The sequence below is a fragment of the Arthrobacter bussei genome (assembly GCF_009377195.2).
GTDB lineage: Bacteria > Actinomycetota > Actinomycetes > Actinomycetales > Micrococcaceae > Arthrobacter_D > Arthrobacter_D bussei.
Genome location: NZ_VJXX01000001.1, coordinates 1,304,731 through 1,359,158, shown reverse-complemented (window position 1 = coordinate 1,359,158; position 54,428 = coordinate 1,304,731). Strand labels below are relative to the sequence as shown.

Below are 54,428 nucleotides of genomic sequence, written 5' to 3'. Positions count from 1 at the left end.
ATCGCCTACGCCCGCGAGGGAGCCGACGTCGCCCTGTCCTACCTGCCCGAGGAGGAGGAGGACGCCCAGGTGGTCAAGGGCATCATCGAGGCCGAGGGCCGCACGGCCGTCTGCATCCCGGGGGACCTGAAGGACCCCGCTTACTGCACCTCGCTGGTGCAGCAGGCCGTCGACGGACTGGGTGGCCTCGACATCCTCGTGAACAACGCGGGCAAGCAGGTAGCCGTGGAGTCGCTCGAGGAGCTGAGCGACGAGCAGCTCGACCACACCTACAAGACGAACATCTACTCGTTCTTCCGCGTGACCCGGGAAGCCCTCAAGCACCTGAAGCCCGGGTCGGCGATCATCAATTCGACCTCCATCCAGGCCTACGAGCCCTCACCGACGCTCGTGGACTATGCGAGCACGAAGGCCGCGATCAACAACTTCACGAAGGGGCTCGCACAGCAGCTGGCGCCGAAGGGCATCCGCGTCAACGCGGTTGCCCCGGGCCCCATCTGGACGCCGCTGCAGCCCTCGGGCGGACAGCCCGCAGAGGCGTTACCCGAGTTCGGCAAGTCGACCCCGCTGGGCCGCGCCGGACAGCCGACCGAACTGGCTCCGGCGTACGTCTTCCTGGCCTCCTCCGAGGCGAGCTACGTCCTCGGTGAGACCCTGAACGTCAACGGCGGGATGCCCTCGCCCTGAGTTCCGCCTGCCTGCACGGAACAGCCCCGGACTCCACAGGGTCCGGGGCTGTTCCATGCCGTGGCTGAAGCCGGTGGGGGTTGCCCCGCGTCCTCGAGGCTCCTATCCCGCGTCCTCCAGTGCATCGAAGTCGGTACGGTCGATCTTCCGGTGGTAGCGCATGCCCACAAGGCCGCCGAGGATCGCACCGACCAGCGCGATGGCTGCGACGACGAGCAGGCCGATCAGGCCCGGTCCCGTCAGGTCCTGCGCGGAGGGGACGCCGAGTCCCTGGAATCGCTCGGTCACGTTGGCCTGGTTGCCGATGATGAAGCCGACCACGGCGAGGACGATCGCGATGATGACGGCCCACAGCCAGACGGCGACTCCCTGCTTGACGCCGCTGAAGCGGGCCATGCGCCCTGCCACATACCCACCGGCGTAGTAGGAGACCAGGAGGATGACGCCGAGCACCACGGCGGCCGTGATCCCCGTGCTCTGGGCTTCGGTGGAGCCGCTCGCGAGATCCGACGTCGAGAGGTTCGCGCCGTAGCCGAACGCCCCGGCGATCGCCCCCACGAGGGCGGAGAGCAGCACGAACATGCCCGTCGCCGTGAGCCACCCGAAGAAGGCGGAGCCGAACTTCATGCCGCCGAAGTGCTCCTTCTCGCGCTGGTGGATCAGCTTGCGGTCCTCGAGGCTCGGCAGCCCGGACCCGGACCCCGCGACGGCCCCGGCGGTGGCGGCGCGCGGGAAGTGGCGGTCCTTCCCGCGGTCGTCGTCGTGCGCCTTGGACGCGGTGACGGGCGCCACCTGCGTGTGGACCTGCGTCGGAGGCTGGGCATCCCGCGCGGACGCAGACTCCCGTGATGCCGCGACCGGCGTCGGGCGGGTGTGCTCGCGGGTGGACGTGACCTTCGACGACCGGTCCTCCGGGGACGGGTCGGAGTACATGCCCGGCACGTAGTCGCCGCTCGTGTCCTCCTCGGCGGAGTATCCGCCGGGCACGTAGTCGCCGGAGCCGCCGTCGTTGCCGGCGCGGGTGGCTCCGCTCGCCTGATCGCTGCAGGTTCCGCTGCGTGCTCCGGTGCTGGTTCCACTGCCCGTGTCGGCCCGCCCGGCACTGCTCGCACCCGCACCGGACCTGCCGGTGTCCATCAGCTCGGTGGGGGTCTCGACGTGACGGGGGCTGTCGTCGTCCGTGGCCCGGCGCTCGGGGTCGGTGTTCCCTGTTCCTGGTGTACTCACTGGTCCTCCTGATCTCAGGGCCCTCGGGCTCGCTAAGTTGGCTTAGTATTCGTCACAGTATTCCACGGAGTGCCGCGCGGGTGCCGTTCCGCGGCGTCGCGTCGCGCAGCCGGATGCGAGACTTGAACCATGGATCTCCAGGTGTTCATGACGGTCGTGTGCGGCGCCCTCATCGCGGTGGGTGTCGCGGGAGTGGTGGTGCCGGTCCTGCCGGGCAGCATCCTCATCATCGTCTCGCTGCTGGCCTGGGCCCTGACGGTGACGAGTACCGAGGGCTGGGTGGTCTTCGCGATCGGCACCGTCCTGGCCGGAGCCGGTCTCGCAGCCGGGATCGTGCTCACCGGCAGGACCCTCAGGCAGCGGAAGATCCCGGGCAGGTCCGTGACCATCGGCGTCCTGCTGGGGATCGTCGGCATGTTCGTCATCCCCGTCGTGGGCCTGTTCGTCGGCTTCGCCGTCGGCCTCTTCGCCAGCGAGTACGCGCGGCAGCGTGATTCCCGCGCTGCCCTGACCTCGAGCCTGCACGCCCTGAAGGCCACGGGCCTCGGCATCCTCGCCGAACTGGCCCTCGCCTGCCTGGCCGGCACCACGTGGGTCATCGGGGTCTGGGTCTACTTCGCCACCGCCTGAGGCCGGTCTGCACACGGCACCTTCGCGGTACATGGCCCCGTGCGGCCGGCCCTCGGCTCGCCGGTGCGGCGGGGACAGCGGGGGCTCGCGGTCAGGACTTCCCCGAGATGGCCAGCGCGGCGACGATCAGCGCCAAGTGGCTGAGCCCCTGCGGCAGATTGCCCATGAAGGCCAGGTCGTCGGGATCGATCATCTCGGACATGATCCCGACGTCGTTGGCGAGCGGGAGGAGCTCCTCCATCAGGTCCACCGCTTCGTCGCGCCGGCCGACGGCGACGAGCGCCGACACCATCCAGTACGCGCAGGCCACGAACGTGGCCTCCTCCTCCTGCATGCCGCTGTACCGGTAGAGAAGGGGGCCCGCCCCGAGCTCGGCGCGCAGGGCGTCGATGGTGGAGGACATGCGCGGCCCCGTGTCGAAGCCGCTCATGGCGTGCAGGAGGATCGAGGCATCGAGGTCGGTGGAGCCCGGGTACCAGACGTAGCTCTGCCGCTCCTCCGACCAGCCCTGCTCCTGCACCCAGTCCCGGATGCGGTCCCGCTCGGCCTCCCACCGCTCCACCGGTCCCTGCAGCTGGCCGTGCTCGACGAGCAGGACCGCGCAGCGCAGCGCGTTCCAGCATCCGAGCTTCGAGGTGACGTAGTGCCGTTCCTCGGGCAGCTCCCACATCCCTGCGTCCCGGCGCCGCCAGATGTCGCAGGTCAGATCCGCGAGATCCGCGAGTTGCCGCATGGTCGCGGGGTCGAGCACGTGACCCGCCTGCACGTACTGCCACACGATGTCGAAGACGTCGCCGAAGACACCGAGCTGCAGCTGGCCCGCGGCGGGGTTGCCGTCCACGACCGGTCCGATGTGCCGCCAGCCGGTGAGGTCCGGGCGGTCCGTCCCTTCCGGGACCTCGCCGTTCAGGCGCGTGAACACCTCGAGGTCGGATCCCTGGGAGCGGAGGTTCTTGAGCATCCAGGACGCCGCGGCGTGGACCTCCTCGCGGAGTCCCGCGCGCGTGAGCGCATGGAGCGTATAGGCCGTGTCCCGTACCCAGGCGTAGCGGTAGTCCCAGTTCTTGCCGCCGGCGGCGCTCTCCGGGAGCGAGGTGGTCGCCGCAGCGGCGATCGACCCGGACGGGCTGTGCAGCAGCAGCTTCAGTGTGAGGGCACTGCGCAGCACCGCGTGGCGGTAGTCGCCGTCGTAGGCGAAGCTGTCGGACCACGCCTGCCAGTTGCGGATGGTGCGGTCCACGCCGTCGTCGATGGTCTGCGGGTCCGGGAGGGGCAACGGCTCACCGTGCGTGGACACGACGGCGACGAGGTGGCGCGATCCCACCGAGGTGGTGAAAGCGCCGTCGATGGACCGAGCGGAGGCAGTCTTCACGCCGTGGTCGATACCACGGATCCCCAGTGCGACGGCATCGACGCGGAGGATGGGGCCCCCGGGGCCGCTGTCGGCCCACGGCGAGGCCGTGCCGAAGCAGGTCCCCGGCGCCACGGACCACGCCATCTCCACGGAGCCGGTGAGGCCGTCGACGCGGCGGGCGAGTTCTCCCCAGGGGAGGCGGCCCGCCACGCCGGTGTTCAAGGAGTCCGTGACGCGGACGGTCCCGGTGTCCGTGGTGTACGTGGTCTCCAGGACGTTCGACCCGTCAGCGTATCGGCGCTCCACCGAGAATCCGGCCGTGGGAGCGAGGGTCATGAAGCCCTCGTCGGCGTCGAGCAGGCGGGCGAAGGACGGCGTCGAGTCGAGATCCGGCGTGGGGTACCAGTCGATGGAGCCGTCCATCGCCACGAGGGCGACGGTGCGGCCGTCCCCGATGGCCGCGTAGGAGCGGATATCGGCGAAGCCGTCCGCGTCACGGAATGCGATGGCCGTTCCTCCCTGCCGTTGTGCGTGCCTGCCGGCTGACGGGCTACTTTCCCTTGAAGCGCGTCTTGTCGGCGCGCGGGGCCTGGCCGTTGTTGCGCTTGGCCAGGACGCGGGAGGCGATGACGGGCACCAGGGCCCACAGGATCTTCTTCAGCATGATGATGTCCTCTGCTCGGGAGCCGGCGGCGGTGATCGCCGGACTGTTCCATCAGTCTACGTACTGTTCCCCTGCAGCCCGTCCCTCGGTGACGAAGTCCCGCAGCGCCTGCAGCTGCGCGTGTCGTGCTACCGGGTTGAGGTACATCATGTGGCCGGCCTCGTGGTAGTGGTGCGTGAAGCGCGCACGGGCGGCATCGTCGAGGTTCATGTGGGCCCAGACGTACTCGGCGGCGAAGTGCGGCGTCGCACCGTCGTGGTAGCCGTAGTCCACGTGCACGCGGAGCGCGGGATTGTGCACGAGCAGGCGCTCGAGAACACCCGAGACGTCCACGGGGGCGCCCTCGAACGTGCGGTAGCTCCACGGCTGCACCCGGGCGGTGAGGATCTCGTACGGGAGATCGTTCTCGTAGCCGAGTTCGGCGCGCACGTAGTGGTTCATGGCTGCCGAGTACGGGCCCGTGATCGCACGGATGCTCGGGTCGTCGAAGGAGCCGGACGCCTGGAGGTTGGCCGGACGGGCGGCGAACCTGCCGTCGATACGACCGACGGCGAGCCCCTCCGAGCGCAGGATCTCCGCCGCGAACTCGTGGTACGCCCAGCGGAAGTTCGAGCGGCGGATGAATCCGGCGTCGAGCGTCGTGATGGCCTCCAGTCGCGCCACCGTCTCCTCGTACTCCTCGGGCGTGAGCCGGCCGCCCTGTGTGAGGGCGAAGCCGAAGTCCCGGGCCGCGTACTCCTCCGCCTCGCGGACGACGTCGGCGAGCTCACGGTCGCCGTGGCGGCCGTGATAGTGCGCGATCGCGGCATACGTGGGCAGGTGCAGGGCGTAGGGGAGGTCGCTGCCGGGGAAGAAGCGCAGCGTCGACATGTTCAGGACGGTCGAGATGAGTCCCAGGCCGTTGACGGCCATGCCGTACGCGTCGAACAGCCGGCCGGCGACGGCGACGGCGCGCAGCGTCCCGTAGGACTCCCCGACGAGGTACTTCGGCGACAGCCAGCGGTTGTTGCGCGTGGTCCAGAGACGGATCACCTCGGCCACCAGGTCGCGGTCCTGGATGAAGGCGTGGAACTCGTCGGCCTTCTCGCCCTCGACGACCCGCGAAAACCCGGTGTTCACCGGATCGATCATCACCAGGTCGCTGGATGCGAGCAGGCTGTCCGGGTTGTCGACGAGTCCGAAGGGGGCGGGCGTCATGGATCCGACGTCGCCGGAGTCCACCAGGCGGGGGCCGAGGAGGCCCAGGTGGAGCCAGACGGAGGCCGAGCCGGGCCCGCCGTTGAAGGCGAAGGTGACGGGGCGCCCGGGTTCGGCGTCCTGCTTGGTGTACGCGACGACGAAGATCTCGGCCTTCGGCTTGAAGCCGTCGGCCTTGCCGTCCTTCGTCTCCTCGCGCCGCAGCACCAGGCGGCCGGTGGTCGTGGTGTACCTCAGGCCGGACGGTGCAGTGTGCTCCCGGACGGCGAAGTCGTCGGTGACGTCCTTCGTGTCCGCGATACCGGCACCCTTCTGTGCGTCGGTCGCCGTCGTCCCTGGTGTGTCCTGCGTCTCGTCAGCCATGGCAGAAGACTACCGGTAGTTTCCAGAGGCAACAGCTCAGGTGTCGGCCGGAGTCGCCTCGCGCCGCGCGGCAGATCCGGTGTCCCCGCCCTGCTCGGGTGAGGAGGATGCGGATCCCTCCGTCGCGGGAGCTCCGACGGCGCCGGCGTCGCCCTCCCAGACCCGGTTCTGCTGGGGCTTGGCGAAGAAGAGAGCGGCCGCGAAGCCGATGAGCACGACGACGGCGGGCAGATAGAGGGACTGGCCCATGGACAGGGCGTAGCCTGCCTTCGCCTCGTCGGGCAGGGCGGCGCCGGGGGTCGCAGTCATTCCTCCACCGCCCATGTTCGTCATGAGCCGTGACTGCATGATCGCTGCGATGGCGGCGCTGCCGAGGACCGCACCCATCTGGCGGGTGGTGTTGTAGACCCCCGACCCGGCACCGGCCAGTGACGGGGCCAGATTGCGGGTGGCGGTGAGCGACACGGGCGCCCAGATCCCCGCGCTCGAGAGGCCGAGCAGGGAGATGGGCAGGAGCAGTTGCCAGAGGGCGACGTCCGGCGTGAGGATCGATCCAAGCCAGAACAGTGCGGCGGACATCCCCGCGAATCCTGCCACGGCCATGAACTTCGGGTTGTTGCGCTGCACGAATTTGCCGACGAACGGCGCGAGGACACCCGAGATCACGGCCATCGGCGTGAGCAGCAGGGCGGCCTGCGTGGGGGAGAGGCCACGGACGGTCTGCGCGTAGAGCATGAGCGGCAGGGTCATGGTGGTGATGGAGAAGCCCATCGCGGTGATCGAGGTATTGGCCAGCGAGAAGTTGCGGTCGCCGAAGAGGCGGAGCGGCACGAGGGGTTCACCACGGTTGATGCGCTGCCAGACCACGAAGGCGACGAGCAGCACGATTCCCGTGATGATGAGCGACCACACCGACAGGGGGCCGGCGATGGTGCCCCAGTCGTAGCTCTCCCCCTCCTGGATCCCGAACACCAGGCAGAAGAGGCCCGCCGCGCTGAGGAAGACCCCGAGCATGTCGAAGCGGTGCGAGGTGGTGGGCAGGGTGGGTACGAGTCGTGAGGCGAGGATGAACCCGACGACACCGACCGGCACGTTGATGAAGAAGATCCATTCCCAGCCCGCGGAGTCGACCAGGACGCCGCCGAGGACGGGGCCGACGAGCGTGGCGATCCCGGCGACCGAACCCCACAGGCCCATGGCCGCGCCGCGGCGCTCGGGCGGGAAGATCCGGGTGATCACGGACATGGTCTGCGGTGTCATGAGCGCGGCCCCGAGGCCCTGCAGCACGCGGGCGAGGATGAGTGCCTCGACGCTTCCGGACAGCCCGCACCAGGCACTGGAGAGCGTGAAGACGACGAGCCCCACGAGGTAGATGCGCTTCGGCCCGAAGCGGTCTCCCAGCCTGCCGGTCACGAGGAGCGGCACGGCGTAGGCCAGCAGGTAGGCACTGGTCACCCAGATGACGCTGTCGATACCCGCGTCCAGACCGGCCATGATGGCCGGCGTCGCGACGGACACGATCGTGGAGTCGACGAGGATCATGAAGAACCCGATGACGAGCGACCACAGGGCCGGCCACGGCCGGACGTCGTCGTTCTGGAGCTGGGCAGGGGCTTCCTGCCGGGGATTGCTGGACATGGGGAGAAGACTACTCCCGGCCGCTGACAGGCCGGTGCGCGTTCGGCCGGCGGACGGCGCTTTGGGATCGGGCCGCCCTTCTGGGTACAGTATGGGTGTTCGGCAGAGGTGTCCGGGGCTTTAGCTCAGTTGGTAGAGCGTTTCGTTCGCAATGAAAAGGTCGGGGGTTCGATTCCCCCAAGCTCCACAGTTCCCGTCCACAGAAGAAGCGAGGCCCCTGGTCACCAGGGGCCTCGCTTCTTTTGTGTGGGATGGAGCGGTGTGGTCAGGTCACCGGGACTGGTACTGGCCCGGCTGGTAGGAACCGGCCGCGCCGTGCCCCTGCTGGGGCGCCTGCCCGAGCGGGTAGCGCGCCGCGTCCGGGCCGAGGTAGCGGGCGCCGCCGTAGGACAGGACGAAGTACATGATCAGGCTGAAGAAGAAGATGAGCACTGCTGTCCCGGCGCCCTTGCCGAACACCTTGGCGAGGTTGATGGCGAGCAGGACGACCAGCACGATGTTCGCGACCGGGATGAAGGACAGGATCACGAGCCACGGGGACAGGCCCGAGATCTTCAGGAGCACGATGATGTTGTAGAGGGGGACGACGGCGGCCCACGCGGGCTGTCCGGCTTTCTTGAAGATCCCCATCAGTGCGAAGCCGGTGATGGCGAGAGCGATCACGGCGCCGAGGAGGCCACCGACGGCAGCGCCGGCGGCTGCTGCGGGGTCGGTCGTGGTGGTCGTGGAGGTCATCGCCGGGAGCATGCCTGTGGCAAGGGCGGAAGTCAGTGTCATATCGCGAACAGTACCGTCGTTTTAATGAATTCGGGACGAACTGTGGATGGCCGTTCCGTGGCGCGCCGCGCCAGCGGTTCGGAGGTCACTCCTCGGCGGACCTGCGGATCCAGGGCCGCGCCGCCACGATGCGGGCCAGGGGCGCGAGCCAGGACATCACGACGAGCAGGGTGAAGGTGCTGCTGAGGGAGGAGCCGAGGCTCGTCGACGGCAGCAGCTGGTGCACCCCGACGAGGATCGCCGCCACGAGCATGAGCTTCTTCACCCCGTTAAGGATGTGGAGCGGGACGGGACGGGGCCAGGGCGTGAAATCGACCGGGTCCTGGGTCTCCCGGGCATCCTGCGGACTCATCGTGACCCCCCTCCTCTGCATCCTGCGCATCCTGCGCATCCTGTGCTCCCATTATCCCCATGGAGGCCCGGCAGGGCACGCGCTGCCGGGCGGACGACGATGGGGAGCCGTCAGCCGAGGACCGCCCAACCGCGTGCGGGCACCAGCGCTCCGGCGCCGTCGACGGCCGCTTCCCCCGCAAGGACATCCGAGGCGCCGCCCACGTCGACCCGGGCGGGTCGGCGCGAGAGATTGAGGGCCACCACCAGTTCCTCGGGTCCCTCGGCCGTGACGCGGTAGGCCAGCACCTCGTTGGAGAGCTGCAGCACCTGCGTCGTCGCGCGGTGCAGCCACGCATGCCGGCGTCGCAGCCCGATGAGCTGCTGATGGACGGCGAACACGCCCTGGCCGATGGAGGAGAGGTCCGAGGGTGAGGGCGGGAACAGCGGCCTGACGTCGTCGTCGCCGCCGGCCCTGTCCTCCTTCACCCCGCGATACCCCTGCTCGTCGCCGTAGTAGACGGAAGGGGTCCCGCCGAGCGTCATGAGGAGGACGACGGCGTGCGCCACGAGGGCGGGATCGGTGAGTCTGCTGGCGATGCGCGTGACGTCGTGGTTGCCGACGAAGGTGAGCGGCGCATAGGACGCCAGTAGGGCGTTGTGCCGTTCGAGTGCCGCGGACAGCTCGAAGAAGTTGGCGTCGTTGAGCGAGCTCCAGATGGCCTTCCACAGTTCGTACTGGGTCGCGGAGTCGAGACCGCCCGCGCCGACCTCGGCCGCGTAGTCGCTGTGGATGTATTCGCCGATCAGGTAGGCATCGGGATGGGCGGCCCGGACCCGGGCCGTGACGTCGGCCCAGAACGGCGCCGGGACGGCGTACGCGGCATCGAGCCGCCAGCCGTCCGCTCCGCGGTCCAGCCAGTACCGCATGACCTCGACCACGAGATCAGCGACGGCGGGCTCGCGGTGGTCGAGGGCGACGAGGTGGTGGTGGCCCTCGAAGTCGCGATATCCGGGTTCCGTCCCCGGGCCTGCGCCGTCGGGCCAGTCCAGGACGAACCAGCGGGTGCTTGCCGCTCCCGGTCCGTCGGCGAGGACGTCCTGGAACGGCCGGAAGGACCGGCCCACATGGTTGAACACGCCGTCCAGCAGGATCCTCAGCCCGCGCCGGTGGGCCTCGGCGACCAGGGTGTCGAAGTCCTCGAGGGTGCCCAGCCGGGCGTCGATCCGGAAGTAGTCGGTGGTGTCGTAGCCGTGGGTCTCCGAGGCGAACACCGGGCCGAGTGTCAGCCCCGACGCGCCCAGCTCCACCGCGTAGTCCAACCAGGGAAGGAGATCCAGGAGCCGATGCTGCGCGGCGGGCCGGTCGGTGGCGGTCTTCTCCGCCCCGACGAAGCCGAGGGGGTACACCTGCCACCAGATGACGTGCTCTACCCAGGGGGCACTCTTCACGGGCGACGGCCTTCCAGCTGGTGGGCGCCGACGGAGAGAGCCGGCGTACCGCTCCGATGGACCGGCCCGATCAGCCTACGTGGCCGAGCAGGTGTCCGCCGGATGCGAGTTGGTGGACGTCGGCAGGCTGCAGATGCGCGGCTTCGGCGATGTCGACGATCGCAGCTCCGCCGTCGGCCGCCTCGAGCACCGCCGTCTCGAGTTCGTCGGTGACCTGGTCCAGGTGCCACCGGACGTCCTCGAGGTCGGCGGCTGCGGCTGCGACCCGCCGGAGTGCCGGGGAGAGCGGGAGGGCGAGATCCTTCGGCTCCTCGTGGGAGAGCTGGAAGCCGCAGGCGCAGGCCCAGACGAGTTCGACGTCGAACCCCCCGGTCGGCTGCTCGATCATGCCGTAGGAGGTGCCGTGCCAGGAGGTCTCGCGCAGGGTCATCGGTCCGCCACAGTGGAGGGGCGCTCCGACGGCGGTGTCACCGGCACCCAGGGAGCCAGGAATGGTTTCACTGATGGTCTGCGTCATTGCCCGCCCTTTCGCTCAGGAATACGAACCGTACTGTCAACTAGTTCGGCTAACTAGTTATATGCCGACTGACAGAGGCCTGTCCACCCGGATGGACGACGGCATCAGTCGTCGAGGGTCCGCTTGCGCGTCTCGCGATGCTCGTGCTCGCTGACCACGCCGCGACGATGGAGGTCGTCGATCTCGCGGAGGCGGTCCTTTTTGGTCCGGGGTGGGTGCAGGGTGTCCGGGCGGGCCCCGGACAGTGGTGCGCCCGGCGGCTGCTGTCCGCTGTGCGGTCGAGTCCCCCTCCGCGCCGCCGAGGTCAGGAGGACCGCCCCGACGATCACCGCCACCACCAGCAGGAATCCGAGGATCACGATGATGTGCCATCCCTCGAGGCGCACGGCTCAGCCCTGCCCGGCGGCGGCGAGGGTGGAGTCGACGAGGCCCTGCAGCTCTTCCTGCGTACCCTCGGGAAGGGTGTCCTTGGCCGTGCGGACGGCCGTCACGGCGAGGTCACCACGGGTGCCGACGATGGTCATGGTCTGCTGCGTCGCTACGTCCGGGGTGGTCTGTACCGCCAGCGTCCCGGCCGTGCGGTCGGCGTCCGTCGTTGCCTCCACCGCCTCGACGGTCTGGTCGATCGACACTCCCGAGGCCTCGACACTGATCGAGGAGCAGGATTCGAGCGTTTCCGCGGTCCGGGCGGCCTCGTCCTCGCCGGCGGAGGCGATCTCGGCGGCGGAGGCCGCCGAGAGGATGGTCTGCACGGCGTCGCCGTCCGCGCTGGAGACGCCCGTCGCGACGCCTGCGCCCTCCGGTGCCTCCAGGCTGTTCGACACGAAGACCGCGCACTCCTCGGGGCTGACCGTCACGCCGGCCAGGAACTGGCGCGCCTGCTCCATGCTCTGCTCGATCTGGGCCGTGGGGAGCATCTGCAGGGCACTGCCGTCCGCCTGCGTGACCGATCCGAGGATGGCCGAGAGGTCGTCCGACGAGTAGCTCCCGGTCCCCTCCGCCGCGTCGGGAGACGCGCCGTCGGACGCGCTCCCGGACGCGTCGGCCGAGACTTCCGGGGACGGCTCTGCCGACGAGACGGATGCCGGCGTGGACGCACGCGCCTCGCCCCCATCCGTCGATGTCGAGCAGGCCGTCAGGACGACCAGGACGGCAAAGGACAGTCCCGTGATCGGGGCGAAGCGTGGCATGCGTGATCCTCCGGTGGTTCGCCGGGCCCTCGGCCCGCTCCGGCAAGGCTACACAACACGCCCGGACGCAGAGCCGCTGAAGGAGGCTCCTGCGCGGCGTCCCGCACGTCCGGTCCGCCGGTACACCTGCAGGCAGAAGACGACGAGCAGCAGTGCGTGCACGGCGTCACCGCCGTAGTACATGAGCTGCGCGGCCCCCGCTGTCCCGTCCGGCATCCCGGCAGCACCGGCCAGCGAGTACAGGTGCTTCGCGATCATCCCGTGCGCTGCGATGGAGACGAGGATCGCGCCTGCGCGCAGGGTGACGGACGCCCGGTGGGGCTGGGGATCCACCCCGACGACGGCGTAGGCGAAGAGCGCCCCCGAGGCCACGAAGTGCACGTGGAGGACCGGGCCGGCCACGGGATCATGCAGCAGGGCGAGGGCCGAGCCGTCCCGGTACAGCAGGGCCATCGGCATGATGGAGAGCACCAGTGCGGTCACCGGATGGGTGAGGATACGGAGCGGCGGGCTACCGGCCAGGCCTGCGAGCCGCCGACCGGCATGGACCGGGACCGCCCGGAGCACCAGGGTCATGGGCGCGCCGAGGACGAGCAGGAGCGGCACGAGCATCCCGAGCACGAGGTGGACGGCCATGTGGGCCGTGAAGCTGTTCCCGGCAGCCGACGCGACGGGCCCCACGGACACCACGAGGCCGAGCAGGGCGCCCGAGAGCCACGAGGCCGTGCGCACCGACGGCCAGGAGGTGCGACCCCGCAGCACCGCGACGCGGTCGGCGACGAGATAGCCCGCCACCAGTCCCGACCAGGCGAGGACGACGGCGGTCCGCACCGCGAAGCTGACGGCGTCACCGTCGCCGGCCGCCGTCCCGGCACCACCTGTATGGTGCTGCACGGCGTCGCCCACCACGGCGGAGAACCTCACCCCCGCCGGCGTCCCGCCCGCCGGACGGCGAGCAGCACGAGGACCCCGGCGACCAGGAAGGCCAGCGCCGCGCCGTTCCACGCGAGGTCGTAGGGGAGGAGGTCCACCCCGTACCGGACCTCGTGCAGGCCCAGCAGCCTGTGCTGCACCAGGCCGTCGAACAGCTGGAAGGCGCCGACGCCGACCAGGATCCCGCCCGCCCAGCGTCGGGTGTCCAGTGCACCCCGTCTCCTCAGGTCCGCGAACAGGAAGAGCGAGGCGACCGTGGCGAACCAGCTGAACGCGTGGAACAGGCCGTCGGACACGAGGCCCGCCGCCTGGGTGGAGCGGTCGTAGAAGTGGTGCCAGTGGAGGAGCTGGTGGAACACGGCCTCATCGAGGAAGGCGATGATGCCGCACCCGAACAGGATGCCCACCAGGACGTTCCGCCGATGCAGGTGGGGCGTGCTCGCACCGTTCCCCGGCTGGGCGGGAGGGCGGGTGGTCGAAGCGATGGTGTTCCCCGTCGTCGAAGGGTGCGGACGTTGTCAGCGTGCCAGTGCCGCGCGGGGAGCGTCCAGCACTTTCGGGTCCGCGCCGCCCCGACCCCGAGAGCCTCCGCGCCGTGCTCCGACGGTCATGGTCCGGCTCGGATGGCGATGCGCCGGACTACATTGGCCCTGTGGAGAAGAACCCTGCGTTCAGCGAGTACCTGAAGGCACGACGGGAAGCTGGTCCGCCCGGAGGACGTGGAGCTGCGCACCTACGGCCGGCGGCGCGTCGTGGGACTTCGTCGGGAGGAGGTCGCGCAGCTGGCGGGCATCAGCGTCGACTACTACGTCCGCCTCGAACAGGGTAGGGACCACCACCCCTCGCCGCAGATCCTGGATGCACTGGCACGTGCCCTGATGCTCGACCCACCGTCGACGCTTCACCTGCACCGTCTCGGCCGACTCCCTGCCGACCGCCCCGTGCCGGGATCGGGATCGACGGACGGTGTTCCCGAGCCGGTGGCCCCGGGGTTGGGCATCCTGCTCGAGACGATCGGCAATGTCCCGGCCTTCGTCCAGGACCGCTTCATGACGGTCCTCGCGGCCAACCGGCTCGCCATAGCCCTCTCTCCCCGGAACGCACCGGGGACGAACATCCTGCGCGAGGCTTTCCTGGATCCGGCGGAGCGGGACCTGTACGAGGACTACGACCAGGTGATGCGCGAAGCCGTGGCGGGATTGCGTGCTTCGGTCGGAGAACGAGTCGACGATCCCCGGGTCCGCCGCCTGGTCGAGGACCTGTCCGATCGCAGCGCCTACTTCGTGCACCTGTGGAACCGACATGACGTGCGGCCGAAGGTCGCCGGCCGTCGGCTCCTGCACCACCCGATCGTCGGTGACCTCGACCTGTTCCATGAGAAGCTCGCCGTCGCAGGGACTGATGGGCAGCTCCTCGTCGTGCATCACGCCTCACCGGGCTCGCCCTCCGACGGTGCGTTGCGGCGCCTCGCGCGCACCGGTCCATCAGTGGTCGCGTAGGGCGGACCCGCCTACGGAAATCCCCTGCCGACAGGGGCTCGGTTGCCCAGGGTGGCCCTGGTGTTCCTAGGCAACGCAGGGATCTACCTGCAGCTCTGGTCGACGAGCAGACTCATGCACAGAGCCGCCCATGCCGCACCCAGTCCCCTCCGGGCAGGTCCTGCCGGCGCCACGGGCTCCTCTGCCACATGACACCCGTCCTCCACGAAAGAAGTCATCCCCTATGGCCCGCATCACCACCCCCTTCGGTTCCTCCTCGACCGCCTCCGATGTCACCCGGAGCATCGACTTCACCGGTCGGCGGGTCGTCATCACCGGCGGCGCCTCCGGTATCGGAATCGAGACCGCCCGCGCATTCGCCCGCATCGGCGCCGAGGTCACCCTGGCCGTCCGCAATCTCGAAGCAGCAGCTCCTGTCGCCGAGGAGCTGCGCGCATCCACCGGCAATCAGAACATCTTCCTCGGCCGTGTGGATCTCGCCGACCATGCCTCCGTCAAGGAGTTCGCCGACGCATGGACCGGACCGCTGCACGTGCTCGTCAACAACGCCGGGATCATGGCACTCCCCGAACTGGAACGGACACCGGAGGGGTGGGAGATGCAGTTCGCCACCAACTTCCTCGGTCACTTCGCCCTTGCGCACGCACTCCACAGTGCTCTCGCCGCAGCCGGAAATGCCCGCATCGTGTCATTGAGTTCGAGCGGTCACCTCTTCTCCCCGGTCCACTTCGACGACCCGCACTTCGACTTCATCCCGTACGACGCGTTTCTCGCCTACGGGCAGTCCAAGACGGCGACCGCCCTGTTCGCCGTGGCGATCACCTCGCGATGGGCGAAGGACGGCATCACGTCGAACGCCGTCATGCCCGGCGCCATCGCGACGAACCTCCAACGCCATACCGGTGGGCTCCGCACGCCGGTCGAACGCCGGAAGACGCCTGAGCAGGGAGCAGCGACGACGCTCTACGTGGCGACGGCCCCCGACCTCGACGGGATCGGCGGCCGCTACTTCGAGGATGTCAACGAAGCAGCGGCCGTGGACCACCGCGGACCCGACTACACCGGCGTCGCCGCCTATGCGCTCGACCCGGTGAACGCCGACCGGCTGTGGGACCTGGCCGAGGGCCTCCTCGCCCGGCGCGCCTCCTGACCGCCGCCTCCGCCGTCCCGTACCGGCCGACGGCACTGCCGACCACCGAAGGATCACGATCATGACCACTGTGCCCAGCATCACCCGGACCACCACGCTCGCCGCCCGCAGCTCACCCGCACCGAACGGGCTGCGGGTCGGATGGGTGGGCCTCGGCGACCAGGGGGCGCCGATGGCACGAGCCATCGCCACCGCGGGTTTCGACCTGCAGGTGTGGGTCCGTCGAGAGGCTTCCCTGAACGAGCTCGAGGGGCTGCCCCATACCCGACACGAATCCCTCGCAGACCTCGGAGGAGCCAGTGAGATCCTGGGGCTCTGCCTGCGTGAGGACTCCGATATCGAGGAGGTCCTGATCGCCGGTGGCCTCCTCGCCGCCATGGAGCCGGGGACCGTCCTCATCAACCACGGAACGGGACTCCCCGGCTACGCGTCCTCCCTTGCCGACCGCGCCGCCCGCACGGGCGTTCTCGTCCTCGATGCCCCCGTCAGCGGAGGCAGGGCCGGCGCCGAGGCGAGACGCCTGACAACCATCGTGGGCGGGCCTGAACCGGCACTGGCCAAGGCCCGGCCGGTCCTCGACTCGTTCTCGACGACGATCGCCTACATGGGTGCCGTGGGATCCGGACAGATCGGGAAGCTGATCAACAATGCACTGCTCATGATGAATCAGCGCAGCATCCAGGACATCCTGGTGCTCGCTCGGAACCTCGGCCTCGACCTCGACCGGTTGGTCGATCTCCTGCTCTCGGGTACCGGTCGCAGCTTCGCGGTGGAAGCCCTGACGGGTCCGGTCACGGCGGCCAACGCTGCGCACCTGGAGGTGCTGCAAGCAATCGACATGGATATCTTCACCGAGGCCATGACCGCCCTGGGCCAGGATGTGGCGCAGCTCGACGCCTATGCCCGGCCGGGTGCCCACGGCCTGCCGATGGCCGCCGAGCTGCTAGCGGAAGGCCTGGAATCAGGCCCCGGTAGGTCGCGGAGTGTCGGCGTGCGCCGGTAGGCCGATGGCGACCTCGGGCACGGCCTGACACGCTCCCGGCGGCAGCCCCTGGATGGCTCAGCCCGCGTCGAGCCGGCCCCGGAGGATCGAATCGCCCGAGTGTGCCGGATCGCCGTCGTCGGGCTCGCTCGAGATGTCGACGACGGGCAGCGCCGAGAGGTCCACGTCGTCGGGCACCCGGAACGCGCCGTCCACCCCCTCCATGGCGCCGAGGCTGACCATGCTGCTCGCGTCCGGGGCGAGGAGCCACACCTCGCGGTGCCCTCGGGATGCGGTGGCAGCGGAGTGCACCACGAGCATGCGCCCACCGTCGGACAGGAGGTCCACGCGGGCGCTCCCGGCGTCGGCGTAGGTTCCCATCGGCGTTAGTCCGGCCGAGGCCATGGTGCGGGGAGCCGCGGTGTCCCCCCGCGCGTCGCCGGCCTCGGGCGACGGACCAGGGGCCTCGGCGACGGCGGCCCACAGGAGGCCGGCGGCCGCAGCCGCAGTCAGGACGCCGACGACTGCGCGACGACGGCCGCTCATCCTGCCGGACCTGCCGGGCCGAGCGGCATGGCTGGTGCGGGCGGGTTCATGGGGCGAAGCGGCCCCGACCCCGGTGTGCGCCTTGACGGGCGCGCCCAGGGGGTCGGGGCGGAGCTCCTCGCCCAGCTCCAGCTCCCGGTGGATCGCCGCCCAGACCGATGGTGGTGGGAGGTCCATGGCCGGAGCGCCGGCCTCATCCGTCCAGAGGAGGCGCCTGCGGACGCGCGCCATGTCGTCGATGCAGGCGGGGCAGGACTGGACGTGCTCGCGCTGGCCGTCGCCGACGTCCTCCCCGAGGGCTATGAGGGTCATCGTGGCGCGGTCGGCATGGCGCACGATCCCCCTCCTGTCCTTCTGCGGTCGAGGAGCGGGGTGGGAACACCCTGATCCGGTCGGTCCTGCGGACCTCCGCAGTGCCAGTGTCGCCCCGCGGGCGGTCCGGGAACCGGTCGAAGGAGCAGTGGCTCACAGAGGGTTCGTCCGGTAGGGGCCGGAGGATGGTCTTAAGGTCGGACCGGATATCACGCGGATCCCCGGACGGCCCGCGGGACGGGATGTGCCGCGGGTCAGGAGACCTTCTCGCCGTACCACCAGTGGGCGTCCTCCACCGGCCGGGCGGCCCGGGTGAGAGGTACCACGACGCCGGTCCGCTGCGGATGCGTGAGGACCATGCGGAGCACCGCGAGGAGGGCGGCGGGCAGCGAGACCAGGACGGCGACGGCGATCGCGTACATCGCGAGGGCGGCGTGCAGCGGCGAATGGTAGAGACCCTCCATCAACGCGGCGCTGCCGAGCCACAGCCACAACCAGAACAGGCCGATCACGTAGAGCAGCGATCGTGCGCGCCTGTAACGCAACGGATAATGCATCCGCCTACGCTCCATATTCGTCTCCCCAGACTTATGTACCGGAACCCGCCCCAGGCAGGTCCACAGATGAATGATAGACCTCGATTGAGGCTTTGCCGACGTCCGGTACGAGAATGAGACGTGACGAAAACCGGGGGCTCCGACGAGAGCCCGGACATCAGGGTCCGGAGGGTCCGGGGGGACGGCGTCTGGGCCCGCGTGAGCTCAGCGGGTGAACCGGGCGAGAGGCCCTTCGTGCTGGTCTCCGGCATCGGCGTCTCCTCGCACTACTTCGAGCAGCTCGCCCCGCACCTCATGCAGTTCGGCCCGGTCTACGCGCTGGACCTTCCCGGCTTCGGTGGTGTGCCGCACGCCCGGCACGCGCTGTCCATCGGCGAGTTCGCGGACCTCGTCGGGACGGCGATCGACGAGCTCGGCCTGGAGGATCCGGTGGTGGTGGGGCACTCCATGGGAACGCAGATCTGCGCCGATCTGGCAGCCCGCCGGCCGGGTCTGTCCACCCTCGTGCTCATCAGCCCGGTGATCGACGCATCGAGGAGATCCACACCGGCGCAGGCGGTGCGGTTCCTCCGGGCAGCCCTCCATGAGCCCTCCCGCGTGAAGCTGCTCGCGGTCGTCGCCTACCTCACCTGTGGGTTCGGCTGGTTCTTCAAGATCCTGCCGCGCATGATGTCCTACCCGATCGAGCGGACCGCCGCCCGCGTGGGGGCGTCGACACTGATCATCCGCGGCGAGCACGACGCCGTGTGCCCGCGTCCGTGGGTCACGCGCCTCAGCGAGGCGTTCCCCAGGGTGGCTTCGGTCGTGGAGATCGAGGGTGCGGCGCACTCCGTCATGCACGCGCACGCGCGGGAGGTGGCGGATCTCTGCGTCCGCCACGCCGCAGGAACGCTGGGCGAGCCCTCGGTCGGTGAGACGGGAGGTACCGGCGACGCGGCATCACAGCACCACCGGCATCAGCTGCAGGAGCGGGGCTCGGCCGACGGCATCACGGTGGTCCCGGAGCTGCCGGACCAGGAGGTCTCCCTCGACCCCGTCGACGCGGTCCGGGCGATCGCCGACGAGGTGCAGGGGGTTGCCGTCGAGCTGAAGGGCAACCGGACCGACGACGACCACCTCGTCGAGAGGGGCAGGGAGCAGCAGGCCGAGGCCAGATCGAGGGGCCGCGGCTGAGGCCGCACCCTCGGCGGTCTAGCGGGTCATGGCCGCGTCCGGGAGATCGACGTCCGTGGTCGCGTCGCCCAGGAGCCGGACGTGGTCCGGGGTGAGGTCCTCGATCCTGTCGACGCCGAGCAGCTGCATGGTGCGGGCCGTCTGGGTGCCGAGGATCTCGATGGTGCGGTCGACGCCCTTACGGCCCCCGGCCATGAGGCCGTAGAGGTAGGCGCGGCCGATCAGGGTGAAGTCGGCACCGAGGGCCATGGCGGCGACGATGTCGCCGCCGCTCATGATGCCGGTGTCGAGGATGATGTCCGTCTTGCCCTTGAGGTCGGCGGCGACGCGCGGCAGCAGGTGCAGGGGGATCGGGGCGCGGTCGAGCTGCCGTCCGCCGTGGTTGGAGAGGATGATGCCGTCCGCGCCGTGGTCCACGGCCTTCTTCGCATCGTCGAGGGTCTGGATGCCCTTCACCACGAGGTTCCCCTTCCACACGCTGCGCAGCCAGTCGAGGTCCTCGAACGTGAGGGTGGGGTCGAACATCGAGTTGATGAGGTCCGCGACGGTGCCCGAGTAGCGGGAGAGCGACGCGAAGGACAGGGGCTCGTGCGTCAGGAAGTTGAACCACCAGGCGGGGCGGTAGGAGGCGTCGAGGACGGTCTTCAGCGTCAGGGCCGGAGGAATGGTCATGCCGTTGCGGACGTCGCGGAGGCGGGCTCCGGCGACTGCGGTGTCCACGGTGACCATGAGGGTGTCGTTGCCGGCCGCTGCCGCGCGGGCGATCAGTTCCATGGAGCGGTCACGATCCGTCCACAGGTACAGCTGGAACCAGTTGCGGCCGTTCGGCGCGGCCGCTGCGACGTCCTCGATCGAGGCGGTTCCCATGGTCGAGAGCGTGTAGGGGATGCCCGCGGCCTCGGCAGCCTGGGACCCGGCGTATTCACCCTCCGACTGCATCATGCGCGTGAAACCGGTGGGTGCGATGCCGAACGGGAGGGCTGAGGTCCCGCCGAGGATCGGCGTGGCCGTGCTGACCGTCTGCACGTCCCGGAGGATGCCCGGCCGGAACTCGAGGTCGAGGAAGGCGTCCCGGGCGCGGCCGAGGGAGATCTCCGCCTCGGCGGCGCCGTCGGTGTAGTCGAAGGGCGCGGTGGGTGTGCGGCGCTTGGCCAGGTCGCGGAGGTCCCAGATGGTGTTGGCCCGCTTCAGTCGCGCTGCGGACCCGAAATCCGGCTTCTTGAACTGCATGAGGGGAGCGAGGTCGGCGACCTTCGGCACGCGGCGCCGGAGGGCCGGGGGGACGGCGGTGCGGGCTGCGGGATTCACGGAGGGGATCACGAGGGGTGCCTTTGCTCGAGGGACGGATCGCGGCGGTGCGCGGGGCGGCTGAGGTCTGACCACAGATCCTACGGCGTGTGGTCCGACCACACAAGATAGGCTGGCTCCATGCGCACCCACCAGGTTGTCTCGGCATGGCTCGAGCAGGAACTCGCGGCGGGCAGGCTCGCCATCGGTTCGCGGTTGCCGGGCGAGCGCAGCATGGCTGAGCAGCTCGGCATCAGCAGGGCGTCGGTGCGCGAGGGTACCCGCGTGCTGGAGGCACTCGGCGTCGTTCGGGCCGGTGTGGGATCCGGTCCGCAGGCGGGGACGATCATCACGGGCAACCCGGCGCTCGCCCTCGATTCCGCGCTCCGTCTCCACGTCGCCAGCGCGCACCTGCCGGTCAAGGACATCGTGGAGACACGCCTGCTGCTCGAGGCGTGGGCTGCGGAGCATGCGTGGCGTGACTCGCCGGCGCTCGAGCGGGCCGCGCGGCTACTGGACGAGATGGACGGGCCGGATGCGCACGATCTCGGGCCCGGAGCCTTTCTGGAGCGCGATGCACTGTTCCATGTGGCGCTGGCCGAAGCGGCCGGCAATGTGCTCGTCGGCGCCATGATGGGGTCCCTGCGCGGATCGATCGCTGCCTACACGCAGCGACTCACCGCCGACCTCCCCGACTGGGGGTCCACCTCCGACCGGCTGAGGCATGAGCACCGGGCGATCCTGGCGGCGATCGTCGGGGGCGAGGGGCTCAGGGCTGCCGACCTGGTGCGGCATCATATCGAGCGGTTCTACCGGGAGTCCGGTGTCCACGATCAGCACCCCGAGGCTTGACAGCCTGCTGACCTTTCCAATATGAGGAAGCTCACCTAGACTGCTCCTACTGGTCGAGCAGATGGCCGTGGACCCACCGGACGTGGAGCTGACCATGGAACGCTTGCCGCAGATACTCGACCATCCCACCGCACCGGAGCAGTCTTCCGCGCCGTCGTGGAAGCCTTCGCTGCACGCCGTCGCAGCTCCGCCGGCGATCCCCGGATCCGCGTTCCCCGAGGACCTCGCGACGGTCACCACGCGCGAGCTGCGGCTCCTCTGCAACCGCACCTTCCAGCACCTGGACTCGGATCACCCGGCGCTCGAGGCGAGGGAGCAGTTCGACGCCCTCACCGAGGAGCTCGAGCGCCGTGAACGCCAGGCTGCGCAGCGTGGCACAGGGGACTCCGCCCGGGAGACCTTCCGGGACAACGCGCTGTTCTCGCGCTTCGAGCTGTTCCGCAACGGCGTCATGGCGGGCTACGTGCAGTACGACATGCGCGGTGGACATGTGCTCCTGCTCCACTCCGTGATCGACCCGCGGTTCCAGCGGACCGGTGTCGAATCGGTCCTCATGCAAGCCGTACTGCTCGACGCGCACCGCCGACGCCTCGCCGTGATGCCCTACTGCCCCGAGGCTCAGGACTTCCTGGCCGCCCACCCCCGGTTCCTCTCGCTCATCCCTGCCCGGCAGCGCCGCCGCTTCACCCTGCTGATGGCCTCGCGGGCCGAATCAGCACCGCGGGACGGCGCGTGAGGCCGGTCGACGTCCTCGTCGAGGCCCTGGGCCGCCTGCCTGACCTGGTGCACGCAGCCGTCGAGGGTCTCGACGCCGAACAGCTCTCCGCTCGCCCGGGTGGATCCGGCAACTCCGTCGCCTGGCTCGTCTGGCACCTCGCCCGCGTGGAGGACAGTCACCTCGCCGATGCTTTCGGGCATGACGACGTCTGGCTCTCGGACGGGTTCGCCGATCGGTGGGACCTCGCGCTCGACCACTCGGACACCGGGTACGGACACTCCTCCGAACAGGTGGATGCCGTCCGGGTCCGTTCCGGCCGGCAGCTGCTCGACTACTTCGACGCCGTGCACCGCGTGACCGGACGCCTGGTGGGCGGACTGACCGAGGCGGACCTCGGGCGGGTGGTGGACGAGGACTGGGACCCACCGGTGACGCTGCTGGTCAGGCTCGTGAGCGTGGTCGACGACGCCGTCCAGCACGCCGGCCAGGCCGCGTACGCGCGCGGCATCATCCTCTCAGCGGGCTGATCCGGTTCCGGAGAGACCCGTCTGGCGCAGGGTGATGTTGAGCCGTCCCTCGAACCCGATGCCCGTGGGAGCCGTGCCCGGGAGGGTACGGACCACACCGTGGTACGCGAAGCGCGAGGGGCCGCCGAAGACGAAGAGGTCCCCCGAGGCCAGTTCCACGTCCTGCCAGGGCCGGTTGCGGTTCTCGGTGTTGCCGAACCGGAAGACGCACGAGGTCCCCAGGCTGAGTGACACGACGGGTGCATCGGTCCGCTCCTCGCGGTCCTGGTGCATGCCCATCCTCGCGGCGTCGTCGTAGTAGTTGACGAGTGCGGCGTCTGGCTCGTACCGCGCGGCCTCGTCCCGCCCGTAGGCGGCGGCCACGGCATCACGACCGAGCCTGCGCAGGACGTCAGGGAAGGGCGCGACGGCGGCACCTCCGACGTCGTCGGCCGTCCGGCTGTAGCGATAGGGCAGCCAGTGCCAGCCGAGGCTGACGCTCTGCACGGACATGACGCCGCCGTTCGGCATCCGCGGTGAGCGCATCCGCACCGGGCCGACCGCCCACGCACGGCACAGGGCCACGAGTTCGCGCTGCCGGACGGGATCCAGCCAGTCCGGCACCAGGACCGCGCCTGGTGCCAGCTCGCGGCGCGGCCGGGGGATCAGGGCGTCGGGCAGATCGGTCACCGTCCCATTGTCCGCCGACCGGAGGGTCATCCTCCCGCGAGCCCGCCGCGTCGACGCGCCCGCCGTCGCGTGGACGCCCCGTGCCGGAAAGCCACGGGATTCGTTGACCCTTTCTTCGGTTTCAGCGTCGGGCTGGGTCGAGGGTGGCACGGAAGACTCGAGACCGAAGCGCGGAGCCCGGCTGGGCGGCGGCGCACTACCCATGCCAGGGACGTCGGACGACGTACCCGTGGTGCCGGTCCCGAAAGGAACACCCCACATGACCATGACCCGCAGTGCACCCCGGAACGACCCGGAGCCCGAGCCGGACGACGCGCAGCCGGCGCCCTATGCGACGAAGGGCAGGCTCGACCGCATCGTCGGCCTCGTGATCGTCGGGCTCGTCACCCTGGCCGCGGCGCTGCTGTGGCTGGCCGTCGCCGCGAACGGACCGGACACCTCCATCTCCGAGTCGCACGACGCCGTGGTGGGCGTCTGGAGCGTCCTCTACAACTCGGACGCCCCCGAGATGAACGTCATCCTCTCCGCGATCGCCCTCGCCCTCCTCGCGGGAGCCGGCCTGGCCCTGGTGGAGCGGCGCATCGCCACGAAGGCCCGCCGTTCCATGAACCCGGGACACCAGCCCCTCGCCCCCAAGGTCGTCATGTCGGCCAACCGCGGCGCCTTCGCCGGCGAGGTGACGGTGACGGTGCTCATCCCGGCGCACAACGAGGAGGCATCGCTCCCGCAGACCATCGCCTCGCTCAAGAGCCAGTCGCACCGTCCGGAGCGCATCATCGTCGTCGCCGACAACTGCACGGACGCGACCGTGCGCCTGGCCCGCGAGGCCGGCGTCGAGGTGATCGAATCCGTCGACAACACCCACAAGAAGGCCGGCGCCCTCAACCAGGCGCTGAAGACGGTCCTGCCGCAGCAGGGGGACAACGACGTCGTCATGATCATGGACGCCGACACGCAGCTCGATGACGGCTTCCTCGCCAACGCCGTGGTGCGCTTCGTCGACGATCGCGCGCTCATGGCGGTCGGCGGGCTCTTCTACGGCGAGGACGGCCACGGACTGATCGGCCAGTTCCAGCGCAACGAGTACATCCGCTACTCGCGCCAGATGCGCCGTCGCCGCGGGCGCGTGTTCGTGCTGACGGGGACGGCGTCGCTGTTCCGCCCGTTGGCGCTCCGCACCATCGCCGCGAGCCGGGGCAGGACCATCCCGGGTACGCCCGGGGATGTGTACGACACCGCCGCGCTGACCGAGGACAACGAGCTCACCATCGCCATCAAGTCACTCGGTGGCCTCATGATCTCCCCGCAGGACTGCACGGTCGTCACCGAACTGATGCCCTCCTGGCGCACCCTGTGGAACCAGCGGCTGCGCTGGCAGCGGGGGGCGCTCGAGAACATCGGCGCCTACGGGGTGACGGCCCCGACCATGCGCTACTGGGCCCAGCAGCTCGGCATCGGGTACGGCGTGATCGCGCTCAGCGCATACCTCGCGCTCATCCTCATCACCGTCGTGTCCCTCGAGACGTGGATCTGGTTCCCCTTCTGGCTGGGCCTCGGACTGCTGTTCACCCTCGAACGGATCATCACGGTGTGGAAGGGCGGCTGGAAGGCACGGCTGCTGGCGGCGACGCTCTTCCCCGAGCTGTTCTTCGACATGTTCCTCAACCTCGTCTACGTCAAGGGAGTCGTTGACCTCTCCTTCGGCCGCAAGGCCAGCTGGACGCACCTCACCCACGCCGCCCCGGCGCCCGCACTCGAATCCCAGGAGGCCTAGGCCATGTTCAGTACCTCAGTAGGTCCCATCGTCCCCACCGGCATCCTCCTCCCGGAGACGGTGCTGCACTCCGGCCTGTTCGCCGTCCTCGCCGCGTTCGTGGCGATCAACACGGTCATCTATGCCTCCCTGGCGCTGGCGAACGTGCTGCCGAAGATCTACCCCTCGGACTGGGTCACGAACCGCAACCGCCGCACCGAGACCAGGAGCATCTACCCCGAGACCCGGGACTGAACCCGACGCATCCTGGGAGCCGCCGTCCGGTCGCCGTCCCGTCTGTCTTCCGGGCGCTTCTCGCCGGCTTCGACCGGCGCGGCCAGGACGTTGCCCGCGACCGGCGCCGGGCACGTGCCGAAGGGCGAGAACGCGCTCGGGTAGTTGATGGTCCGGTTGAAGTCGAGGAGCACCGTCCCGTCCGGGCGCGGCCGGCGCGTGACCACCTTGCGCCACGCTGCCGTGGAGGCGCCGTTGGTCCGGTCGTGGAAGGTGATGGCGAGGGATCCTGCTTCCTCCTGCGAGGCGCGGAGCCGGAACTCGCCGTCCTCGCCGGGTAGCCGGAACACCACCTCGCCGACGGTGCGGTGCTTCCCGGGGACGTCCGGATGGGCCGTCGCGATCATCTCCTCCCGGGGCGCAGTGAACGGTTCGAAGCGCCCCTCGACCACGAGATCCGGCCGGTAGCCGAAGACGGGGACGCCCGTGAAGTGCGTCAGGGTGGGTGCCTCGGCGTCCCGGGTCCGGACGGCGTAGCGCCCGGCCCGGCGGGCGAGCTCCACGACCACGCGGCGCCCCTCCGTGCCACCGAAGGCCACCCAACTGAGGGACTCCTCGTCGCCGAGGGTCGCCGTGATGGTGCCGGTGACGGGCCGGCCGCTCGTCAGGTCCGTCAGGCCGTCCGCGCTCTCCGCGGTGACCGCAGCATGCGTCGCGGTGCCCGTCCAGGTACCGGGCACGCCCTCGAGGGCACCGGGGGAGTCCGCCAACCACTGGAAGGACGTGATCGTCAGCCAGCCGTGCGGCTCGGCGAGGGCGGCGTCGCGGGCCGTCCGGAAGTCCGACCAGCGTTGCTCTGCGGTCCGGGTCGTGGTGCTCATCATGGCCTCCTGGTGCGTCTGATCCTGCACCGCCTAGAACCTGCGGGGCACGGCCGGCATTCCCGCCGATGCTGCCAGCCGTGGCCTCCTCGTCAGGGCCAGGACACGGCGCTGCATCCGGATCCGACGACGATCGGTGTCCTCGGGATCAGGGAAGCCGGCCGGGGTGGATCACACGTCGACGCCGGAGTACGGTGACGGTGTACGGGCCGCGCAACGGTCTCGGGGGAAGTGGTACCGCATGACGCTCAGCGACGGATACATCCAGCAGGGCCTCACCCTGCAGGCCATCAGGGACGTCGGTCTCGACCCGGTCGAGGTGTGGATCGCCTACTTCGGCATGGGTGGTACCGCGGACCCCGTCCACGTCCTCGACTACCTCCGCGGCTCCGCTCTCATCCCCCCGCTTCAGCGTGACATCGTGTCCCGCGCCGTGAGCGAGGTGCTGTTCGACGGTGGGCTGCTGTGCGGCGGCCAGGGAGCGAAGGGTGCCCGCCGTCCCGCAGGAGCTTCAGCAGCAGATCCCGGATCGGCAGCCGGCATCGACGGGGTCGCCCTGCCGCCTTCGATGGACTTCGACCCGGCCGTCGCGACGACGGCGTCCGCCGGCGCGCTGCTGCACGGGGACGTCCCGGTGCAGGATCCTGGTGCGCAGGAGTCCAGGCGTGTCGCCTCGCTCGAGCGCACGGGGCTCCTTGAGACCGGCGCCGAGGAGCGGTTCGACCGCATCACCCGCCGGGCGCGTGAGTTCTTCCAGGTGGGCGTCGCCGCCATCGGCTTCCTGACGCACGACCGTTACGTGACGAAATCCGCGGCGGGTCGGGTGGAGGCGTACCTGCCACGGCAGGAGGTGATGTGCAACCGGACCATCCGGACGACCCGTGCCCTCGTCGTGCCCGACGCCCGGCAGGACGACCGCTTCCGCAACCTGCGGTTCGTCAGGAGCGAGCCGGGGATCCGCTTCTACGCCGGTCATGCCCTCCGCGGTCCCGGCGGGCTGCTCATCGGGACGTTCTGCGTCGCCGACACGAGACCCCGTCACTTCGCGCGGGAGGACGAGCGCGCGCTGCGGGTCTACGCAGCCCAGGCGCAGATGCAGGTCTGCCTCTGAGGCGTCAGGTGCTGTAGCCGGCCGATGCGCCGAATCCGGCGAAGACGACGACGAAGAACACGATGAGGCCGACGATGGCCAGCACGTTGAGGATGGTCACGATCCAGCCGAGGATCTTGCCGGCGGTCGCCGGGACCCCCATGCTCTCGGCCTTGGACGCCTGCCAGATGGCGAGCGGCCCGAGGACGAAGCCGGCCATGAAGAAACCCACGATCCCGAAGATGAGGGACAGCTGGGCAGCACTCGTCCCCGCCATCGCCTGGGAGGACGGCTGGTAGTAGCCGGGCTGGTAGCCGCCGGAGGCAAAAGGCTGCTGGTAGGGCTGCTGGTAGGGCTGGTGGTGGGGCGGGACGGACTGGTAGGGCGCCGTGCCCTGCCGCTGGTCGCTGCGGCCGGCGGCGTCGTCGTACGGGTTCTCGGGCCGTCCCGCCGGGGGGCGCTCACCGGGATAGGGATCGTGTGACATGGCGCTTCTCCTGATCGAACGGTGGGACGCGGAACGGCGGCCCCTGGGTCACCATCATCCCGTGCGGAGCGCCGCTCCGCACGCACGGCCGGGAACGGCGTCAGGCGTCGACCGGTCCACGCGCGCGGAGGCGGGAGTGGCGGTACCCGTAGGCGAAGTACACACCGAAGCCGATGATCAGCCATACAGCGAAGAACAGCCAGGTGACGGTGGCCAGGTTGAACATGAGGTACAGGCACAGGGCGGCCGAGGCGATCGGGATGACCGAGCCGAAGGGGACCCGGAAGGCGGGGGTCAGATCGGGACGCTTCCGGCGCAGCACGATGATGCCGAGGCTCACCGTGATGAAGGCTGACAGGGTGCCGATGTTGATCATCTCGGCCAGCACCTCCACCTGCGTGAAACCGGCGAGGAGGCCGACGACGACGCCGCACAGGATCTGCGTCCGGGCGGGCGTCGCGTGCTTGTCCGATGTCCGGCTGAGGCCCCGGGGCAGCAGTCCGTCGCGACTGAGGGCGAAGATGACGCGGGCCAGGCCCATGAGCAGCACCATGATCACGGTGGTCAGGCCGATCAGGCTGCCGAGGGAGATGACACCGGCGGCCCAGTCGGCACCCACGAGCTGGAAGGCGGTGGCGAGCGAGGGCGCTCCGGAAGCGCCGAGCTCCGTGTAGGGCACCATGCCCGTGACCACGAGGGTGACGAGGATGTAGAGGACGCTGACGACGGCCAGGCCGGCGAAGATACCGCGGGGGAGCGTGCGGCTCGGGTTCTTGACCTCCTCCGCGGAGGTGGCGACGACGTCGAACCCGATGAAGGCGAAGAAGACGAGGGCCGCTCCGGAGATGATGCCCGTGAAGCCGAAGGCCGCCGGTGAGGCGCCGCTGAGGAAGGAGAGGAAGGGCTGGTCCGCCCAGCCCGTGCCGCCCTCGGCGGCGGGCTCGGACGCGGGAACGAAGGGCGTGTAGTTCTCGGGGCTCACGTAGAAGAAGCCGACCACGATCACGAACAGGACGATGCCGATCTTGATGACGGTGAAGACGCTGTTGACGCGGGCGGAGAGCTTGGTCCCGTAGATCAGCACGGCGGTGAAGATCGCGACGATCAGCAGCGGTCCCCACGTGAGGTTCAGGCCCAGCAGACTGATGTCGGAGGGGATGTCCAGGTCCAGCACGCTGAAGAGGTCCGAGAGGTAGACGCCCCAGAACTTCGCGATGACGGCAGCCGCCATGAGCAGTTCGAGGATGAGGTTCCATCCGATGATCCAGGCCAGCAGTTCCCCCATGGTGGCGTACGTGAAGACGTAGGCGCTTCCCGCGACCGGCAGCGCCGTCGCGAACTCGGCGTAGCACATGATCGCCAGGGCGCAGGTGATCGCTGCAAGGACGAAGGAGATGGTGACGGCGGGGCCGGCGTTGAACGCCGCGGCCTGGGCCCCGACCGAGAAGATCCCGGCGCCGACGGCGACGGCCACGCCCATGATCATCAGGTCCCAGGTGGTCAGGGAGCGTTTCAGGCCGTGCCCCTTCTCATCGGAGTCCTTGATCGACTGTTCGATCGACTTCGTCCGGAACAGGTCCATGGGTGCTGGTCCTTCGCAGGGTAGGGCGTGGAGGAGGAACCCGCCGCATGGCGGAGGTCCCCGTCGAGGATAGGAGGGCCGGCCCGTCCGCCGCACATCGTGACGCGCGGCGGACTGGGACCGACGGCGGGCCGGACCCTAGGAGTCGCGCCGGAGGAGGGCGTGGCGGGGGCTGTCCGGATTCATCAGCGAGTTGCGGCGCCCGTAGAAGAAGTACACGGCCAGGCCGATCAGCAGCCAGACACCGAAGCGCACCCACGTCTCCCAGTGCAGCTGGAGCATGAGGAAGAGCGACGCCAGGACACCGAACGCCGGGACGATCGGCATGAGGGGCAGCTTGAAGGTGCGGGGCACCTCGGGCCGCGTGCGGCGCAGGACGATCACGGCGACGCACACGACGACGAAGGCTGCGAGGATGCCGATGTTGGTGAGGTCCGCGACGGCCCGGATGGGGAAGACACCGGCGAGCAGCGCCGAGGCGATACCGGCGATCCAGGTCACGCGCTGCGGGGTCCCGTTGAGGTCCGTCGTCGAGAACCAGGCCGGCAGCAGCCCGTCACGGCTCATGGAGAACCAGACGCGGGTGACGCCGAGCAGGAAGGTGAGCATGACGGTGAGGATCGAGATCACGGCGAAGGCGGAGATGACCGTCGCGACGACGGGCAGGCCCACGGACTGGAAGGCGGAGGCGAACCCGGCCGTGGGGCTGATGTCCTCGTAGTTCTGCATGCCGGTGAGCACCAGCGTCGCGAGGACGTACAGCACCATCGCGATCAGCAGTGACAGGAGGATGGCCTTCGGCATGTGCTTCTTGCCGTCGGTCGCCTCCTCGGCGGCGGTGCTCATGGCGTCGTAGCCGAAGACGGCGAAGAAGACGGTGGCTGCGCCGGTGAACACGGCGCCGAAGCCCGAGGGCAGGAACGGGGAGTAGTTCTCCGCGTCCACGTAGAAGAACCCGAGCCCCACGATCCCGAGGATGAGGAGGATCTTCAGGCCCACGGCCACGAGCTCGAACCGGCCGAACGTCTTGGTGCCACGACTGAGGATGAACGTGATGAGCAGGCAGACCACGATCGCGGGGAGGTTGATCAGACCGCCCTCGATGGTGTCGGGCGTGCCCTGCATCCAGGTGGGGACGGTGACGCCGATGCCGGACATGAACTCCGTGAAGTAGCCGGAGATGCCGATCGCGACGACCGCCACGATCGCGATGTACTCGAGGAGGAGGTCCCAACCGATGAACCAGCCGATGATCTCACCGAGGGCCACGTATCCGTACGTGTATGCAGAGCCCGCCCGGGGGATCATCCCGGCGAATTCGGCGTAGGACAGGGCGGCGGCGGCGCTGGCCAGGCCGGCGACCAGGAAGGAGATGAGGACGGCGGGCCCGACGGCGGTCCCGTCCTCGCCCCCGTTGGCGACGAGTCCGGCGAGGGTGAAGATCCCGACGCCGATGATGCCACCGACGCCGATCGCCGTCAGCTGCCACAGCCCCAGGCTCTTGAAGAGGCCGGTACGGCCGGTCTCGTCCTCGACGTTGTCGATGGGTTTCCGCCGCAGTACCGACTGCGATCCCCGTGCGCCTGCATGCTCCGACATCATCGTCCGTCCGTAGGTGGGTGGTGCTTCGTGCACCCAGCAAGTATGGGGCGGTCGATGCTTCGGGGGAAGTCAGGAGAACCGAAGATGATCCGTCGGTTCTCCTTACCTGTTGATCGGGGCGCAGCGCAGGCCGTCGAGCAGGATCCCGAGGTAGCGGTCGAAGCCTGTCGACATGCTGCCGTTCGATCCGCTGTCGGGAGCGTCGCGCTCCTCCGGTGCGTCCATCGGCTGTGGCGCACCGGTCCGCGTCGGTGCGTCGGCCTGCTCGCGCGTCAGGGAACCGAGCATGCGGATCAGGACCAGGAGGTCCGCTCCGGTCAGGTCGGGGCGGGCCGCGCCGTCATTCCGCACCCGAGACGCGAGCTCCTCCGCGGTGGGGGAGAGCCGCTCGCGCAGCAGTGCGACCCCGGCGGACACGAAACCGTGGTCGTCGAGCAGGTCACGCAGGCCCCTGTCCTCGACCTGCATGCGGGCCACGGAACCCACGAAGGCCGAGACCGCGGCCCGGGGGTCCTTGAGGGCGAGGGCTTCCGTCGCGGCGCGGTCGACATCCACCCTGCGCTCCTCGAGGAGCGCCTCGATCAGCGTGCGGCGGTCCGGGAAGCGCCGGTACACGGTGCCGACACCGACGCCGGCTTCCCGGGCGATGTCCTCGAAGCTGCACTCGGTGCCGTGCTCGGCGAACATGCGTCGGGCGGCGCGGAGGACCACCTCGCGGTTCCGGCGGGCATCGCGCCGGAGCGGCCGGACGACGGCGTCCGCCCCGGACGTCGTCGCCCGACCCACGGGGAGACCTGACCGCGCACCGGTGTCAGGCGGCGTCACGGAGTGCCGCACGGTGCAGCCGGAAAGTCAGGAAGAGCCGGTGGGCGGTGATCACGACCGCCAGCCAGGCGATCCCGAGCGTCCACGCGACGAGCACGTCCGTCAGCCAGTGGTGGCCGAGGAACACGCGGCTGAGGCCCATGGTGACCGCGAAGAGGACGGCGAGTATGACGGTCAGGGCCCGGGTGCGCTTGCGGTGCTGCCGGAGCACGAGGAGGTAGGCGACGATCCCGGCGATCACGAGCGCGTTGAGCGAGTGCCCGCTGGGGAACGAGGGTGAGGACTCGTAGGGCGGGACGGCGAGATCCATGGGCGGGCGGAGGCGCCCGATGGCGTCCTTGCCCGCGACGGTCATCAGCAGGGAGCCGAAGGCGGCGGCCGGGATCAGGATCACGGGAGTCCACGAGCGGCGACTGACAGCGAGCAGCACCATCACGGCGAGGGCGAGGATCGGCATGCCGATGGGGCCACCGATGTTCGTGTATCCCGTGATGAAGGCGTCGAGCCGGTCCTGGCGGAGCGAGACGGCGAGGTCCAGGGCGGGCCGGTCGAGTGCCGCGACGCCGTCCGACTCGACGACCGACTCGTACACCTCCGCCGACGCCGCCGTCAGCAGCGCCGCGATCCCGCCGCCGACGGCGATGAGCAGGAGCAGGGCGGCGTGCGGGCCCAGCCTGCGTGCGAGGGGACGGACGCACCGCACGAGGAAACGGCCGACGGGGGTGGGCCATCGGGTGAGGTCGCGGGGGCCGACGTACTGGTCCTGATGGGCTGGCATCCCCTGACTCTATGCGCCCTGCCCGGCAGGGGCACCGGGCTGAGGGAGCTGCAGGCGCGGTGTGTGCATCCGGCGCCGGTCCTGCTAGGGCGCCCTCTGCCGGCACCGCCGGCCGCCTGCCGTCGGTGCCGCGCCGGAACGTCAGGCCCGGGTCTAGGCTGGCGGCATGAGCGATCCAGGTCCCATCCGCGATATCGTCCGTGGCGTTCCCGTGTTCCCCGACGAGATGCCGCCCTTCGACCCGGTCGCGGCGCCCGCCTCGCCGCTCGACCTCTTCCTCGACTGGCTGCGCACGGCGGTGGCGGACGATGTCGCAGCGCCCCACGCGGTCCATCTCGCCACCGTCGACGAGGACGGCGCGCCGGACGCCCGCGTGGTGATCCTCAAGGACCTGACGGAGGACGGGTTCCAGGTCGCCTCGAGCAAGGACAGCCCCAAGGGCCGCCAGCTCACGGCCACCCCGAAGGCTGCCCTCACCTTCTTCTGGCCCGCGGCAGGCCGCCAGGTGCGCATCCGGGGCGGAGTGTCCACGGGCACCACGGAGGAGAACGACGCGGACTTCCAGCGCCGCCACCCCGTGGCCCGTGCGCTGGTGCTGGCCGGCAGCCAGAGCTCACCCCTGCAGGACAGGGCGGAGCTGGACGCCGCCGTCGAGAGCCAGGTGGAGCGCATCGAGGCGACCGAAGGACTCGCGTCCACCACCTGGACAGTGTTCACCGTGGCACCTGACGCCGTCGAGTTCTGGCAGGCAGACCAGGAGCGTCGCCATGCCCGGCTGCTCTACACCCGCTTCGGGGAGGGCTGGCGGCGCGAGTTGCTCTGGCCGTAGCGCCTAGCCTGCGGCTGACGGTCCTGTGGTGGAGGTCCGGGACTGCGCACGGGCAGTGCCCGCGCGCAGTCGGTGGACGAACTCGAGCTTGGCGATGACCGCCGGCGGCAGCACGAACGGGTAGAGATCGTTCGCGCCCATGCTGCGGTTCACCTGGTTGAGGGCCACCGACAGCGGGATCCACGTCTCGCGCACCACCTCGCCGAAATCGGCCGTCGTCGCGGGTCCGGGTCCGCCCGCCAAGCCGTACTGCAGCGCTGTATCAACGGTGTCACAGATGTGCAGGTAGTGGGCGAAGGTCTCGGCGAAGTCCTCGTAAGGATGCATGGTCGCGTACTGCGAGATGTGGTTCTTCTCCCAGCCCTCCGGTGGGCCCTGGTCGTAGTGCCGCTTCAATGCATCCTGGTAGCTGTCGCGGTCGTCGCCGAAGATGGCGCGCGCACGTTCGGTCATCTCGGGGTCCGAGAACACGAGGGTCCCCTCGACGTAGTGTCCGGTCTCGTGCCGGAAGTGCCCCAGCATGGTGCGGTACGGCTCGTCCAGTTTCGCGCGCATCTTCTCCCGGTGGGAATCGACCGTCTCCGCGAGGTCGATGGTGATGAGACCGTTCTGGTGGCCGATCACCACTTTCTCCTCGACGCTGGAGAGGAGGTCGAAGGCCAGCCCCCGCTCCGGGTTCCTGATCCTGTCCTCGATCGGCAGGCCGAGGGTGTCGAGTTCGTAGATGAGGTGCCGCTTGGACCGCTCCGCGTCCAGGAACTGCGCCAGCCCGGTGGTGTCGTGGTCGTCCGGGCGGGTGCGCGTGAGGGTGCAGCTGAAGCATTCGTCCCCTTCCTCGCGGACCAGCCAGGTGCAGCCGGACAGTGTCAGGTTGACGCACCGCACGAGGGACTGGCCCGCGCGATCGACATAGCGGCCGTCGTCGTCGAGAGCGGTGATGCTCCGCTCGCCGCGATGGAAGCCGAGTTGCGTGCCGCAGGCGAGGCAGCGGGAGTTCTCGAAGAACAGCGGGGAGATGCACACGGTGCAGGTGAAGCGTTGCATGGGGTCCTGGGGGGAGACGGGGGCGGAGGGACGGTCAGCCGAAGAAGACGAGCCGGATCAGGGCGGCAGTGCCGATGACGAGGATGGTGGCGCGCAGGGCGAGCGGGGAGAGCCGCCGCCCCACCCTCGCGCCGAGGAGGCCGCCGAGCGTGGCGCCGACGGCGATGATGAGGACGACGGCCCAGTCGATCGAATCCCAGGCGAACAGCATGAAGGTGATGGCGGCGACCGCGTTGACCGCCGTCGTGAGCACGTTCTTGATCGCGTTGATGCGCTGCAGGCTCTCGATGGTGACCATGCTCATCAGGCCGACGATCAGGATGCCCTGCGCCGCTCCGAAGTAGCCGCCGTAGACGCCCAGGATGGCGATGCCGGCGAGCAGGAGCAGTGAACGACGCCGGGAGGGGCGGGTGTCCGGGGCGGTCTCGCCGGCCTTCGCCGCCGCTGCCCGCTGCACACGTGGTGCCAGAGCGACCATCGCGAGTCCGGCGATGATCAGGATCGGGACGATCGCCTGGAAGGCCTCGGGCGGAAGGACCAGCAACAGGAGGGCGCCACCCAGTCCGCCCAGGACGGACAGCGGGAGCAGCCGCAGGAGCAACCCCCTGTTGGCCCTGATCTCGCGTCGGTACCCCCAGGACCCCGACAGGCCTCCCCCCACCAGCCCGATGTTGTTCGAGATGTTCGCGACGATCGGCGGGTAGCCGAAGAGCAGGAGGGTGGGGAAGGTCACCAGGGTGCCCGAACCGACCACGACGTTGATCATGCCCGCCCAGAAACCGGCGACAAGGATCACGGCGATCTCGAGCACGCGCCCACCATCCTCCCGGCATCGGTCCGTGGGTTCCGGTCGGGCCCGGCGACGGCCGCGGTGCGCCGGTCAGGACGCTCGGGCTGCCGGGCGGGGAAGCACCTCGACAAGGATATGCCGAGGTGGCGGGCCGCCGTGACGCCCGTGTGCCTCAGGCATCCTCGCGGTCGGGGCTCTCGAGGATGAAGAAGGTGGACTGGTTCCCGTCCTTGCGCTGCTCCTGGTAGACGAAGTTCAGCCGACGGTCGTCGAAGGTCCGGAACCACTCCTCCCAGCTGACGTGCCGCAGCTTGTCGGTGTCCCCCTGGAAATCGATCCGCAGGACCCCGAGGTGGTCGCCGTGCTCCGTCCCGTCCACCGTGGCCGGGCGTCCACCGCGGGCCTCGGCCCACTGGCGGATGACCTCGTGGTGGGTGGTCGCGAGGCTGCGGCCCTCGCGTTCGGGATCATCGTCCGTCGACGTGATCTCCTGGGCGTATTTCAGCGAGGCCGATGTCTTCTCGCCCGTGCGGATACTGCCACCATCAGGACCCGCGCCGAGGTCATCGGCGTCGTCCTTGCCCTCGTTCTTGGCGTTGTTCGTGCCGTTGTTCGTGCCGTTGTTCGTGCCGTCGGCGCCGCCGTCGCCCGCCTCACTGCCCGAGGCGTGCTCCTGCCTCACCTCGGCGACCGCGTCGACGAGTTCACCCTTCCTCATGCCCGAGGTGCCGCTCAGGCCTTCCTCCTTGGCCTCCCTGCGCAGCTGGTCCACCTTCATGCCGCGGAGTTCCGTCTCGCTGACATCGGGGGTGTCGGGCGTCTGGTTCCCTGGTTCGTCCGCCATGCTGATCTTCCTTCCGGTCGATGCTCCACCGGTGGTGCCCGGGATCGGAGTAAGCGTGCTTACTACTTTTCCGGGGGCCAGGGGCGCTGTCAAGGAGGCGGAGGGCAGCAGGCGCGGGTTGCACCGGCGACGCCGGTCAGTGGCCGAACTCGTCCGAATCGACGATCTCGGCCTCCTGGCTCTCCAGCAGGTAGAGGCTTGCCACGTCCTCCCCCGAGAGCTCGAAGCCGAAGACGTCGAGGTTCTGCGCGAGGCGCTCGGGATGCGAGGACTTCGGGATGGCGACGAGGCCCTGCTGCACGTGCCAGCGCAGCACCACCTGGGCGGGAGTCATCCCATGGGCTTCCGCGATGCCCCCGGACCGCCGGCTCGTCGAGCAGTCCGCTGCCCTGCCCGAGCGGGCTCCACGACTCCGTCACGATGCCGTGCTCGTCGTGGAAGGCGCGGTCCACGATGCGCGGACGCTGCGGGTCGAGCTGGATCTGGTTGACGTCGGGCACGATCCCGGCGTCGATGACGTCCTGCAGGTGGGAGGGCTTGTAGTTGGAGGTGCCGATCGCCCTGACCAGGCCCTCGTCCATGAGTGCGGCGATGCCCTGGACGGCCTCGACGTGGCGGCCCTGCCCCGCGTTCGGCCAGTGGACGAGCAGGAGGTCCACGTAATCGACGCCGAGCAGGCGCGCGCTCGTCTCGAAGGCCCGACGGACGCCGTCGACGCTGTGGTGCTCGCGGTTGAATTTCGTCGTGATGAACAGCTCCTCGCGGGGGATCCCCGACCGGCGGACACCCTCACCCACGCCCTTCTCGTTGCGATAGTTCTCGGCGGTGTCGATCAGTCGGTATCCCGCGCTGATCGCCCGCTCGACGGTCGCGGCCGCTTCGTCGTCGTTCAGGGGCCACGTGCCGAGGCCGAGGAGGGGCAGGCGTGCGCCGCTGCGCAGTTGGAAGGTGGGAGCGAGTGCCATGGGATCTCCTGATCTGGGGTGGGGGCAGGTCAACCCTGTCCCGGCGGTGAGCGCGCCGTCAACCGGGCCGGACAGTATCTCCATGGTGGAGATATCATGAGCGGATCAATGGCGCGCAGCGCCGGGAAGGGGCCCCATGCCCTCGCGCATCCCCGCCATCTGCACCGCCGTCGCCCTGATCCTGACCCCGGCGTGGCTCATCGTCACGAATCCTGCCGTCCCGCGGTCGCATCCGCTGCTGCCGTCACTCCTGGCCGTGTCCCTGCTCTCGGGACTCCTCGTCGTGGCGCTGCTGCTCCGGTCCCGGCGGCGGGACGTGCGGGTCGGTCGGCGCAGGGCGGTGCTCCAGGGGCTCGCGGCCCTCCTGGTGATCGGTGTGATGGCGGCCCTGACGTGGCTCGCACCGTTCCCGTTCCGCGACGATGCCGGACGGCTCGGGGAAGGGGTGGCGCTCGCGGACGTGGGCCTCGTGGAGGACGCCACGTCGATCACCCTCGAGCCGACCGGGAATGCATCGGAGGCTGTGACGCGTGGTCTGGTGTTCTACCCGGGGGCACGGGTCGAGGCCCTCGCCTACGTCCCGCTGCTCGCGGAGGTGGCGAGGGAGGGGACGCTCGTCGTCGTGCTCAAGGAACCGCTCGGTATCTCCCTGGTCGATTCTGCGCAGGCGGGGCCGGTGATGGAGGCGCACCCCGAGGTGGTGACCTGGGCCGTGGGCGGACACTCACTCGGAGGCGTCTCGGCCTCGATCTTCGCGGCCGGCGATGCGGATGTCAGCGGCCTGCTGCTGTGGGCCTCCTACCCCCTCGACGATCTCTCGGGGAGCAGCCTCGAGGTACTGTCCGTGAGCGGGTCCGAGGACGGCCTGTCCACGCGTGCCGACATCACGGCGTCACGGGAACTGCTGCCCGCTGGTGCCCGCTTCACTGAGGTTCCCGGCGGTGTCCATGCCTTCTTCGGCGACTACGGCCACCAACCCGGCGACGGCGTCGCGACGGCCGGGAGGGACGCCGTGCAGGCGGACATCATCGAGGCGACGCTGGCGTTCATCGAGTCGTTGTGAGGATGGGCCGTGGCCGGATGCATGCCGCGCACTCCGTCCAGCGCGGCCGGGATCCTCGCACGACGTGAGGACCGGTGATCAGGGGTCAGGGGTCAGGGGTCAGGCGATCATCCTGCGCGTGGCGATACCCGGCCCGAGGACCGGCGACACCCGGCGAGTACTGCGGGTCTCGCTGTAGGTCGCGCGCGAGGACCGGACGGCGAGGCCTGCCGCGGCCAGGTCGTCGACCAGTTCGTTGACGGCCTGAGCGAGACAGTCCCGCTCCTCGCGCGGCAGCGGGGCGAGACCGTGAAGGTAGGCGTCGATCTCGATGCGGTCGAAGGAGCCACCGGAGTTAAGGTAGTGCCGGTGGACCTCGTCGAGTGCGAGCAGTGACATCGTCATGGCCGAGTGGGCGGTCTTGAACTGCACGGGGGGCTCCTTCGGCCATGACTGCACGGGTGCGGCAGGACCCGTCTGCTCCGTCACCGTAGCGCTCCGCGCTTCAAGCCCTCCCGCGTGGACCCTCAAGATTGGTTCAAGTGGGACCGGCCGGCCCGGGCGGCGGCGTCGAAAGTAGTAAGGGTACTTAATTTCACATCGGGAAAGAATCGGCCTATAGTCTCACCAGGGCCTAGCAGCGGGCCATCGAACCACCATCGTGGAGCTGACCATGGAAACTTCCCCGTTCGTCGAATACCGTCCGCAGTCGATGCAGCCGACCGAGCATGACCAGCTCGGGTGGGGTGCGGCGCCGGAGATCACGACCGTCCCTTCCCCCCGGGCCGATGAAGCGGACTTCCCGGACGACCTGACCGTCGTGTCGACCCGGCAGCTGCGGGTGCTCTGCAACCAGACGTACCGCCTCCTGGACCGGGACTTCCCTCCGATGGACGCCCTGCACCAGTACGAGTTGCTGGTCGAGGAGATCGAGCGGCGAGAGGTCCAGGCCGAGTCACGCGCAGAGCCCGCGCGCACGCGCAGCGGGTTCCGCGACAACTCCCTGTTCTCCCGCTTCGAGCTCTTCAGCGACGGCACCATGGTGGGTCACGTGAAGTACGAGATGAAGGGGTCGCACGCGGTGCTCATCCAGGCCGTCGTCGATCCGCGTTTCGACGCCGTGGACGTGGAGCCCGCACTCATCCGGCAGGTGTTCCTGAGCGCACACCGGCGACGCATCGCCGTCGTGCCCTATTGCCCCCGTGTGCGCGAGTTCCTCGTGGAGTTCCCCCAGTACAGGCTGCTCCTCCCGGCCGATCAGCGCCGGCGGCTCGAAGCGTCGCTGCGCTCCCGCGGCGAGGACTAGGGCAGGCCGGACGACGCGGAGACCAGGTACAGGTTGCGCTTCCGGATGAGGTGGCGCAGGTACGGTCGGAGCAGTATGCGCTCCGCCACCGACCCGATCACGCCGAAGGGCGCCGAGAAGGTGATCCTGTCGATCATGGTCGTCGAGCCGTCCGCGGACGAGAACTCGTGCACGTGCCGGAAGGCTCGGAACGGTCCGCGCAGTTGCTCGTCGACGAAGCGGTGAGGGGCGTCGAAGACGAAGCGGTGAGGGGCGTCGAACTCCGTGATGATGCTCGTCATCCGGATGGGCATCCCTCCGTGCCAGGCGCGCCAGGTGACCTGTTCGCCCGGCCCGATCAGGCCGCTCGTCACGCCCGCCACGGCCCGCTCCCGGGAGAACCGCATGGACGAGGTGTGGGCGCCGATGTCCCGGGAGCGGTCGAACAGTTCCGCCTGGTCCATCGCGGTGACGGTGACACTGGTGAATCCGACGGTCATGGCGCCAGTATTCCAGTCCGGCGGACCCGCCGCCCACCCGCACCGCTACGGAATCGCGACTCAGACGCGGACGAGCATCTTTCCCGTGTTGGCGCCGCGCATCATGGCGAGGAACGCCCCGGCGGCGTTCTCGATGCCGTCCACCACCGTCTCGTCGAAGACCACGCTGCCGTCCGCCAGCCAGCCCGTCATCTTCTCCGCGAACTCCGGCTGCAGGTCCTGGTGCCGGCCGACGATGAAGCCCTCGAGCTTCAGTGAGCGCGTCACGAGGTTGGCCATGTTGTCCGGTCCCGGCGAGCGCTCGGTGCTGTTGTACTGGGAGATGGCGCCGCAGAGGGCCGCGCGGCCGCCGGTGTTGAGGCGATCGAGTGCCGCCTCGAGGTGGTCCCCGCCGACGTTGTCGAAGTAGACGTCGATGCCGTCGGGCGTGAGCGCGCGCAGCTGCTCCCGCACGGGGGCGTCCTTGTAGTTGAAGGCGTCGTCGTAGCCGTACCTGTCCCTGAGCAGCGCCACCTTCTCCGCCGACCCGGCCGAACCGATGACGCGGGATGCGCCGAGCTTGCGGGCCACCTGCCCGGCGATGGATCCGACGGCGCCTGCGGCACCCGAGATGAAGACGACGTCGCCTTCCGTCAGCGCTGCGACGCGCTTGAGTCCGGCGTAGGCCGTAAGTCCTGTCATGCCGGCCGCACCCAGGAACACGGACAGGGGCAGACCGGTCTCCGGCAGTGGCGAGAACTGCGTGTCCGGAGCCTGGGCGACATCCCGCCAGCCGAGCCCATGGAGCACGCCGGTCCCTACCGGAAGGGTGTCGGACCTCGACTCGATGACACGCCCCACGGCCCCGCCGCTCATCGTCTCGCCGAGGCCGAACGGCGGGACGTAGGACTTCGCATCGTTCATGCGGCCGCGCATGTAGGGGTCCACGGAGACGAAGTCGTTCCGGACGCGCACCTCCCCGGGAGCCAGATCGGGAAGTTCGACCGATGCCGTCGAGAAGTTCTCCGGGCCGGGAGTGCCGACGGGGCGGGAGGCGAGCTGGATCTGGGTGCTGACGGTCATGACTGGTCCTTCGAATCGGCGATGTCTCTACTCTGCTTGAACAGTTATCCGGAGGATTTATTCCGCTTAGAGTGCACGAGCCAGCCGAGCCCGGAGCTCTCCGGCCGCCGGCTGCGCCTCCAGTGCCGTTCCTGCCGTGCGCCCCCACAGCCACAGGAGCATCCCCTCGGCGTCGGTCCTCACCGCCTCCTGCCCGTCAGCCGCGGCGTCCCGATCCACCACGGCCTGCGCGGGGGCGAGGTGCACGTCCCAGGAGTGCCCGCCGGCCTCGAGCCGCACCGTCGAGCCGGACGCCGTCGGGTCGGGACGGCCACGCCCCAGCATCACGGTGAGCACCTCGTCGATCCCGTCCATCGCCAGCTCCTCGTCCATGGGCGAGGTGTCGGCTCCTGCGGCCTCCTCGAGATCGAAGCGGTGGATGGCCGTCTCGTGCGTCAGGCGCCGGATCCAGAACCCCACGGTCTGGTCCTCCGCAACCCACGTCTCGGCTCGATCACCGGCCTCGTGTCCGTCGAACTGTTCGATGAGCCGGTCGTAGCAGTGGGCGAGCAGGGCTGCCGGAGGGAGGCTGCCCACGCTCACCGGAGGCCACCCGTGACTCGGCCGTTCACCCATCCGGATGGTCTCGGCCTTGTGCAGGAAGACGATCGCGGTATGCCTCGCGAGGTCCTCTCCGGTCCAGCCCGGGCAGGCCGGGACCGGCCGGTCCAGGGTGGTGTGGACGAGGTCCGCGAGCATGCGGTACTCGCGGTCCAGCAGCTCCCGATACCGGCCGAAGGACAGGGCATGGGGAGAAGGGTGCGTCATCAACCGAGTCTAGGCTCGCCGCCGGGGCGAGGCTATGTTACTGGCTAGTAATATGACCGGCATGCACCTGATCCTCCGTACACTGCTGCTGCTGGTGATGTCCCGCCGACGATCGCCCCTCGGGATCTGGCAGCCCGGCACCATCGGCCTCCGGGTGCTGCCCACGGACATCGACATCGCGATGCACATGAACAACGGCATGTACTTCTCGGTCTTCGACCTGGGGAGGTTCGACCTCATGGTGCGCTGCGGGGTCTGGCGCCGGATGCGCCGGCGGGGCTGGAGTCCGGTCGCGGCGGGCGAGACCATCAGTTTCCGCAAGTCGCTGCAGCTGGGCCAGCGGTACACGATCGAGACAAGGATCATCGGCCTGGACGAGCGCGCGATCTACTTCGAGCAGCGCGCAGTGGCCGACGGCGAGATCTACGCCCGGGCCGTCATCGCCACGCGCCTCGTGTCGCCGACCGGACCGGTGCCGAACGAGGAGATCATCGCGGCTTTCGGTGCACCACCGGTGGAGCTCGTCCTGCCCGAGTGGATCCATGCGTGGCGCCTCAGCAACGCCCTGCCGAGCACCCGGAAGCCTGCACCGCACGTGTGGTGACCGGCCCGCGTCGTCCCCGGGCCCGCCTAGGATCCGGTGTGGGCCCCGGTTCGCCCGCGCACGAGCTTCTGGACGCCGTAGAGGGCGAGCCCCACGGCGAGGAGCACGGCGGTGCGGAGCCAGATCTCGCCGGTCTGCTGCGTGAGGAGCAGGATGCAGGAGGCGATGGCCAGATACGGGAAGATCGCCGGGATGCGGAAGTGCTGGTGCTCGACCCGATCCTTCCGCAGCACGATCACGGCGATGTTCGTGCTGAGGAAGACGAAGAGCAGCAGGAGGACGACCGTCGAGGCGAGTGACTCGAGTCCGCCGGTCAGGCTCAGGACCATGGCGACGAGGGTCGTGGCGACGATGGCGACCCAGGGTGTGCGGCGACGGGGGAGGACCCGGCTGAACACGGAGGGGAAGAGTCCCTGCTCCGCCATCCCGTACGTGAGTCGGCTGGACATGATCATGGTGAGCAGCGCGCCGTTCGCGACGGCGATCAGGGCCACGAGGCTGAACAGCCAGGTCGGGATGCCCGCGCCGGTCGCGGCGACGACGTCGAGCAGCGGCGAACTCGATCCGGCGAGTTCCTCCGGGGCGAGTGCTGCCGAGGAGGCGAGTCCGATCAGGAGATAGACGACGCCGGCCGTGAGCAGGGCGCCGAAGATGGCCTTCGGGTAGACGCGGCTGACGTCCCGGACCTCCTCCGCGACATTCGCGGACACCTCGAATCCCACGAAGGAGTAGTAGGCGATCAGCGACGCCGCGAGGACGGCGGAAGCCGCGCTGACTCCCGGCGGGAAGTCGTTGACCCGCGAGAGGTCGCCGTTGCCGCCGGCGAGGAAGATGCCGACCACGACGATGACCAGGACGAGCCCGGAGACCTCGATCACGGTCATCACCACGTTGCTGCGGACGGACTCCTTGATGCCGCGCATGTTCAGCAGGGCCAGCAGGACGAGGAACACGAGGGCCGCTGGAACGGCGGGCACATCGATGAAGGTGGTGAGGTACCCGCCGGCGAAGGCCTGGGCCAGGCCTGCCGCGCTGGTCACACCGGCCGCCAGCATGCAGAATCCCACGAGGAACGAGATGAACGGCTTCCTGAAGGCCCGCTCGGCGAAGACCGCGGCCCCGCCCGCCTTCGGATACTTCGTCACCAGTTCCGCGTAGGAGCCCGCGGTCAGCAGGGCGAGCGCGAGCGCCACCATGAGAGGCATCCAGATGGCACCGCCCACTTCCGCGGAGATCACGCCCACCAGTGCGTACACCCCGGCGCCGAGGACGTCCCCGAGGATGAAGAGGTACAGCAGGGGGCCCGAGATCCCCCGCGAGAGCCGGGTGTCGGTGGTCTGTTCCGTGATGGCCATGAGCGCCAGTGTAGGGGAAGTGCTAAGCGTGCTGGGTACTTTTCGGTGGAGGGTACCGCCCGGCGCGCCAGGGATACCGCCGATCGTCGCGCATTCGCCAGTTCGGTGTGACGCACAGCATAATTGCCTTCATCAACGATGGCCGGGGGGCGGCCACTCATTCTGACAGAGAGGTTATCGATGAGTTGGCTCGACCGTGACCACACCATCGCGCCACCGGGATTCAACCGATGGCTCATTCCACCCGCGGCTCTCGCCGTCCACCTGTGCATCGGCCAGGCCTATGCGACGAGCGTGTACAAGACCGCGCTCGTCAACCACTTCGACGCGACCCTGACGCAGATCGGCATCATCTTCTCGATCGCGATCGTGATGCTCGGCCTGTCCGCCGCAGTCCTCGGCACCTGGGTGGACCGCAACGGTCCCCGCAAGGCCATGTTCACCTCGGCGCTGTTCTGGACCTCAGGCTTCCTCGTCGGGGCGCTCGGCATCTTCACGAACCAGCTGTGGCTCGTCTACCTCGGTTACGGCGTGATCGGGGGCATCGGCCTCGGCATCGGTTACATCTCGCCGGTCTCCACCCTGATCAAATGGTTCCCCGACCGGCCGGGACTCGCCACCGGCATGGCCATCATGGGCTTCGGCGGCGGTGCGCTCATCGCGAGCCCGCTGTCAACGCAGCTGCTGCGCATGTACGACCCGAACTCCGGTGCCGAGGGCTGGGTCGCCAGCGGTGACGCCGTCGGCAAGCTCTTCCTGACCCTCGCCGTCGTCTACCTCGTCTACATGATGTTCGGGGCCTTCACCATCAAGGTGCCGGCGGACGGCTGGAAGCCCGACGGCTTCGATCCCTCCCAGCTCAAGTCCAAGCCACTCGTCACCACGGACAACGTCTCCGCGGCCAACGCCATCAAGACGCGCCAGTTCTGGCTCGTCTGGATCGTGCTGTTCTGCAACGTGACGGCCGGCATCGGCATCCTCGAGCAGGCGTCCCCGATGATCCAGGACTTCTTCCGCGCGGCGGACGGCACGACGGCGGTCACCGTCGCCGTGGCCGGCGGATTCGTGGGACTGCTCTCGATCGGCAACATGGGTGGCCGCTTCGTGTGGTCGTCCACGTCCGACATCATCGGCCGCAAGCGCATCTACATGGTGTACCTCGGCGTGGGCGCCGTCCTGTACCTGGTGCTGGCGCTCGCAGGCAGCTCGACCACGCTCCTCTTCGTGGCCCTCGCCTTCGTCATCATCTCCTTCTACGGCGGCGGGTTCGCCACCGTCCCGGCCTACCTCCGGGACCTGTTCGGCACCTACCAGGTCGGTGCCATCCACGGCCGCCTGCTGACGGCCTGGTCCGCTGCGGGCATCGCCGGACCGCTGATCGTCAACGCGTTCCTCGACGCCCAGGGCACGCCGGGCGAGCTCACCGCCGGTGCCTACCAGCCGGCACTGCTCACCATGGTGGGGCTGCTGATCGTCGGCTTCATCGCCAACCTGCTCATCAAGCCCGTCGACCCCCGCTTCCACGAACCGGTCAAGGGTTCACAGCGCGAATCTGTAAGGGAGGCCTGACATGACCGGAGCACGCATCGCCGTCGTCTGGGCACTCGTCGGACTGCCGCTCGCCTACGGGATCTTCCAGACCCTGACGCGCGTCGCGGCACTCTTCGGCGGCTGACGTCGAGCACTCCGGACGCCCGCCCCTGAACACCGACGGCAGTGCCGTCCTGTTCATCGGCGGGCGTTCCGGCGTGGGCACGACGACGGTGGCCCACGCACTGCACCGCCTGCTCGCCGAGCGGGACGTCCGGCACGCCGTCATCGAGGGTGACCTGCTGGATCCCGCCCACCCGGCACCCTGGGAGCACGGGCTCGCGGAGCGCAACCTCGCCGCAGTGCGGTCCAACTACCGGGACCTCGGCTACCGCCGGCTCATCTACACGAACACGGTGGCGCTGCTCGAAGCCCGGACCCTGGCCCTCGCCGCCGACCTCGCCGCGCTGATCCGCTGGTCGCCGCTCTCCGGGGGTGGTGCGCCGAGCGGGAGTGGCGGGCCCGGCATGACCCCCCTCGCCGACACGACCGTCCGAGCCGGCTCGCCATCCTGCTTGAATGGGGACAGGACGCCCGGAAGGAATCATGCGAAGCACCAGCAGCGCCCAGTCCGATGCCCTGGCCCGCGGGGAGCTCCCGCCGCTCGACCGGGTGCGCGACGACGTCTGGGCCCTCGCCCAGCCCATGCCCGGCGGCCACCTCGCGTACTCCTTCACCTACCTGCTGACAGCGGATGACGGCGGCGTCCACGTCGTCGATCCCGGGTGGGACTCCGACGGGAACTGGGAGCGCCTGCTCGCCGCGCTCACCGTCGTCGCACCCGGCTCGACCGGCGCCGGAGCGGTCTCGGGCATCACGGGCACCCACCTCCACCCCGACCACGTGGGCATGTCGGCGCGGCTGCGACGCGCATCCGGCGCCCCGCTGGGGATGCACGCGGCCGAGCGTGCGGCCCTGGGGCAGCACAGCACGCGGCTCCTGGACCTCGACGCGGCCCTTGGGCGGCTCGGGGGATGGGGTGTGCCCGAGGAGCGGCGGACCGAGCTGGCGCAGTACGTGGACCAGTCACCGGAGGGCCTGGTCCTCGCCGTCGACCATGAGCTGCACGACGGCGACCGGCTGCCGGTCCAGGGTTTCGGCCTCGTCGTGATGTCCACCCCCGGTCACACGGGCGGGCACGTCTGCCTGCGTGACGACGCCCGAGGGCTGGTGTTCACGGGCGACCACGTGCTGCCGACGGTGTTCCCCGGGCTGGGGCTCGGCGGGCCGACGGCGACGAACCCGCTGGCCGACTACGTCGCGTCCGTCGGGGCGCTGGCGCCGTGGAGCGACTACGAGGCGCTACCCGGCCACGGTTTCCGCTTCACCGGGCTCGGGGAACGGGCGGCGGCGTGCGCGGAGCACCAGCTGGCCCGGGCGCGGCAGGTCGCCGCGATCCTCGCTGAGGCGGGGCCGGAGCCCACGGTGTGGGAGCTCGCGTCGCGCCTCGCCTGGACCGCCGGCTGGGACGGGCTGCACGGCTTCCAGCTCCTCTCGGCCCTGAACCAGACGGAGATGCACCGCGGTTTCGTCCGTGGCGGCGGCACGACCGGCGCGTGAGACGGCGGACACAGTCGGACTTATCCGGTGAAACCCGTCCTGCTTGCTCCGGGCATCTATACGATTCGTCCATGGAGACAGCGATGGGGCACGACGGCGTGGAGTTCGAGCGTGCCATCGAGGTGCTCGAGGAGCAGACCAGCGTGCTGTGGAGGCGGGAGCGCACCACGTCCCATGCCCTGGCGAAGAACGTGCATCCGGCCATGGAGCCCGCGGCCTACGGGATCCTGACGCTCCTGCAGCGCGAGGGGTCCCTGCGCGCCACGGACATAGCCCAGAGCATCGGCGTCGGGAAGCCTTCGGTGAGCCGCCAGCTCGGGGCCCTCGAAGGGCTGGGCCTCGTGACCCGCCGCCTCGACCCGCTGGATGCCCGCTCGCAGCGGGTCCTCCTGACGCCACTCGGCGAGCAGCAGCTCGCGGCCGCCCAGAGCGGACGCCGTACGGCGTTCACCGCCCTCATGCGGAGCTGGGATCCGGAGGACGTGGAGGTCCTGGGCTCGCTCATCGCCCGCCTCAACCTGACCTACACGAAGGACACCTGGTAGGGGTCAGTCCTCGGTCCACCCCTCACCCTCGCGGAAGGAGCCGGTCCGCCGGCCGCTCCCGGCCTCCAGCGAATCGTCCGGGTCCTCGAAGAGCTCGCCGGACTCCGCCTTGCTGTGCGCGAGCAGCTGCTCGGCCTCCGCCCGGGCGTCCCCGAGGGAATCCGCCGAGATCCGGCTCCGCGCCGGCAGCGCGTCGAGGTGGATGACACGCTCTGCTGTGCCGCCGTCGGGAGTCGGAGCATCCACGGGCACCTCCGCGCCGTCGTGCTCAGCAGGGACGAGGTATTCGAGGAAGTACGCCATGCTCCACGGTCGCACCCGGAGCCGCGGGCGGGTCGACCAGGACGGCGTGCGCGAGCAGCTTGCCCTGGGCCGGCCGGCCTGTTATCCGGCGAAGGCCTCGGGTCGGCGTCCCTCCCGTCAATTCCCGTCCCGGATGCCGGGAACATGCGAAGCGTGCTGATCCACGCCTAGATTGGGAGCATGGCCGACACGACACTGCACGAAGACTCCGAACCCACGACCCCGACGCCGCTCGAGCAGCTGGCCGAGGCCCACAGGGTCGGCACCACCTTCAAGGGCTGGGACGGTGGATCCGCACGGGTGTCCGAGGCGACCCTGAAGACCGTGCTGGGGGCCCTCGGCGTGGCTGCCTCGTCGGGGACGGAGATCAGCCGGTCCCTGGCGGAGGTGGACGCCGGCCCGTGGCGTTCCGTGCTGCCCGCCGTCGTCGTCGTGCGCAGCAGTGACACCGATCCGCTGCACCTCCACGTGCCCGCCGGGTCCGATGTCGAGTTCTGGGCCGTCGACGAGGACGGCGTCCACTACACGGGGACCGTGGGCGGGGCCACGGTCACGCGCGCCGTCGACGGGCAGGACCTCGAACGGCGCGAGGGCACCCTCCCGCACGCCCTGCCGCTCGGCTGGCACACCGTCCACGCGAGGGTCGACGGCGTCGAGTCCTCCTGCACGCTCGTGGTGACGCCGGACCGGCTGAGCACGACGGCGTCCCTGATGGACCGCCGCACCTGGGGCATCATGGCGCAGCTCTACTCCGTCCGGTCCGCGGGTTCGTGGGGCATCGGAGACCTCACGGACCTGGGCGGGATAGCCCGCGCGGCAGCGGAGCACGGCGGCGGCTTCGTGCTGGTGAACCCCCTGCACGCGGCCGAGCCGAAGCCCCCCGTGGAGCCGTCGCCCTACCTGCCGACCACCCGGCGCTACTTCCACCCCATCTACCTCCGGATCGAGGACATCCCGGAGTACGCGAGGCTCGACGACGCCGCCCGCCGGCGCATCGAGGAACTCGCGGCGGGTTTCGAGGCGGTCAACCGCACGGCGGACCTGCTGGACCGCGACCCTAGCTACACGGCGAAGCTGGAAGCGCTGGAGCTCGTGTACGGCGTGGAGCGCCCAGAGCAGCGCCAGCACGACTTCGATGCCTACCGCGCGCACCAGGGCCAGGGGCTGGCCGACTTCGCACTGTGGTCCGCCCTCGCCGAGTCTCTCGAGCCCGGAGCTCCGGAATGGGACGACGTCGGACGGCCCGGGTCGGCGGGCGCGGAAGCGTTCGCCGAGCAGCACGCGGATCGCATCGGCTTCCACGCCTGGCTGCAGTGGCTCCTCGACGAGCAGCTGCAGGAGGCGCAACTCGAGGCGACCGGGGCGGGCATGTCGATCGGCGTGGTGCACGACCTCGCCGTCGGCGTCCACCCGAGCGGAGCCGACGCGTGGGCGCTGCAGGACGTGCTGGCGGCGGGCATCAGCGTGGGTGCCCCGCCGGACATGTTCAACCAGCACGGGCAGGACTGGAGCCAGCCGCCGTGGCACCCCGAGCGCCTCGCCGAAGCCGGGTACGCACCCTTCCGCGACATGCTCCGGAACATCCTGCGGCACGCCGGGGGTATCCGCGTGGACCACATCCTGGGGCTCTTCAGGCTGTGGTGGATCCCGCAGGGCCAGGCGCCGGGCGAGGGGGCGTACGTGTACTACGACCACCGGGCGCTGATCGGGATCCTCGCCCTGGAGGCGGAGCGTGCCGGGGCGGTCGTGGTCGGCGAGGACCTCGGGGTCTTCGAACCGGGGGTCCAGGAATACCTCGCCGAGCGGGGGATCCTGGGGACCTCGATCCTCTGGTTCGAGCAGGACGACGACGGCCCCCTTCCTCCGGAGTCCTACCGGGAGGGGTGCCTCACCACGGTGACCGTGCACGATCTCCCGCCGACCGCGGGCTATCTCGCGGGTGAGCACGTCAAGCTCCGCGACCGGCTGGGCCTGCTCAGCCGTCCCGTCGAGGAGGAGCAGGCCGAGGACCGCGCGGTGCAGGAGAAGTTCCTCTCCCTGCTGCGATCGCGCGGTCTGCTGCCCGCAGGGGACGTCTCGGTGCAGCGGACCGTCGAGGCATTGCACGCCTTCATCGCGGAGACGCCCTCCGTCCTGCTGGGCGTGGCCCTCGCGGATGCCGTGGGGGAGCAGCGCACGCAGAACCAGCCCGGCACCAATGACGAGTATCCGAACTGGCGCATCCCGCTGGCCGACGCGGACGTGCAGGCGGTGCTGGTCGAGGACCTCGCCGGCAGCGAGCGGTTCTCGTCGCTGGTGCGGGCCCTCGGTCCGGCCGTTCCCAGCGAGTCGCGCGGTTGACCCGTTCCGACCGCAAGGATTATTTCGTTCTGCCCGGTGGTCGCAGGCGTGATCGGATGAAGGAATGGACAGGCAGGATGCGTACGACGCCGTGATCGTCGGCGGAGGAGTGGCGGGCCTGAGCGCGGCGCTCGTCCTCGGGCGGGCACGACGCCGCGTGGCGGTGATCGACGACGGCTCGCCGCGCAACGCGCCGGCCCATGCGGCCTTCGGGTTCACCACGAGGGACGGCGTCCGTCCCGGCGACCTCGTGGATCTCGCCCGGCAGGACCTCGATCCCTACGGGGTCGCATTCATCGACGGCAGGGCCGAGGCCGCCCAGGACGACGGGACGGACTGGATCGTCCGGACGGCGGACGGAGCCGCGGTGCGCGGCAGGCACGTCGTCGTCGCCACGGGGCTCCGCGACAAGCTGCCCGGGATCGGCGGGGCGCGGGAGGCCTGGGGTCACGGCCTGCTGCAGTGCCCGTATTGCCACGGCTGGGAGGTCCGCGACCAGGCGCTGGGAGTGCTCGGGTCCTCCTCCGAGTCAGTGCAGCAGGCACTGCTCGTCCGCCAGTGGTCGGAGGACGTCACCTTCTTCCCGCATGTGCTCGGCGCGCTGTCGGACGACGACGAGCGCCGCCTCCGGTGCCGTGGCATCAGGATCGTCGAGGGGACTGTGCGCCGGCTCGTGCTGCAGGGCGGCGACGACGGCGGACCCCGGGCGGTCCGGAGCGTCGCGCTCGACGGCGGCGCGACCGTCCCGTGCTCCGCGGTCTTCTGCGAACCGGGGTCGGACGCCTTCCTGCCGCTGCTCGAGGCGTTCGGATGCACCATGCGGGACGACGGCTGCGTGACCACGGACGGGATCGGACGGACATCTGTGGAGCGGGTCTGGGCGGTGGGGAACGCCGCCGACCCGGCCGCGCAGCTGCTGCCGGCAGCGGGGGACGCCTATCGCGTCGCGGTGGCCATCAACGCCGTCATGGTCCGGGACGAATGCGAGGCGTGCCTCGCGCCGGAGGAATCCGTCCACGGATAGGGCCCCGGCATGGCGCCGGGGCCCTGTCCGTCGTCGGCGCTGGGTCAGCTCCTGCCGAGGTCGGGACGGGTGGACTCGTCCTGCTCCTCGAAGGGGGTGTCCTCGACGGTGCGCGGATCACCGCCACTCGGGCCCGTGGTGCCGCCGCCGCTGCCGGATCCACCACCGCCCATGGCGCTCACGGTGGGCGGGACGTCCAGGGGGAGGTCCCCACTCGCACCGACGTCCTTGCCCGGATCCTGCGGCGCCTCCGCACCGTCCGAGCCTCCCGATCCGTCCTTCTTGAGGACGCCCTTGAGGGTGTCCTGGACCTTCGGCGTCGTGCTCTTCAGGGTGTCCGTGGTGGAGCTGACGGTGTCCTGGACCTTCGGATTGTTCCAGAGCTGCTGCGCCTTGCCCTTGATCTGCTCGTAGCTCTCCCGCCCGGCCCGCGTCCCGAGGACGTACCCGGCAGCCATTCCCGCTGCAAAAACGAGTTTGTTCTTCACGCTGTTCTCCTGTCGTCGGTCTGCAGTGCCTCCGAATCTAGACCACGGAACCCGTGCGCCGCGAGAAGAGATCCCCTGACAGCGGTGCTGTATACGGGCAGGTTCCGTATACGGGTGCCGTGCATGAGAATGGGTTGGAAAGCGCTATCCAATCGAAGGGTCACCAGTGCACTCGGAGCTCGGCGTCATCCGTCCCACCACCGGCGAGCCGTCGGACTCCCGGCGTCGGGCACTGCCCGTGCTGGCAGCACTCGCCATGCTGCAGGTGATCTGGCCGCTCACCATGGATCTCTACCTGCCGTCCTTCCCCGCGATCCGCCGCGACTTCGGGGTGGACGAGGCGGCGGTCCAGCTCACGCTCACCGGCGCCTTCATCGGGATGGGCATCGGTCAGCTCACGTCCGGGCCGGTGTCCGATGCGATCGGCCGAGCCCGCCCTCTGGCCGTGATGATGGTGCTCTACTGCATCGCCACGGCATCCTGCGCCCTGGCGCCCAGCCTGGGCTGGCTCATCGCGAGCAGGGCGGTCCAGGGCATGGGCTCAGCGGCGTGCGCCGTCATCGCCCTCGCGATCGTCCGTGACCTCTACAGTGGCAGCCGGCTCCTCGTGTTCCTGGCCCGTCTGTCCATCGTCTCGGGTGTGTTCGTCGTGGCGTCTCCGGCGCTCGGCGCGCAGCTGCTCGGTGTCGTCGGGTGGCGCGGCCTGTTCTGGGCCCTGTTGGCCTACGGGGTGGTCCTGCTCTGCGTGGCCGGTGGCATCCTCCTCCGCAACGAGACCCATACCGAGGAGCGCAGGCGCCTGCGGGAGGGCGCGCGGTTGCGGGACGACTACGCCGCCCTGGCCACCGACGGGCGTTTCCGGTCCGTCGCGCTGGCCGGGGGGTTGCTCTTCGCCGCGATGATGGCCTTCATGGCCGGCAGCGCCTTCCTGGTACAGGAGGTGTTCGGCCTGAGCCCCACGGAGTACGCACTCGTCTTCGCCGCGCAGGGGGCGCTCCTGGTGGTGGGCGCGCAGATGGGCGCGCTGATCGCGCGCCGCGCCTCGCCCCTGATCACGGTGCGCGTCGGGGCGATCGCCCTGGTGGTGGCGGCCTCGATCCTCGTCCTGAGCGTGGTGCTGCTGCCGGGGCTCGGACTCTGGGGCCTGGTGGGGCCGGTCATGGGGTTCACCGCCGCGTTCGGCCTGATCAGTCCGGCACTGCAGGCCACCGCGCTGGAGCGCCACGGGTCACGTGCAGGGACGGCCGCCTCGCTGCTCGGCGCCTCGAACATGGTCGGCGCGGCCGTGATCGCACCGCTGACCGGTGCCTTCGGGCTCACGTCGCCGGTGCCGACGGCGGTCGTCATGCTCTGCTGCGCAGGAGTGGCCTGCCTGGTCCTGCTGGGTTCGGTGCGGTCGTCGCGCCCGTCGTCGGAGGCAGCCCCGGTGTCCTGAGGATCCGGGCTGGGACCTCGCGATGCCGGCCCGGTCAGGAGGAGCGGCGGGCCGGTTCGACGACGTCGGGCAGGACGGGCGAGGACTCGGGACGCCGGTCGCGCCGGTCCAGTTCCTCGGTCAGTTCCTCGTGGCGGATCTCCGTCTCGAGGGAGGGTTCACCGTCGTGCGCGTACTCGTAGTCGAGTTCACGGTGGATCTTGCTGTTCAGCACCTCGACCGTGGGGAGATCGAGCGTGGTGAGGTCTTCCGGGAAGTCCTCGGCGGGCGAGAGTCTTGTGCTCATGGGGGACCTGTTCGGTGGTTCGGAGCGGACACGGGGACCGGGCCCGCTTCTGGACCACGCATGCCGGGAAGCCCGGCAAAGGTTGATGATATCGGTCCCCCGTCGAGAACGGAAGCCATCCGCGGGTGAGCGACGACTCGGGGACGGGGGCGGGCGGGCGTTCCTCCCGGCGTTCCCGAGGCGGGCGACGGCCTGACGTCGGGCGGGCTGCACGCCTGTCGGTGGCGGGCGGTACCGTAGCCCGGATCCATCCGCGCCCACCGCGCACATCCCCGACGAGCAACGGCAGGGAGGCCCCATGCCCGAGGGAGACAGCGTCTTCCGGCTCGCCGCGAGGCTGCGCAGGTCCCTCGACGGCCGCACGCTCGAGCGCGGCGACCTGCGCGTATCCGCGCATGCCACCGACGCTCTGGACGGCATGCGGCTGATGGAACACGCCACCCACGGCAAGCACCTGCTGACCCGCTTCGACGGCGGCGTGACGCTCCACACCCACCTGCGCATGCAGGGCTCGTGGACGGTGACGGCGCCGGGCAGGTCGCTTCCCCGCGCGCTCCTGCCCGACGCCCGCGTCATCCTGGCGGTGAGGGACGGGCCGACGGCCTACGGCCTGGCCCTGCCCGTCGTCGGCCTCGTGGCCACGCGCGCTGAACACGACGTCGTCGGGCATCTCGGACCGGACCCCCTCCGTCCGGACTGGTCGGCGGAGGAGGCGGTACGGAGGCTGCGAGGCGACCCGGGCGAGCGGGTTGCGGCGACCCTGCTCGACCAGCGCAACGTGGCGGGCTTCGGCAACCTGTGGGCCAACGAGCTCTGCTTCCTGCGCGGCGTGCATCCTGATACGGCGATGGCCGACGTCGACGTCCCGGCCCTCGTGGCGCTGGGCGCACGGTGCCTGCGCTTCTCCGCGACCCAGCCCGGGGCCTACCAGGTCACCACCGGCAGGACGCGGAAGGGGGAGCAGCACTGGGTCGCCGGGCGTGCCGGGAAGCCGTGCCTGCGGTGCGGCACCACCATCCGCGTGCGGGCGGAGGTGCCCGGCGATCCGGGCCGTCGCCGGACCTGGTGGTGCCCGCGGTGCCAGCCCCTTCGCTGAGGCAGGCGGGGTGCGGGCATCGCCGGCCTCGGGAGGGAGGAGAGGACCTCAGCGCCTCGCGTCGAGGGCGGTCGCGAAAGCCTCGACCGACGCCGTCGAGCTGTCGACCCGCCAGTCCGCCTCCTTGGCGATGTGGAACCAGACCAGGCCGACCACGTCCGGCTGCGCGGA

The 54,428-nt window shown here is 69.9% G+C and carries 58 protein-coding genes, 1 tRNA gene and 1 pseudogene (2 of these 60 only partly in view); 25 read left to right on the top strand and 35 right to left on the bottom strand.

All coding sequences use genetic code 11. From position 1 onward, the window contains the following. Positions 1-687, top strand: partial view of an SDR family oxidoreductase gene (locus FNH21_RS06445; protein ID WP_055766803.1) — the 3' portion only. 231 nt of this gene lie to the left of the window's left edge; the window shows 687 of its 918 coding nt (coding positions 232-918); the start codon falls outside the window, past its left edge; it ends in the stop codon at positions 685-687. 102 nt (positions 688-789) lie between these two features. On the opposite strand, the gene FNH21_RS17040 is transcribed toward FNH21_RS06445, so the two are convergent. Beyond that, a complete protein-coding gene (locus FNH21_RS17040) occupies positions 790-1,914 on the bottom strand; it encodes a YrzE family protein (RefSeq protein WP_241742744.1) in 1,125 nt (374 codons plus the stop codon). A gap of 129 nt (positions 1,915-2,043) precedes the next feature. Between FNH21_RS17040 and FNH21_RS06435 the strand changes: the two genes are divergently transcribed. Continuing rightward, the gene (locus FNH21_RS06435) at positions 2,044-2,544 is read left to right on the top strand and encodes a DUF456 domain-containing protein (RefSeq protein ID WP_152813162.1); all 501 of its coding nucleotides are present in this window, start codon (positions 2,044-2,046) and stop codon (positions 2,542-2,544) included. Between the two features lie 91 nt (positions 2,545-2,635). Here the strand turns inward: FNH21_RS06435 and FNH21_RS06430 are convergent, their stop codons facing one another. From FNH21_RS06430 to FNH21_RS06420, 3 genes are all read right to left on the bottom strand, one after another. Next, the gene (locus FNH21_RS06430; RefSeq protein ID WP_338403203.1) at positions 2,636-4,405 is read right to left on the bottom strand and encodes a glycoside hydrolase family 15 protein; all 1,770 of its coding nucleotides are present in this window, start codon (positions 4,403-4,405) and stop codon (positions 2,636-2,638) included. A 208-nt stretch (positions 4,406-4,613) separates the two neighbouring features. Continuing rightward, the gene (locus FNH21_RS06425) at positions 4,614-6,122 is read right to left on the bottom strand and encodes a S10 family peptidase (protein ID WP_152813160.1); all 1,509 of its coding nucleotides are present in this window, start codon (positions 6,120-6,122) and stop codon (positions 4,614-4,616) included. A 36-nt stretch (positions 6,123-6,158) separates the two neighbouring features. Continuing rightward, on the bottom strand, positions 6,159-7,760 hold the full coding sequence (locus FNH21_RS06420; RefSeq protein ID WP_152813158.1) for a DHA2 family efflux MFS transporter permease subunit: 1,602 nt from the start codon (positions 7,758-7,760) through the stop codon (positions 6,159-6,161). A gap of 114 nt (positions 7,761-7,874) precedes the next feature. Between FNH21_RS06420 and FNH21_RS06415 the strand changes: the two genes are divergently transcribed. Continuing rightward, positions 7,875-7,947: transfer RNA gene (locus FNH21_RS06415), tRNA-Ala, on the top strand. A gap of 83 nt (positions 7,948-8,030) precedes the next feature. Here FNH21_RS06415 and FNH21_RS06410 read toward each other — a convergent pair. The 8 genes from FNH21_RS06410 to FNH21_RS06375 all read right to left on the bottom strand — a co-directional run bounded on the left by FNH21_RS06410 (position 8,031) and on the right by FNH21_RS06375 (position 13,366). Further along, the gene (locus FNH21_RS06410) at positions 8,031-8,537 is read right to left on the bottom strand and encodes a DUF5684 domain-containing protein (RefSeq protein ID WP_191931664.1); all 507 of its coding nucleotides are present in this window, start codon (positions 8,535-8,537) and stop codon (positions 8,031-8,033) included. A gap of 85 nt (positions 8,538-8,622) precedes the next feature. Next, positions 8,623-8,889: a hypothetical protein gene (locus FNH21_RS06405; protein WP_152813156.1), complete on the bottom strand. Its 267-nt coding sequence runs from the start codon at positions 8,887-8,889 to the stop codon at positions 8,623-8,625. A 110-nt stretch (positions 8,890-8,999) separates the two neighbouring features. Then, a complete protein-coding gene (locus FNH21_RS06400) occupies positions 9,000-10,319 on the bottom strand; it encodes an alpha-amylase family glycosyl hydrolase (RefSeq protein WP_191931663.1) in 1,320 nt (439 codons plus the stop codon). A gap of 70 nt (positions 10,320-10,389) precedes the next feature. Further along, on the bottom strand, positions 10,390-10,836 hold the full coding sequence (locus FNH21_RS06395) for a hypothetical protein (RefSeq protein ID WP_152813154.1): 447 nt from the start codon (positions 10,834-10,836) through the stop codon (positions 10,390-10,392). A gap of 104 nt (positions 10,837-10,940) precedes the next feature. Beyond that, positions 10,941-11,222 carry a hypothetical protein gene (locus FNH21_RS06390; protein ID WP_152813152.1) on the bottom strand — a complete coding sequence of 94 codons (282 nt, stop codon included), beginning with the start codon at positions 11,220-11,222 and terminating at the stop codon, positions 10,941-10,943. 3 nt (positions 11,223-11,225) lie between these two features. Continuing rightward, complete coding sequence (locus FNH21_RS06385) at positions 11,226-12,026, bottom strand: hypothetical protein (protein ID WP_152813150.1); 801 nt, start codon at positions 12,024-12,026, stop codon at positions 11,226-11,228. Positions 12,027-12,074: 48 nt separating this feature from the next. After that, positions 12,075-12,935, bottom strand: a complete 861-nt coding sequence (locus FNH21_RS06380) for a cytochrome c oxidase assembly protein (protein WP_206687031.1) — start codon at positions 12,933-12,935, stop codon at positions 12,075-12,077. 11 nt (positions 12,936-12,946) lie between these two features. Beyond that, positions 12,947-13,366, bottom strand: coding sequence for a DUF2243 domain-containing protein (locus tag FNH21_RS06375; RefSeq protein WP_338403177.1), 420 nt, complete (start codon positions 13,364-13,366; stop codon positions 12,947-12,949). 312 nt (positions 13,367-13,678) lie between these two features. On the opposite strand from FNH21_RS06375, the gene FNH21_RS06370 reads away from it, so the two are divergent. From FNH21_RS06370 to FNH21_RS06360, 3 genes are all read left to right on the top strand, one after another. After that, a complete protein-coding gene (locus FNH21_RS06370; RefSeq protein WP_206687030.1) occupies positions 13,679-14,458 on the top strand; it encodes an MmyB family transcriptional regulator in 780 nt (259 codons plus the stop codon). A gap of 223 nt (positions 14,459-14,681) precedes the next feature. Beyond that, the gene (locus tag FNH21_RS06365) at positions 14,682-15,608 is read left to right on the top strand and encodes an SDR family NAD(P)-dependent oxidoreductase (protein ID WP_152813145.1); all 927 of its coding nucleotides are present in this window, start codon (positions 14,682-14,684) and stop codon (positions 15,606-15,608) included. 61 nt (positions 15,609-15,669) lie between these two features. Continuing rightward, complete coding sequence (locus FNH21_RS06360) at positions 15,670-16,611, top strand: NAD(P)-dependent oxidoreductase (RefSeq protein WP_152813143.1); 942 nt, start codon at positions 15,670-15,672, stop codon at positions 16,609-16,611. Between the two features lie 57 nt (positions 16,612-16,668). On the opposite strand, the gene FNH21_RS06355 is transcribed toward FNH21_RS06360, so the two are convergent. Both FNH21_RS06355 and FNH21_RS06350 read right to left on the bottom strand, forming a co-directional pair. Further along, positions 16,669-17,472, bottom strand: coding sequence for an anti-sigma factor domain-containing protein (locus tag FNH21_RS06355; protein ID WP_152813141.1), 804 nt, complete (start codon positions 17,470-17,472; stop codon positions 16,669-16,671). A 230-nt stretch (positions 17,473-17,702) separates the two neighbouring features. Beyond that, positions 17,703-18,005: a hypothetical protein gene (locus tag FNH21_RS06350; RefSeq protein WP_152813139.1), complete on the bottom strand. Its 303-nt coding sequence runs from the start codon at positions 18,003-18,005 to the stop codon at positions 17,703-17,705. A gap of 120 nt (positions 18,006-18,125) precedes the next feature. Between FNH21_RS06350 and FNH21_RS06345 the strand changes: the two genes are divergently transcribed. Continuing rightward, positions 18,126-19,178 (top strand): alpha/beta fold hydrolase, encoded by a 1,053-nt coding sequence (locus FNH21_RS06345; protein ID WP_152813137.1) that lies wholly within the window; start codon positions 18,126-18,128, stop codon positions 19,176-19,178. Between the two features lie 18 nt (positions 19,179-19,196). Here FNH21_RS06345 and FNH21_RS06340 read toward each other — a convergent pair whose 3' ends face one another. After that, on the bottom strand, positions 19,197-20,561 hold the full coding sequence (locus FNH21_RS06340) for an alpha-hydroxy acid oxidase (protein WP_422108748.1): 1,365 nt from the start codon (positions 20,559-20,561) through the stop codon (positions 19,197-19,199). 45 nt (positions 20,562-20,606) lie between these two features. On the opposite strand from FNH21_RS06340, the gene FNH21_RS06335 reads away from it, so the two are divergent. From FNH21_RS06335 to FNH21_RS06325, 3 genes are all read left to right on the top strand, one after another. After that, the gene (locus tag FNH21_RS06335; RefSeq protein WP_152813135.1) at positions 20,607-21,317 is read left to right on the top strand and encodes a FadR/GntR family transcriptional regulator; all 711 of its coding nucleotides are present in this window, start codon (positions 20,607-20,609) and stop codon (positions 21,315-21,317) included. Positions 21,318-21,411: 94 nt separating this feature from the next. Further along, entirely contained in the window at positions 21,412-22,053 is a 642-nt protein-coding gene (locus FNH21_RS06330; protein WP_191931662.1) for a GNAT family N-acetyltransferase, read from the top strand. Continuing rightward, positions 22,050-22,562 (top strand): mycothiol transferase, encoded by a 513-nt coding sequence (locus FNH21_RS06325; protein WP_191931661.1) that lies wholly within the window; start codon positions 22,050-22,052, stop codon positions 22,560-22,562. Before FNH21_RS06330 ends, FNH21_RS06325 begins: the two co-directional genes overlap by 4 nt. Here FNH21_RS06325 and FNH21_RS06320 read toward each other — a convergent pair. Next, positions 22,551-23,231: an alpha-ketoglutarate-dependent dioxygenase AlkB family protein gene (locus tag FNH21_RS06320; protein ID WP_338403175.1), complete on the bottom strand. Its 681-nt coding sequence runs from the start codon at positions 23,229-23,231 to the stop codon at positions 22,551-22,553. The genes FNH21_RS06325 and FNH21_RS06320 overlap by 12 nt on opposite strands. A gap of 259 nt (positions 23,232-23,490) precedes the next feature. Between FNH21_RS06320 and FNH21_RS06315 the strand changes: the two genes are divergently transcribed. After that, positions 23,491-25,005, top strand: a complete 1,515-nt coding sequence (locus FNH21_RS06315) for a glycosyltransferase family 2 protein (protein WP_241742742.1) — start codon at positions 23,491-23,493, stop codon at positions 25,003-25,005. A gap of 3 nt (positions 25,006-25,008) precedes the next feature. Further along, a complete protein-coding gene (locus FNH21_RS06310; RefSeq protein WP_152813129.1) occupies positions 25,009-25,239 on the top strand; it encodes a hypothetical protein in 231 nt (76 codons plus the stop codon). Here FNH21_RS06310 and FNH21_RS06305 read toward each other — a convergent pair. After that, positions 25,218-26,099 carry a DUF1684 domain-containing protein gene (locus FNH21_RS06305; RefSeq protein ID WP_152813127.1) on the bottom strand — a complete coding sequence of 294 codons (882 nt, stop codon included), beginning with the start codon at positions 26,097-26,099 and terminating at the stop codon, positions 25,218-25,220. The two genes, FNH21_RS06310 and FNH21_RS06305, sit on opposite strands and share 22 nt — an antisense overlap. Before the next feature lie 241 nt (positions 26,100-26,340). On the opposite strand from FNH21_RS06305, the gene FNH21_RS06300 reads away from it, so the two are divergent. Next, positions 26,341-27,210: a GAF domain-containing protein gene (locus FNH21_RS06300; protein ID WP_152813125.1), complete on the top strand. Its 870-nt coding sequence runs from the start codon at positions 26,341-26,343 to the stop codon at positions 27,208-27,210. 4 nt (positions 27,211-27,214) lie between these two features. Here the strand turns inward: FNH21_RS06300 and FNH21_RS06295 are convergent, their stop codons facing one another. From FNH21_RS06295 to FNH21_RS06275, 5 genes are all read right to left on the bottom strand, one after another. Continuing rightward, positions 27,215-27,676 carry a DUF4870 domain-containing protein gene (locus tag FNH21_RS06295; protein ID WP_152813123.1) on the bottom strand — a complete coding sequence of 154 codons (462 nt, stop codon included), beginning with the start codon at positions 27,674-27,676 and terminating at the stop codon, positions 27,215-27,217. A 100-nt stretch (positions 27,677-27,776) separates the two neighbouring features. Beyond that, positions 27,777-29,258: an APC family permease gene (locus tag FNH21_RS06290; protein WP_152813121.1), complete on the bottom strand. Its 1,482-nt coding sequence runs from the start codon at positions 29,256-29,258 to the stop codon at positions 27,777-27,779. 138 nt (positions 29,259-29,396) lie between these two features. Next, the gene (locus tag FNH21_RS06285) at positions 29,397-30,857 is read right to left on the bottom strand and encodes an amino acid permease (RefSeq protein WP_152814129.1); all 1,461 of its coding nucleotides are present in this window, start codon (positions 30,855-30,857) and stop codon (positions 29,397-29,399) included. 105 nt (positions 30,858-30,962) lie between these two features. Next, positions 30,963-31,646, bottom strand: coding sequence for a TetR family transcriptional regulator (locus tag FNH21_RS06280; protein WP_152813119.1), 684 nt, complete (start codon positions 31,644-31,646; stop codon positions 30,963-30,965). 25 nt (positions 31,647-31,671) lie between these two features. Further along, on the bottom strand, positions 31,672-32,463 hold the full coding sequence (locus FNH21_RS06275) for a phosphatase PAP2 family protein (RefSeq protein ID WP_152813117.1): 792 nt from the start codon (positions 32,461-32,463) through the stop codon (positions 31,672-31,674). Between the two features lie 166 nt (positions 32,464-32,629). Between FNH21_RS06275 and FNH21_RS06270 the strand changes: the two genes are divergently transcribed. Next, positions 32,630-33,292, top strand: coding sequence for a pyridoxine/pyridoxamine 5'-phosphate oxidase (locus FNH21_RS06270; RefSeq protein WP_152813115.1), 663 nt, complete (start codon positions 32,630-32,632; stop codon positions 33,290-33,292). A 3-nt stretch (positions 33,293-33,295) separates the two neighbouring features. Here FNH21_RS06270 and FNH21_RS06265 read toward each other — a convergent pair whose 3' ends face one another. From FNH21_RS06265 to FNH21_RS06250, 4 genes and pseudogenes are all read right to left on the bottom strand, one after another. Continuing rightward, a complete protein-coding gene (locus FNH21_RS06265) occupies positions 33,296-34,336 on the bottom strand; it encodes a zinc-binding metallopeptidase family protein (protein WP_152813113.1) in 1,041 nt (346 codons plus the stop codon). Between the two features lie 34 nt (positions 34,337-34,370). Then, positions 34,371-35,147 (bottom strand): sulfite exporter TauE/SafE family protein, encoded by a 777-nt coding sequence (locus FNH21_RS06260; protein WP_338403174.1) that lies wholly within the window; start codon positions 35,145-35,147, stop codon positions 34,371-34,373. A gap of 151 nt (positions 35,148-35,298) precedes the next feature. Further along, on the bottom strand, positions 35,299-35,970 hold the full coding sequence (locus FNH21_RS06255) for a Rho termination factor N-terminal domain-containing protein (RefSeq protein ID WP_152813111.1): 672 nt from the start codon (positions 35,968-35,970) through the stop codon (positions 35,299-35,301). A 136-nt stretch (positions 35,971-36,106) separates the two neighbouring features. Then, positions 36,107-36,935: pseudogene (locus tag FNH21_RS06250) on the bottom strand (aldo/keto reductase). A gap of 136 nt (positions 36,936-37,071) precedes the next feature. Between FNH21_RS06250 and FNH21_RS06245 the strand changes: the two are divergent. After that, positions 37,072-37,998, top strand: a complete 927-nt coding sequence (locus FNH21_RS06245; protein WP_152813109.1) for an alpha/beta hydrolase — start codon at positions 37,072-37,074, stop codon at positions 37,996-37,998. A 99-nt stretch (positions 37,999-38,097) separates the two neighbouring features. On the opposite strand, the gene FNH21_RS06240 is transcribed toward FNH21_RS06245, so the two are convergent. Then, positions 38,098-38,409 (bottom strand): hypothetical protein, encoded by a 312-nt coding sequence (locus FNH21_RS06240; protein WP_152813107.1) that lies wholly within the window; start codon positions 38,407-38,409, stop codon positions 38,098-38,100. Positions 38,410-38,650: 241 nt separating this feature from the next. Between FNH21_RS06240 and FNH21_RS06235 the strand changes: the two genes are divergently transcribed. Then, the gene (locus FNH21_RS06235) at positions 38,651-39,283 is read left to right on the top strand and encodes a GNAT family N-acetyltransferase (protein ID WP_152813105.1); all 633 of its coding nucleotides are present in this window, start codon (positions 38,651-38,653) and stop codon (positions 39,281-39,283) included. Here FNH21_RS06235 and FNH21_RS06230 read toward each other — a convergent pair. The 3 genes from FNH21_RS06230 to FNH21_RS06220 form a co-directional block, all read right to left on the bottom strand. Then, positions 39,280-39,762 carry an SRPBCC family protein gene (locus FNH21_RS06230; RefSeq protein WP_152813103.1) on the bottom strand — a complete coding sequence of 161 codons (483 nt, stop codon included), beginning with the start codon at positions 39,760-39,762 and terminating at the stop codon, positions 39,280-39,282. The genes FNH21_RS06235 and FNH21_RS06230 overlap by 4 nt on opposite strands. Positions 39,763-39,822: 60 nt before the next feature. Further along, positions 39,823-40,824 carry an NADP-dependent oxidoreductase gene (locus FNH21_RS06225; protein ID WP_152813101.1) on the bottom strand — a complete coding sequence of 334 codons (1,002 nt, stop codon included), beginning with the start codon at positions 40,822-40,824 and terminating at the stop codon, positions 39,823-39,825. A gap of 66 nt (positions 40,825-40,890) precedes the next feature. Next, entirely contained in the window at positions 40,891-41,631 is a 741-nt protein-coding gene (locus FNH21_RS06220; RefSeq protein ID WP_152813099.1) for a maleylpyruvate isomerase family mycothiol-dependent enzyme, read from the bottom strand. Positions 41,632-41,692: 61 nt separating this feature from the next. Between FNH21_RS06220 and FNH21_RS06215 the strand changes: the two genes are divergently transcribed. Further along, positions 41,693-42,235 (top strand): acyl-CoA thioesterase, encoded by a 543-nt coding sequence (locus FNH21_RS06215; protein ID WP_152813097.1) that lies wholly within the window; start codon positions 41,693-41,695, stop codon positions 42,233-42,235. 26 nt (positions 42,236-42,261) lie between these two features. Here the strand turns inward: FNH21_RS06215 and FNH21_RS06210 are convergent, their stop codons facing one another. Then, on the bottom strand, positions 42,262-43,590 hold the full coding sequence (locus tag FNH21_RS06210) for an APC family permease (RefSeq protein WP_152813094.1): 1,329 nt from the start codon (positions 43,588-43,590) through the stop codon (positions 42,262-42,264). 180 nt (positions 43,591-43,770) lie between these two features. On the opposite strand from FNH21_RS06210, the gene FNH21_RS06205 reads away from it, so the two are divergent. The 4 genes from FNH21_RS06205 (at position 43,771) to FNH21_RS06195 (ending at position 47,285) form a co-directional block, all read left to right on the top strand. Continuing rightward, a complete protein-coding gene (locus tag FNH21_RS06205) occupies positions 43,771-45,159 on the top strand; it encodes an OFA family MFS transporter (RefSeq protein ID WP_152813092.1) in 1,389 nt (462 codons plus the stop codon). 1 nt (position 45,160) lies between these two features. After that, on the top strand, positions 45,161-45,265 hold the full coding sequence (locus FNH21_RS17495; protein WP_414826595.1) for an MFS transporter small subunit: 105 nt from the start codon (positions 45,161-45,163) through the stop codon (positions 45,263-45,265). Positions 45,266-45,726: 461 nt separating this feature from the next. Continuing rightward, positions 45,727-46,740, top strand: a complete 1,014-nt coding sequence (locus tag FNH21_RS06200) for an MBL fold metallo-hydrolase (RefSeq protein WP_152813090.1) — start codon at positions 45,727-45,729, stop codon at positions 46,738-46,740. Positions 46,741-46,811: 71 nt separating this feature from the next. Beyond that, positions 46,812-47,285 (top strand): MarR family winged helix-turn-helix transcriptional regulator, encoded by a 474-nt coding sequence (locus FNH21_RS06195; RefSeq protein ID WP_152813088.1) that lies wholly within the window; start codon positions 46,812-46,814, stop codon positions 47,283-47,285. A gap of 3 nt (positions 47,286-47,288) precedes the next feature. Here FNH21_RS06195 and FNH21_RS06190 read toward each other — a convergent pair whose 3' ends face one another. Beyond that, a complete protein-coding gene (locus FNH21_RS06190) occupies positions 47,289-47,588 on the bottom strand; it encodes a hypothetical protein (RefSeq protein ID WP_152813086.1) in 300 nt (99 codons plus the stop codon). A 180-nt stretch (positions 47,589-47,768) separates the two neighbouring features. On the opposite strand from FNH21_RS06190, the gene malQ reads away from it, so the two are divergent. Beyond that, positions 47,769-49,928, top strand: a complete 2,160-nt coding sequence (gene malQ, locus FNH21_RS06185) for a 4-alpha-glucanotransferase (protein ID WP_152813084.1) — start codon at positions 47,769-47,771, stop codon at positions 49,926-49,928. A 64-nt stretch (positions 49,929-49,992) separates the two neighbouring features. Continuing rightward, a complete protein-coding gene (locus tag FNH21_RS06180) occupies positions 49,993-50,952 on the top strand; it encodes an NAD(P)/FAD-dependent oxidoreductase (protein ID WP_152813082.1) in 960 nt (319 codons plus the stop codon). Between the two features lie 44 nt (positions 50,953-50,996). Here the strand turns inward: FNH21_RS06180 and FNH21_RS06175 are convergent, their stop codons facing one another. Beyond that, a complete protein-coding gene (locus FNH21_RS06175) occupies positions 50,997-51,440 on the bottom strand; it encodes a YtxH domain-containing protein (protein WP_152813081.1) in 444 nt (147 codons plus the stop codon). A 166-nt stretch (positions 51,441-51,606) separates the two neighbouring features. Here FNH21_RS06175 and FNH21_RS06170 point away from each other — a divergent pair, with 166 nt between their 5' ends. Next, a complete protein-coding gene (locus FNH21_RS06170) occupies positions 51,607-52,875 on the top strand; it encodes a Bcr/CflA family efflux MFS transporter (protein WP_152813079.1) in 1,269 nt (422 codons plus the stop codon). A 34-nt stretch (positions 52,876-52,909) separates the two neighbouring features. Here FNH21_RS06170 and FNH21_RS06165 read toward each other — a convergent pair whose 3' ends face one another. Further along, on the bottom strand, positions 52,910-53,161 hold the full coding sequence (locus FNH21_RS06165) for a hypothetical protein (RefSeq protein WP_152813077.1): 252 nt from the start codon (positions 53,159-53,161) through the stop codon (positions 52,910-52,912). A gap of 298 nt (positions 53,162-53,459) precedes the next feature. On the opposite strand from FNH21_RS06165, the gene FNH21_RS06160 reads away from it, so the two are divergent. Next, positions 53,460-54,257 carry a DNA-formamidopyrimidine glycosylase family protein gene (locus FNH21_RS06160; protein WP_152813075.1) on the top strand — a complete coding sequence of 266 codons (798 nt, stop codon included), beginning with the start codon at positions 53,460-53,462 and terminating at the stop codon, positions 54,255-54,257. A 48-nt stretch (positions 54,258-54,305) separates the two neighbouring features. Here the strand turns inward: FNH21_RS06160 and FNH21_RS06155 are convergent, their stop codons facing one another. Further along, positions 54,306-54,428, bottom strand: the 3' portion of a protein-coding gene (locus FNH21_RS06155) for a glycosyl hydrolase (RefSeq protein ID WP_241742741.1). 1,116 nt of this gene lie beyond the right edge of the window; 123 of the gene's 1,239 nt are visible here — the last part of the coding sequence; the start codon falls outside the window, past its right edge; its stop codon occupies positions 54,306-54,308.

Coding starts and splice junctions, on each gene's coding strand:
- FNH21_RS06435 (WP_152813162.1), top strand. CDS start 2,044: ATGGATCTCCAGGTGTTCATGACGGTCGTGTGCGGCGCCCTCATCGCG.
- FNH21_RS06425 (WP_152813160.1), bottom strand. CDS start 6,122: ATGGCTGACGAGACGCAGGACACACCAGGGACGACGGCGACCGACGCA.
- FNH21_RS06420 (WP_152813158.1), bottom strand. CDS start 7,760: ATGTCCAGCAATCCCCGGCAGGAAGCCCCTGCCCAGCTCCAGAACGAC.
- FNH21_RS06410 (WP_191931664.1), bottom strand. CDS start 8,537: ATGACACTGACTTCCGCCCTTGCCACAGGCATGCTCCCGGCGATGACC.
- FNH21_RS06405 (WP_152813156.1), bottom strand. CDS start 8,889: ATGAGTCCGCAGGATGCCCGGGAGACCCAGGACCCGGTCGATTTCACG.
- FNH21_RS06395 (WP_152813154.1), bottom strand. CDS start 10,836: ATGACGCAGACCATCAGTGAAACCATTCCTGGCTCCCTGGGTGCCGGT.
- FNH21_RS06385 (WP_152813150.1), bottom strand. CDS start 12,026: ATGCCACGCTTCGCCCCGATCACGGGACTGTCCTTTGCCGTCCTGGTC.
- FNH21_RS06365 (WP_152813145.1), top strand. CDS start 14,682: ATGGCCCGCATCACCACCCCCTTCGGTTCCTCCTCGACCGCCTCCGAT.
- FNH21_RS06360 (WP_152813143.1), top strand. CDS start 15,670: ATGACCACTGTGCCCAGCATCACCCGGACCACCACGCTCGCCGCCCGC.
- FNH21_RS06350 (WP_152813139.1), bottom strand. CDS start 18,005: ATGCATTATCCGTTGCGTTACAGGCGCGCACGATCGCTGCTCTACGTG.
- FNH21_RS06335 (WP_152813135.1), top strand. CDS start 20,607: ATGCGCACCCACCAGGTTGTCTCGGCATGGCTCGAGCAGGAACTCGCG.
- FNH21_RS06330 (WP_191931662.1), top strand. CDS start 21,412: ATGGAACGCTTGCCGCAGATACTCGACCATCCCACCGCACCGGAGCAG.
- FNH21_RS06315 (WP_241742742.1), top strand. CDS start 23,491: ATGACCATGACCCGCAGTGCACCCCGGAACGACCCGGAGCCCGAGCCG.
- FNH21_RS06310 (WP_152813129.1), top strand. CDS start 25,009: ATGTTCAGTACCTCAGTAGGTCCCATCGTCCCCACCGGCATCCTCCTC.
- FNH21_RS06305 (WP_152813127.1), bottom strand. CDS start 26,099: ATGAGCACCACGACCCGGACCGCAGAGCAACGCTGGTCGGACTTCCGG.
- FNH21_RS06300 (WP_152813125.1), top strand. CDS start 26,341: ATGACGCTCAGCGACGGATACATCCAGCAGGGCCTCACCCTGCAGGCC.
- FNH21_RS06295 (WP_152813123.1), bottom strand. CDS start 27,676: ATGTCACACGATCCCTATCCCGGTGAGCGCCCCCCGGCGGGACGGCCC.
- FNH21_RS06290 (WP_152813121.1), bottom strand. CDS start 29,258: ATGGACCTGTTCCGGACGAAGTCGATCGAACAGTCGATCAAGGACTCC.
- FNH21_RS06285 (WP_152814129.1), bottom strand. CDS start 30,857: ATGTCGGAGCATGCAGGCGCACGGGGATCGCAGTCGGTACTGCGGCGG.
- FNH21_RS06275 (WP_152813117.1), bottom strand. CDS start 32,463: ATGCCAGCCCATCAGGACCAGTACGTCGGCCCCCGCGACCTCACCCGA.
- FNH21_RS06270 (WP_152813115.1), top strand. CDS start 32,630: ATGAGCGATCCAGGTCCCATCCGCGATATCGTCCGTGGCGTTCCCGTG.
- FNH21_RS06265 (WP_152813113.1), bottom strand. CDS start 34,336: ATGCAACGCTTCACCTGCACCGTGTGCATCTCCCCGCTGTTCTTCGAG.
- FNH21_RS06255 (WP_152813111.1), bottom strand. CDS start 35,970: ATGGCGGACGAACCAGGGAACCAGACGCCCGACACCCCCGATGTCAGC.
- FNH21_RS06245 (WP_152813109.1), top strand. CDS start 37,072: ATGCCCTCGCGCATCCCCGCCATCTGCACCGCCGTCGCCCTGATCCTG.
- FNH21_RS06235 (WP_152813105.1), top strand. CDS start 38,651: ATGGAAACTTCCCCGTTCGTCGAATACCGTCCGCAGTCGATGCAGCCG.
- FNH21_RS06230 (WP_152813103.1), bottom strand. CDS start 39,762: ATGACCGTCGGATTCACCAGTGTCACCGTCACCGCGATGGACCAGGCG.
- FNH21_RS06225 (WP_152813101.1), bottom strand. CDS start 40,824: ATGACCGTCAGCACCCAGATCCAGCTCGCCTCCCGCCCCGTCGGCACT.
- FNH21_RS06220 (WP_152813099.1), bottom strand. CDS start 41,631: ATGACGCACCCTTCTCCCCATGCCCTGTCCTTCGGCCGGTATCGGGAG.
- FNH21_RS06215 (WP_152813097.1), top strand. CDS start 41,693: ATGCACCTGATCCTCCGTACACTGCTGCTGCTGGTGATGTCCCGCCGA.
- FNH21_RS06210 (WP_152813094.1), bottom strand. CDS start 43,590: ATGGCCATCACGGAACAGACCACCGACACCCGGCTCTCGCGGGGGATC.
- FNH21_RS06205 (WP_152813092.1), top strand. CDS start 43,771: ATGAGTTGGCTCGACCGTGACCACACCATCGCGCCACCGGGATTCAAC.
- FNH21_RS17495 (WP_414826595.1), top strand. CDS start 45,161: ATGACCGGAGCACGCATCGCCGTCGTCTGGGCACTCGTCGGACTGCCG.
- FNH21_RS06200 (WP_152813090.1), top strand. CDS start 45,727: ATGCGAAGCACCAGCAGCGCCCAGTCCGATGCCCTGGCCCGCGGGGAG.
- FNH21_RS06195 (WP_152813088.1), top strand. CDS start 46,812: ATGGAGACAGCGATGGGGCACGACGGCGTGGAGTTCGAGCGTGCCATC.
- FNH21_RS06190 (WP_152813086.1), bottom strand. CDS start 47,588: ATGGCGTACTTCCTCGAATACCTCGTCCCTGCTGAGCACGACGGCGCG.
- malQ (WP_152813084.1), top strand. CDS start 47,769: ATGGCCGACACGACACTGCACGAAGACTCCGAACCCACGACCCCGACG.
- FNH21_RS06180 (WP_152813082.1), top strand. CDS start 49,993: ATGGACAGGCAGGATGCGTACGACGCCGTGATCGTCGGCGGAGGAGTG.
- FNH21_RS06165 (WP_152813077.1), bottom strand. CDS start 53,161: ATGAGCACAAGACTCTCGCCCGCCGAGGACTTCCCGGAAGACCTCACC.
- FNH21_RS06160 (WP_152813075.1), top strand. CDS start 53,460: ATGCCCGAGGGAGACAGCGTCTTCCGGCTCGCCGCGAGGCTGCGCAGG.